This window comes from Bacteroidales bacterium (assembly GCA_013141385.1).
Taxonomy (GTDB): domain Bacteria; phylum Bacteroidota; class Bacteroidia; order Bacteroidales; family Tenuifilaceae; genus UBA8529.
The window spans coordinates 230686-288356 of sequence record JABFRB010000001.1 but is presented as its reverse complement, the minus strand read 5'-3'; the positions used below and the strand labels follow the sequence as shown (position 1 = coordinate 288356).

The following is a 57671-nucleotide window of genomic DNA, read 5'->3' as shown; positions in this document are numbered from 1 at the left end:
GAAAGATGGATTGGTCAAAACCTAAAACCCGATAATATTTACACTCATCAAAGTGAAATAATATCGCATTTTGCGATAAATAATGATTTGGGGTTGGAATGTGGATTACCTGTACTGAACGATAATGGCTCATCAAACTTCCAGCAAAGCAGAATAGTGGTTAAGGATCAATGGTCATCGCACCCTAGCACTGTTGAAAGGGAGCGCTATCTACAAACATTGGGTATTGAAAAAACTGAAACTGTGAAGGAATCGGCTTGGGCACTTTTTAGCAATCCTGAGAAGGCACAAAAGCTAATGACCGAGAAGCTTTTCTCCGTTGTAAAATTTAATGATGGTGAAGTAATTACATTGAACCTAGAGAAATTCAAGGAGATGTACTACGAAGAGTACAAGAAACACACATACAATAAGGAATTCAAGGGTTTTTATGATAATCGTAGGATAACCCAATTTAACGCCGAAGATTTAGGGGCAGATGGAAAATCGATATTTACCGATTTCAACCAAATTTATAGTACAGAGAATTGCTCAATTCCTAAAAAGATTGATGCAATTAGTTCGGATATTGAACTGCTCAAAACTATCTCCGCTAAGGAGTACAAGATTAAATCGTTTGATTTTGATGGGAAGAAATGCTCAAAGAGCGATGTTCCAAATCTGCTTAAAGATTTAGAAAGCGAAAAAGCAGCGTTGCAAGAATCCTTAGATAAAATTGATAGGGAGATATTTAAATTCGTTTGCTCAAAATCCAACGATGCCGATAAAGCCACTATAACTAATTTGTATAAAACCTATTTCAGAATTTACCCCGAATCCGAGATATGCCTTAAAAATTACACGGAGCTTAGCCAAACTATTGCGCCAATCTATCAAAAAAACTCATCGAGCAAAATTGTACGGATAATTGCCGATGTAAAGGTAATTGAGAGGAGAATTGTTCAGCAAATCCAAGAAGTGCTGCCCGAGGCTAAAGAGCAGAATTATTTGGATGATACGCAAATGGAGAAAATTGACCATTATTTATCCAAGGATAGAGAATATTATGATGGTAGTAGCTTTAACAACGTGGAGCTTGATGTTTTTAATGAGGCAATGGTTCTCTTTGTTAATATGATGTACAGCCGTGAATTTATTATAAAGAAGAGGTTGCTCCAGAAGCAATTGGATATAGTTGGAAATAATTGAAACCAGTAAGGAGATTATTAAATAACGTCAGTTCGATGTAAGGTGTCATCCTGAGCGAAGCGAAGGATCTAATTACCTAAAGACTAGATGCTTCACTCCGTTCAGCATGACAAAGCAATAATCTATTTTTGTACTGACAATCAATATGTTGTACTTAAATCGAACTCACGTTAAATTAAGGAGAGTCCACAATCAGGACAAGTTTTATCATTGTCAGATACCTTTTTTCCGCAAGCAGGACATTTATCAATAATAATAATTGGTTCCGCTTCTCCTCCACTTTTCTCAATTAACTCTTGAATAAATTGTTCATCCTTTTGCTCAGATGTCACTCCTTTTGGGTTCTGTCCATATTCATTATCCCCAGGATCACTATCAATAACCATAAGCGCTAATAACCAAATTGCGCCAATTATTGGAATTAAAGCAACTAAAATCATCCAACCGCTTTTCCCAACATCATGAAGCCGCCTAACTGTAACAGCTAATCCAGGAATCAATACCGCTAATGCATAAAGAAAATAAAAAACTCCATACGGCTCTTCTTCTACTGTTAAACCTAAAATGTTGTCCAAAATCATTGCAACAATAATGAAAATCATATTGAATAATGTAAACATCCAATACTCTTCTCTTCTTGCTCTTCCGCTAAAGTCAGCATATTGTCTTAAAACTTTTAGATACCAATTCATAATTTTCTTTGATTTAGTTTTCCTACTTGTAAGGTTTTTCGGTTTCACCTCGTTTTTTAAAGTGGCTTCTGGTCTCCACTTTATCAATCTATTATTTTTTCACTTATCGTAACGGGAATCATGTTGTTATTCAATCTCTTTAACGTTTGAGTGTAGCGGCAGTAAGGGATTGCAGGCTTCGTCACAGTCAAGCTACACCAAAGTTTATGCGGGGCAGAATGCTCGAATACCACGGAAACCTTTATTGCCCGCTACACTTTGTTACCGCCAGTATTTCATTCTTCTAGTTTCTTTTTCTGATTTTTATATATTTCTTTCATTTTCTCTATCCACGAATTAATGTCATAACCTATAGATTGTCCAATATTTGCATATGTCTGTGCAAAATATTTAAAATTGAATTCCTTAAAATCTTGATACAATTTTAAATCTTGATATACTTTTTCGTTTATCCATTCAATGATTGTTGCTTCATCTATTTTTTTGTTCTTAATCAAGGATATTGCATACGATTTTTGTGCAAATCTATCTTCTCTTGAAGAAGAATAATAGTATTCAATATATAGCTTGTAAACTTGTTTTAATATTTTGGGGGGATAAATCTCGCTATACAGTTTCAATATTTCAGTTAAAGCATTTTCAATTTCCCAATCAGACCTATTATACAACTCGACAATATTATCGAAGTATTTCTTCTTCGCATCCTTGTCAATTTTCGGAAATTCATCAAGAAATTCATCAAGAAATCGTAATAAATAAGTTTTAGCGTCTTCAAATATCAGCTCACCAAAAAATTTATTCGGTAATTCGGATAAATCTGGTTTTGCAAAATCTGGTTTGTATATTGAAAAAAAGTTACTCGTGTTTATATAAGTTGTAGGCTTTGGAAATCTAAACTGAAGAAGATTTTTAGCTTGTTTTAAAAGAATTGTGTAAACCTTCGCCTTTTCACTCTCTGACAATTTATCAAGTTCAATTTCTAAATCAATTGAATCATGAGTTGATTTAGATGTTATGTTGTTTTGAATAAAATCCTTAACCTTTTGGCTATCATATTGAATTTCAAGATTTTTATTATCTTGTAACTTCTCGAATTCGCAAAATTCTTTTACAGATATATGCGATAAATTATCAAACGATAACTTTTCAAGTGCATATTTGAAAAAGTTTTTAAGATTAACCTCTTTTTCTAGAATCATTTTTATGTCGTCCCCATGTAGAACAATAACATTTTGTTTTCTGCCTTTTCTTAACGCATTGATAAAATTATCACTTAATTCATGATAAGAAATGAATATTCCTAGTGTTCCATAAAACTTATTTTCAATTTTTCCAATAAATTCATACAATGAGGAAGCTGCTAATTTCTCATCCCATTTCACCTCTAAAAGAAATATTTTACCATTAAAATTAATCACGCCATCTATCTGCTCGGAACGATTATCAGAAGTATGGTAGCCAGTTTGTTTTATAACGGATAATATATTTTGCTTTAAAAATAAGTCACGAACTAGTCTTTCAAAATCTAGTCCACGCTTTTGGGCAACACCAGAGTCTTTGCCTGTTTTTAAATTTTCTAACTCAACTAGTCTATCAAATAAAGTTGTCATATTATCGCATTTTTCTGTCGTTTAATATTGGCGGTAACTTGTCGCTAACGTTACTGTGGTTGGAAATGTTGGAGAGTTAACGGCTGCTTCCGTATCCACCGTTAATGAACTTTGTGGTGAGCGAAAACCTTGCTGATGCGTCATCAGCTCCAATATTTTTAACCACATGTTGTGTGCAGGTTTTTATTATATTCGTATTATTTCTAGATTATTTATTCTGTACATATAATCGCTTATGTATTTCTCTATTATTTCATTTCTTAATTTAATATATTCATTTTCGTTATTCAGGAATTTAGTCCTTGTATTAATCTTACAATCAATATCTGAGCAATGAATTATATTAAAAACGTTTACATTGTAATTTGTAATAATATTCTCATAATTAAAAGACACAAAATATTGATTCTTTTTGTTTCTTATGGATGAAATTTCTTGAATAATTTCATTTCCTTCTTTTTCAAGTTCATTGATTTTAGATTCATTATCAATTTTTTTAAAACTCTCTTCTAGTCTCAGTTCAATAAGTTTTCTTTTTATAACTTTTAACTGGCTTTTCAATGTTTCAATCTTTTCCATATTATCAAGTATTAGTTAATTTTAGTAAAGTTAATTATCTTTTTAAAACTCTTTCTTAAAAACAAACTATAGCAATCTCGATAAATTTACGTTATTCTAATAAACTTGCACACAACTCGTTTATAGGTCTGGTTTTTGTCATCCTTATACAAATATAACATAATTCATTAAACGTAATTTATTTTTTGTATGCTTCGTGTTGGTACTTTGGTATAAATATCAACTATTTCGTTGCTCTTATGCTTAGGTATTTCCTAAATCTGTTGGGTATCGGTACTTGTCACGAGCAGATTGGGGACACAAATCGCTGAATACGCCCAGAATATCCCTACTTTAGTATGGATTATCCTTGTTTGGTAAAGATCATCCTTGTATTGGAACAAAACATCGTTGTATCGGTAAAGATCATCCATGTTTTGGTACAATACATCGTTGCATTGGTAAAGATCATCCTTGTATTGGAACAAAACATCGTTGTATCGGTAAAGATCATACATGTTTTGGTACAAAACATCGTTGTATCGGTAAAGATCATCCATGTTTTGGTACAATACATCGTTGCATTGGTAAAGATCATCCTTGCTTTGGTATAAAACATCGTTGTTTTGGTAAAGATCATCGTTGTTTTTGTTGGATTCTTCCTAGTATCGGTTGGATTCTCCTAAAAATGTGCAAGTTACATGCTATGGAAGTAAAGGGCGGGGTGTGAATCGGGGCGGTTCAGTTAAGGAGCTGGACGTTTAAAGGATTACTCGTGGAGGTTTTAGCTATACCTAAAACGTGAGTTTGATGTAAGGTGTCATTGGCTCCGCCGAACTCGCAAGCTCGGTTCTGAGCGAAGCGAAGGATCTAGCTATTTAAAATACAGATGCTTCACTCCGTTCAGCATGACAAAGCAACAATCTAATGGTGAACTGAGAATCAGTATATCATACTTACATCAAACTCATGTTACACCTAGAATGGAGGGAAAGCTACAGGGGTAGGTCAAGGGGGGAGTGCGTTGTTTTTAGGCAGCATCGAAGGCGGCTATCTGGTTTTAGATTATGAGTTCCTTCGCTTCGCTCAGGATGACACTTTACAATAAGTTTTCATAGGCTGCATGGTATTGAATTATGGGTGGCTTATGCAGCTATTTCTCCAACCACTCCTTAAACTCCCCTACCCGCTCGCGGCTAACAATAACCTCTTCATCGGTGGTAACGGCAAGTTTTAGCTTTAATCGGCTATTGGAGTAGGCTATAATATCTTGGATAGATTTAATATCAACAATAAACTTGCGGTTTACACGGAAAAACTTCTTTGGGTCAATCAAGCCCTCAATTTGCTCAAGGGTAAAATCGATACCATAATCCCTCCCATTGTAAGTTCTGAGGAATGTTGACTTCTCCATGCTAATAAATATGGCTATTTCATCAACAGCAATCATTCGTAGATGCTCTCCAACCTTAACCAAAAACCTGGATTTGTAGCTATTCGATAGCATCTGAAGAGTTTTGGCAATGGCCTGGTTCTCTATACCAATAGGTTTACTAATCCCTTGCTTGAATTTTAGAATGGATGCTTTTAATTCAGTTTCATCAATCGGTTTTAGAAGATAATCGATGCTATTAACCTTAAACGCCCGAATGGCGTACTCGTTGAATGCAGTTGTGAATATCACGGGGAATTGCGGTTGAATCTGTTCAAATATCTCGAAGCTTAGCCCATCGGCTAATTGAATATCAAAGAAACCTAAAGCGGGATGCTCATTATTAGCCAACCATTTAACGGCAGATTTAACAGAATCGAGGGTTTTCACCAATACAAAATCGGGGAATAATCTTTTTATCATTCCTTCTAGCCTTTCAGCGGATAAACGCTCGTCCTCAATAATTAGATAGTTCATAGATAATGTGCCTAGAGTATTTAAAAAGTGCCTAGAGTGCCTAAAGTACTTCGAGTGCCTAGAGTATTAAAAAAGTGCCTAGAGTGCCTAGAGTACTTCGAGTGCCTAGAGTATTAAAAAAGTGCCTAGAGTGCCTAAAGTACTTCGAGTGCCTAGAGTTAGTACAGCCAAGGAATCAGCTTTTTGGTTTTACTTCTGAATTCGATGTACTGATTACCAAATGCCTCAAGCAAAAGGGTTTCCTCAACTGAAATTCTAAACAATAAAACGATAATCATTGGAATAACAATAACCAAAATTGACATAATGCTATTCATGGAAATGGCAAATCCAATCATAATCATCAACATTCCTAAATAGCTGGGATGCCGAATGGTTTTATACATCCCATCGGTTTTAAGTTTTTGCTCCGTTCCAATTGCAACATCAACAGTAAAGGCTTTTTTTAGCTGGAGAATTGCTACCCAACGAATTATTAATCCAACAATAATGATTAGTAACCCAATAACAGCCATAATCAGATGAGATAAATTCCATCGGCTATAGTCTGCAAATATAAATCCGAATGTAAAGCAAATGGAAATTGTTACCCATAGAAGAACCAATGAACCTTTATCTTTTTGATGCTTCGAGGTGCTTTTTTTTGAGCGTTTTACGAGCATCAGCAGGAACTCGGAGATAAAGAAAATGTATGATAAAAAGATTAGATACTTCATATAGGGTTTTTGCTAAAAAGGAATTTATAATTTACCTAAGTTGTTAATTATTGAAAAAATTAGATTTCAGAACAAGGATCAACGATTTTTGATTTAAAGAAGTTATATGAAATTCAGTATCATATTTAGGTTGATTATTTATAACCATCTAAAACACTTAGATCTAGAACAGGTATTTTTACTGTAAAGAAACCATTATCAGCATTTATTATTAAGGGTCTTTTTGTAAAAAACTCATAACGCTTGGAGATGGTTTCTAAACCAATGCCCTCATTCTCATTAATTGTTTTCCGAGTTTGCAATTTATTCTGTACAACAATATAATCAGTTTCTCTCGAAATGGTAACATCAAGAGGCTCCTCCTCGGAGATAATATTGTGTTTAAAGGCATTTTCAAGCAATATTTGTAATGATAAAGGAATAACATAACCGTCATTGTTATCAACCCTTAAATCAACCTTTAAATTCTCACCATGCCTAACCCGATGTAGATTGATATAAGAAACAATAAAGGTTAGCTCAGTTTCCAATGGCACCAACTCTTTATCCTTCTGCTCTAAAACGTACCGGTAAATATCCGAGAGCTGCTTTATAAATTCCTGCGATTTTGCTGTATCCTTTTCAACCAATGAGCTTAATACGCTAAGGCTATTGAATAGGAAATGTGGGTTAACATAGCTTTTAAGAGTTTCGTACTGCATTGTAATAGCATCCTGCTTAAACTTTTCCTTCTGTAAAACGGATTCACGCCAATTAATAAAGAAATGTTTTAGATAGATAATTGTAGTTATTAGCATTGAAATTCCAAATGTAATAACTGCATATAAAAACATTCGTCTTAAATCGTCAAAAATATTTATTTTATACACAAACGTGTATACTAAATAGTTGACAATTAATATATCAATTGCGGTAAATATGATAGAGGCGGAAATTCGATAAAAAAAGGTTGTACTCGGATTTTTTTCCCAAGGGAATTTTTTATCAAGGATTAAACCTAAAAATTGATTTCCCTTCCAAATTGTCAAACCAAGTATAAAACCATAAAATATTGATTTTGAATAGCCCGAGAAACTTGAGAATATTTGATTACCAGCAACCAGATAAGTTATACTTGTACTAATAGCAACTAGTATTAAAGCATCTCTTATCTCATTAATTAAAAGTTTTTTTAATTTTTTGCTATCAAGTTTCATTACTAAATGTTTTAAGTAAGCACCCTATTTGCTAACAAATAAGGTGCTTAAAGTTAGAATAAATATCAATGCGAGTTCGGTGTAAGCGGTCATATTACCAAAACGATTAACAATTTGTGTGTTGATGGATTATTGGAATGTTGGAATAATAAGGAGTAAGCGGTTGGTTTCTAATACCTTCCGTTCTTTCATTATTTGCTGAGTTCACTATCTTCGGTTCACAAAGCCGGTTATAATCGAAGCAAAGAACCTCCCTTGTCATCCTGAGCGAAGCGAAGGAACTTAGATGCCTCACTCCGTTCAGCATGACAAAGCAACAATCTAATATTATACTTATAATCAACATGTCATTTCCGCACTGAGCTCACGTTAATTAGTTCTCCTTATTACATGCCTCAATCATTCTATTGTTTGATTTGGCACCCCATTTTGGCATAATTCCTTCCTTACCAGCCTCTTTTTCAAACTTTAATTTAGCATCAAGGAATTTAGGTAAAGCGTTTTTGGCTCCTCCACCAAACATTTTAGGTGTGTAATAAATATTTTGAGCCATTAAAAACAGTGCTCTTGGATTTTCGGGATTAGCCTCAATTGCTTTCTCAAGAATATTGGCTGCTTTCTGAGAATAGGTCATTCCACGCATTGGGCTAACCTGAATTCTACCTTGGTACAAAAATCCTTGAAGTGCATATAGCTCCGATTTATCACCATTAATTTCTAACGCTTTCTCGATATTTTTTTCAGCAACATCAAGAATTGCATCCTTTTTATCACCATCTTTTTCTCTAAAACTTAAATTAATCTGAGTAAAGGCTGCATAGTACAAAGGCTCCCATTGAGTTGTTTCGGTCATTGCAATACGTTCAAATTTGCCTACTACGACTTGCATTTCCTCGGTAGTTTTTGCACTATCGAGTAGGACTAAACTCTCTTTCATTGCTGTCTCGAAAGGTGTTTGAGCATTTACTACCATTGCTAAAGCAATTACGATTGTTGTTAAAAATGTTCTTTTCATTTTATTTTTGTTTTAGTTATCTATTATTTGATTGTGTTGCTGTGATACTGTTGTGCTGTGTTGCTGTATTGCTGTGTTATATTGACCTATCAGTCTGACTTCCGGCTTCCATCTTCCTTCTTCCGACTTCCAACTTTAAATCGTCACAAAAACCCCAAATAGTATAAATCTCTTCGATTCGGATCTAACAGGAATTGATTCATAAACACCCGTTGAATTTGGTATTGAGTAGTACCGATAGCCATAAATATTATCTCGCCCAAGCACATTATTAACCGAAGCATACAGAATTGTACCCTTTCCAAAGATTGATGTGAGATGGCTAACGTTTAAGCTTAAATCGCAGTAGTTTGCTGTTTTTTTATCCATAAATTGTGTACTGTTTGGATCGTTATAAGGTCTTCCGCTCGACAGGGAGAATGTTGCCCCAAACTGAGTGGTTATCTTCTGCACCCACTGTTTTGCAACTATTGTAAAGTTGTGATTTGCAGCATAAGGGGGTGTTACCTTTTCGGGATAATCCCTATATTTTCGCTTTGAATCGATATAGGAATAGGAAATCCAGTAATCGAGATTTCTAAAACTTTTCCTATCGCGGTAGAAAATATCAATACCCTTGGAAAAGCCATCGCCAGAGTTGCTGTAGGTAAGCGGATTGAAGTATTGCGCAGCATCATAGATAACAAGACCTTTGTATTGTTTAAGGTATCCCTCAATTCTAAAAATTCTATCGTTCTTTTCGTACTGAATATTGGCGATATAATGCTCGGCCTTTTCATACCCTATCTTAGGATCGAATTTCAAAATCGACTCCTCTGGGGTTTGGTAAAAGGTTCCATAAGCTACTGAAAGCTGAATATCTTTGCTAATAAGCCATGCAGCAGATGTTCTTACTGCCAACTTTTTATCGTTAATAACCGATGAATTCTCGCCCCTAAGCCCTACCCTAACGGCAAGTTTCGATAGGGGTTTAACCTCTGCCTCCGTGAATAGTGCTGAGTTAAAATCCTTTAGATTGCCTTTAAAAAGGAAATCGGTAGAGAATTCGTGATACTTCTCGTTAAAAAGGTTCGCAGTTTCTTCACCACCCAAATTTAAAGTGAATCTATCGCTAAACTTTCGTTTCATCGAGACCCGGGCTTGAACGTTTGTGTTATAATCATTCACATCAAATGCGCCCATTCCTAGTAGATTTTCATCATAGGTGAATGCAACCCCACTCTTCATCGACCATTTACTGATGCTCCGTGTATAGTTAACATTTGTATAGCTGTTCCGATTTGATAAGTTGATATTCTGTATCGATCCCGGACTTGTCATTTCGGGATATTTTAACCCGCTATTCGATGTGCTGAATGTTGAGAATATCTTAATCACCCCATCGCCTTTAGTTCTTACCCTTGAAGTTAGGGTTAATCCGAGTGATTCCGGATATCTATTCCAATCCACCTCCTGATTTATAATACTAAAATAAGGCTTCAGATTATAATATTCAGCACCTATTGATATCGATGCATTGTTCCCTTTATATGTTTGAGTTGCGCCTAAACCAACAGTTAGAAAAGAAAGTTCAGTTTGAGTTTTTTGAGGGAATGCGTTGGTACTAAGAATTAATGCGGAAGATAATGCTTGCCCATATTCAGCAGAATAACCCCCCGTGCTAAACATTGTACCGCTAAATAGGAATGGTGAGAAGCGTCCACGAGAGGGTAAATCGGGGGTATTGGATGAGTATGGTTTTTTTACCAGCAACCCATCAATAAAGGTTTTGGATTCGTAACCATCGCCACCCCGAACAAATAATCGACCATCCTCCCCTACCAACGATGCGCCTGGAAGTGCCGTTAATGCACCGTAGATATCGCCAGCGGCACTGGGCGTGGTAACAATATCCAATGGTTGTAAGGTGACACTTTTCTTTTTGTCCGCTGCCTCAAATGTACCGGCAGATATTACAACATCGGCTATTTGGTTTGATTTATCTTTAAGGGTAATGTCAACAACCAGTTCGCCACCATTTAGCTCAATCTCCTTTTCAACAATTGAATATCCAACAAAACTTGCAATTAATATCTGCTTTCCCTTTTCGTTGGTTTTGAAACTATAATTTCCATTTGCATCGGTACCAATACCATCGTAGGTTCCTTTCAGTATCAAATTTGCACCCGGTAAAGGTTGTCCCTCAGTGTCGGTTATCTTTCCCTTAATCACAGTTTGCGATATTGAATACAAACTGGAAAGCAAGATGAATACTATTACGCTAAACTTCTTCATATCCCTTTTCTATTTAAATTGATTTCCTTTTAACTGTTTGAATTATCAGATTTCACTTGAATACTCTGCAAAGATTATCTATTAAAAAGGTGTAAAAAAGAAAATCCCGATGAGGTGTAGTATCATCGGGATAAGTTGTCAAAAAGTTATTCTGAAAGGAAGGTTACTAGAGTTTTGTTGTGGTTCTGGTTCTTTGGGGTGTTTATAACTATCGCAAAATGCGATATATTTTCTTTGTAATAAGAATTAATCCTAAAGTTTCATAAAACCACCCAACCCTCCTTAGGAAGGAGGGCTAACTGAGTTTTGAAAATGGGGCTGTTCTTGAGGAATGGGATGAAAGGGAATTAATTTGCATACGAAATGCTGTTTTACCCCCTTTTTTCAGGTGGTAAATATTCAAACTAAACTCTGTCCAACTAGTTCCAAATTACTGAAATTTTTGCTGAAAGATTAGTTCCCTCAATACGATTCTCCAAATCAACCCTTAAAGGTGGTTTTTTGGTAATTTCGAGTGTTTTTTCAATCCATCCTGCAATTCTATTCATTTCCAGCTTATCATTTGGATGGAATTTACTAAGAAGAATCACAACCTTTTTCTCAGTACTTTCAACAACCTTAATATCAGATGGTCTGTAATATGCAGCAAAAATATTTGATGCACGATTTAACATAAATTGGGGCGAACCTATTCTTGCAAATACACTATAAATCCCTTTTAATGCCACATCGGCACTATGCCTCCCTATTTCATTAGCAGCTTTTATACTGTTTCCCGAAAAAAACAGATCGGCTACTTTTTGCGTTGGAATAAGCACAGCATCGGACAATGGATACCATGTTGTAGCAAGTATTGGTTGTTCAATTATTATCCTAGAACCCTCGGGGAGAGATTTCATCCACTCATTATATCGAGTGCCAAATTTCTCCTTTACAAAATCGGGGGTTGCCTTAACTGCAGATCCTTTAATTTCCATAATACAATATTTTATAAGGTTTTTATTATAATATTTGGTATTTATAACAACGTCAATTTAAAGATTAACTAAAACACAACATTATTATTAAGTAATTTTTTTACTGAATTCCTTTTTTCTATATTTGCAAACCAATTGTAAGTATTAGTTAACTATCAACATAATAATAAATAGTCATGGGAAAAGGAGATAAAAAAACCCGTCGAGGTAAATTATTTATGGGTTCGTACGGTAATACAAGGCCAAAAAATGCACCTGTCAAAACTGAAAAAACTGAGAAACCAAAGGCTAAAGCAAAGTAATGCTATAGTAACTTAATTTACAAAAACCGGGTTTAGCCCGGTTTTTTGTTTTTAATCAAAAAAATACAATATGTTATCTTAATAATGTTAAATTTGTTTATAAGAATTGATTTCTATGAATAGAATCTTGCATTATAAAACCATAAGTGTACTAGCTTTGATTGTTTTTCACTTGAGTTGTATTTCTCAAGAGGAAGATTATCCTAAAGACCAATCAACAAGATATAAAGAAGACTCAATTCAGGCTGAAAGGCTTATCTGTAAAATTGATAGCATCTATGATTACGAAAATTTCAACCAAGCCTCGCTACTTATTGATAAAACCATCCCTTTATGCGAAAAATTAGGCTTTCCAGAACAACTAGCACGTCTTTATAAAACGAAAGGTGATATTTATATATCTAATGACAATTATATTAAAGCTCTGGAAGCACTTTCTACCTCTCTGGAATATTATAAAAAATTAAATGATCGTAAAGGAATTGCAGGTATAAAAAATAGTATGGGAACTGTATATCGGCTTCAAGGAAAGTACCCAATCGCTCTTGAATACTATTTTGAATCTCTTAAACTCTACCAATCCATTAATAATAAACAAGGAATATCTGTAACTCTTAATAATATTGGAATTGTTTACCTACACCAGAAAGATTTTGACAAAGCGTTGGAATATTACTTTAATTCGTTGAAAATTGGTCAAGAACTTAATGATGAAGAAGAAATTGGAATCTCATATTTAAATATTGGAGGTGCTTATCAAAAAAAGAAAGAGTATGGCAAAGCTATTGATTTTTACTTGAAATCGTTAGTAATTTCGAAAAAACTAAACAACCTAGATGCAATCGGGGTAAACTATAGTGAAATTGGGTCAATTTATACCGAACAAAATAATCTTCAATTAGCAAAATCTTTTTTATTTGAAGCCCTTACAACATTTGTTAAACTTGGGAGCAAATCACAACAAACTGAATGTCACCTAAATTTAGGTAAGCACTTTTTAATTGATAAAAACCCTGAACAATCAATTTTTCATTTTACAAAAGCTTTAAATCTCGCAAAAGAGACCGGGTCAATTGATTCATACTCCAACGCACTTTATAAACTTAGCGAAGTTTACGAAAAGATAAATAATTCAAAACTCGCTTTAAAGTACTATAAAGAATTCATTTCTATTCGCGATAGCCTTTTCAATGAGGAGAATACAAAACAATCCGTTCAGGCTGAATTACTTTACCAATTTGAGAGGAAGCAAGAAATTTTTAAGGTGTTACAAGTCAAAAAGGATGATATCTTTTTAGAAAAATCAAAAAGACAAAAGGTATTTCGAAATTTCCTTATTTTAATCCTAGCGCTTTTAACTATCCTAATTGTATTTATTTACTCCGCGCTTCGGAATAAGAAAAAAGCGAATATTATTCTTGCTAAGCAGCAAAATGAAATACTAGAGAAGAACGAAGAGCTATTATTACAGCAGGATGAAATTCTTACACAACGAGATGAAATTGAGAAAAAGAATGTGATTCTTGAAAATTCTAAAAAAATTATTGCTGCAAAGAATGAAAGAATTATTAGTAGCATTGAATATGCTCAAACAATTCAACAAGCCATTCTTCCAAAGGAAGAACAACTAAATGAACTATTCAAGGATCAATTTGTAATATTCCTTCCTAAGGATATTGTTTCCGGAGATTTTTTCTGGATTAGTTCGGTTCAGAATTTAGTTTTTGCAGCGGTAATAGACTGCACAGGTCATGGTGTTCCTGGATCATTTATGTCGCTAATTGGCAATACAATTCTTAATCAGATCGTAAACGAATGGCACACACATGATCCTTCTCTAATTCTTGAATACCTGCATCAAAAGATCCGAAAGGTGTTGCAGCAAGAAGAATCTCATAGTAAGTCTCATGCAAGCATGGATGTATGTTTAATAAAGATTAATCGTAGTACAAGTAGAGTAACCTTTGCAGGAGCAAATAGAGCCCTGATTATTATTCAGGATGGGAAACTTGAAAGAATATCAGGGGACAGAAAATCGGTTGGTGGTTTTCAGCGAGAGTCGAAACGATATTATACTAATCATGAAATAAATCTAAGTAACAACTCTTGTCTATACCTTGCAACTGATGGATTTATTGATCAAATGAATTCCGAAAAAAGAAAATTTGGACAAAAACAATTCTCAAAATTATTAGTAGAAAATTGCAATAAACCCATGAGCGTACAAAAAGAAATTATTCTCAATACACTCAATGCATACAAAGGTGAGGGAGAGCAAATTGATGATATTTGTATATTGGGTTTAAAAGTATAATATTCATTCACTTGGGTAAATAATGTCAGTTCGATTTAAGAAACGTTAATGTATTTATTTGCAGAGATATATAAATCAGTATTGTGATGGAAGGCTGGAATAATGAAATTATGGAACTTCTTCTAACTTTTTTCTTCCAATATTCCATTTTTGACTTCGTCGAACTCGCAAGCTCGGTTTCATCATTCCAATTAAATTTCATATGTATAATATTGATTAATGTGTAATTAAATAACTCTTTATATCGAACTGACTTTAAATAATTTTTAAGTATCCAAATAATCAAATCGAATTCCCATTTTTTTCATTAGTATAGAAGCGTTAAGAGTGGTACATTTCCCTTCGTGTAATTTGTAATCAAAAAAGAGTTCGCTTCCATCCACCTGCACATCAAAAAAGTATGGTTTGATATATCCTTTTGATATTAACTCTTGATCTGCAAGTTCTAAATCGTGAGTTGCCATAATACCAACAGCTCCAGTACTAACCAGCTGCTTAAGCAATGCCAATGCACCTTTATGCCTATCATTTGAGTTAGTTCCTCTAAGCACCTCATCAAGGAGTAAAATAACGGGTTCGTTCCTATCAACCGCTTCAATAATCTCCGAGATACGTTTCAGCTCAGCATAAAATGTTGATATATTTTCCTCAAGAGAGTCCGCTATACGCATACTGGTAAACGGTGTTCTTATCATAATCTCACAGTTTGATGAGCAAACAGGTGAGCCAGCCCCAGCCAGAATCATATTAATTCCTACAGTCCTTAGGAATGTGCTTTTTCCCGACATGTTCGAACCTGTTACCAGTAACATATTTCCAAAACCAGAGAAATTTAAATCATTATATACCCTTTTACTTATTGGAATTAAGGGATGACCCAAATCCTTCGCTTTAAAAACAAAATCTTTTGGATTAATTACGGGAAAAGTCCAACCCTTATTATTAAAAGACAAATTAGCAAAACTCGAAATTGCTTCGAATTCACCTAAAGCATCAAACCAACTTTTAATATCATCTTTATGCTTATGTTTCCATTTCTCAAGGCTTAATAGCAGCCAGATATCCCAAGAAAACAGGAGATTTAACGGTACTCCAATCATTATATTAAACCTTAAATCGAATCGATCTAGTATTTTGGCTAGCTGTTTTATTGAGGATTTGGCAGAACTTTCACCTTTACTAAAGCATTGAATGTAATCAGATAAAAGTATGGACTTGAATTTCTGAATATTAACAAAGCCTATAATTTCAGAGTACATTTTTAGGTATGTTCCTGCTTTAGATAACTTTTCATGCGTATCATCAATATTTTTTTTATACCGAAAGCCAATTAAAATATTACCAATGATTGATAATACTAAAAGTCCAAAGCCTTTACCAAGAATCAGCATTACGATACCAGCAACCGATAAAAGAGAAAGAAAGGAAATAACAATGATCAACTTCAACGGATTATCTATTAAACCTGTTTCTCTAATCCACTGAAGTAAACTATTGGGATTAGTTCCTAACTCGGGAACTTTTACGCAAAACGATTGTAGTTTTTGTCTAAAATCAACTAAATCTCGCAATTCCTTAATGGCATTTTGTCGTTTAGTAATAGCCTCAACATCTGCTTGCCCCAACAACCATTCTGAAACTTTTTTTCGCCCAGGCCAAGTTGTTGCTCTATTAACCAATGAATATAGCGATGCTTCCCCAAAAACATCCAAATCGGATGCATAGAAATGATTTTTGGGTTTAAACTCAATACCATCATAAAATCCCTTCAAATCGCCTTCAACGGCTCTAATCTCATCCTGATTTAACTTAGATAAATACTCATAAACTTGCGCCTCCTTTTGGAAGAAATAATGTCGCTTTATTGTCCAACCAAAAACAAAAAGTAGAGCCACTAAAGCCAAAATCGATAGAAGAATCGATATATTGTATAGCCCAATAAACGAAAAAGGGATTATGATGAATATTATAAGCCGAGAAAAGGATAGTAAATTAGCATAACGATTACACTCTTTACTTTTATTCTTGAAAGAACCAACTCTTCGGCTATAAAAATCTTTTAAATCCATAATTAAAAATCTTTTCCAAAACTTAAAATTTGATCAATATGTTCGGTCTAAAAACCACATTAAGATGAAGCTCTTTTTTAAAGTAACTCTAAAGTAACAACAAATAACAATATTTACTAAAAATATTTGTTTTTATAGAAAAAACCAAGCATTTATCATAATCCTAATATATTTTTATATTTTTATATTCAAGTTCATCAAATTATAAATGATAAATTATACATAAAATTTTATGCTAAAACATTATATTATTACTACCCTTCGAAGTTTGCTTAAAAATAAAATCATTCTCATTATTAACTTATTAGGGTTAACTATTAGCCTAGCAAGCTCTTTTATAATAATAAGCTATGTTGTAAAAGAAACCAGCTATGATAAATTTCAACAAAAGAGAGAAAGAATTTACAGAGTGCTATGTGAAGATAAAACCTATAAGCAGTCTACCTCAAAATCATCAATGATTTTAAGTGATTTGCTTACAAATAATTATCCCGAAGTAGAATCCATAACTCAAATATGTGAATTACAAAATGTTAAAATAAAAATAGGAGAGAGTTTTAACCCTGAAAACGAACTCTACCTAAGCACTAGTAACTATTTTGACCTTTTTAGTACAAAACAAATCTATGGTAGTGTAAAAGGTTGCTTAGACTCTCCGACTTCAATTGTCCTTACTCGGAGTAAATCGGAAATACTATTCCCAAAGCAAAATCCTATTGGAAAAATGGTAGAAGTTCAAATTGAATCGAGAGTGTTTCAACTTGAAGTTATTACAGTTATTGATGATCTGCCTGAAAATTCATCTTACAGTTTTAGCTACCTAGCCAATGTTAACCTGCTATCAAAAGTATACTCTGATGCTCCATGGATAAATAGCATTAAAACCAGTTGGGATTTTAACTTTTGTACAACCTTTATTCTATTTAAAAGCCCTAATAATGTTATACCTTTTATAGCTAAATGGAATGAGTTTGAGCAAAAGAAGGATTTCCCTAAAGAACAATACCACTATTCTTTACAAAATATTTGTGATATACACTTTAATTCAGAACATCTAAATTTTGAACCATCAAGAGGGAATAAGAAATTCGTTCTTCTTTATTCAGCCTTAGCACTGATAATAATTTTAGTTGCAATGTTCAACTATATTATGCTTTCAGTATCCAAAACAGAGGTAAGATTAAAAGAGATTGGCATAAAAAAAGTACTAGGCGGCTCATCATCAATCATTCGGAGGCAGTTTATTTCAGAATCTCTCTTACTCTGTCTTTGTTGTCTCCCTTTAGCTTATCTGTTGGCAAAATTTGGAATAGAGAAAGTTAACCAACTATTTTTTGTCGAACTTAAAATTAATTTAAACAACACTGAGCAACTATTCTATTTTTTAATTATCACTCTGTTAATCGGCTTAATTTCGGGACTCAATATAAGTTACAAACTATCAAGGGGTAAAGCAGTAAATGCCTTAATTAGTAATAATATAAATCTCGGAAAAAAAAGTTTTATTCAAAACGGAATACTGACATTTCAAATATTGGTTTTTACAATTCTTATAGGCTGCTCTTTAAGCATAAGCAGACAAATTAATCTACTGAAAACCAAAGATCCTGGGTATAATCGCACAAATAAGGTAATCTTTAGCTGCCCAACAAGTAATTTCACACAATCATTACTCATAAATTTCAAATCAAAACTTCTTGAATCTCCCAATATTTATGAGATAACATCAGGTTGGGGTTTACCTCCTTTGTCCACTGCTATGGAGTATATGATTCCGCCTAAAAATCGTCCCAATGAAAAAATAAAAGTTAAATGCATTATTACAGATCCAAATTTTACTAGACTTCTGAAAATACAAGTTATAAAAGGTCGTTTCTTTGATGAAAAACTACCAACCGACTCATCAAATTGTGTAATAAACGAGAAAACTGCAAAAATGCTTGGCCTTAATAATCCCTTAGACGAAAAGATTGAAGGATGCAATGTTATTGGGGTTATCACGGATTTCCACCAAACATCAACGCTGGATAATATTGAACCAATGGTTTTAGTTCTTGGGAAAGCAAAATATACAACCGATATGATTTTGAATATCAAGGAGGGTAGCTTTAATGATGTAAAAAAACATGTTCAAAAAACTTGGGATGAAATCAGACCAAATCAAAACTTCTTCCTAAAGGATATCAAAGAAGGTCAAAATATAGTCTACTACAAAGAAGATCAATTAAAGAGGATTATTATCTTCTTTAGCATAATAGCAATATTCTTGGCTGTTATTGGGCTGTTTGCCCAATCACTGTACTCAGTCCAGCAAAAAAGGAAAGAAATTGGGGTTAGGAAAATTAACGGGGCAAAAACGACTCAGATTGCAATGATATTCATAAATCATTATGGAATCCTAACTCTTATTGCGAATACCATTAGCTGGCCAATAATAGTATATATTAACTCAAAATGGCAGGAAAACTTCATCTATAAAAGCCCTATAACTCTTGGCTTAATCGCTACTATAGCAAGCATATCACTACTAATTGTATTATTAACAATAATTGTAAATGTTATTAAAAGTGCTAACGAAAATCCAGTTGATGTATTGAAATACGAATAGACTATATAAAACGTTAAAAAATAAGGTTAAATCAGTACACCTTTTCAAGTTACTGATAATTTAAAACTCAATTATTATGAAAAAGAAAAATTCATTTAAGAATCTAAGTTTAAGCAAGGAGACTATTTCGAATTTAAGTAAGAATCAGGCTTCCAAAATTATAGGTGGTGAAACAGGGCTTGAAAATTGCACAACACAACAAGTATCCTGTTGCTATCCTCAACACACATGTCAAAGTGGAGCCGTTAAAACTGGAGCTCTTTCAGGCTGTGCAGTTTGTCACTAACATTTTGAAATTAACAAAAGACATAATACAATAGTAAATTGTACTATCCCTTGAAATTGTAATAGGTTTGGAGGAGAAGAATTCCTCCAAACCTTAAATTTGAATCAAATCTAATCTTTGAAAAATGAAGTTTCCTCTTTTTACTTTTTTAATTCTTCTCTCTAAAATTATTTTCAGCCAAAATTTAGTTTTTAACGGTGACTTTGAAACCGTTGAGAGATATCCTGACAATTACGCTCAAATTAGTCTGGCAACCGGATGGTACACACTTAACCGTGCCGATCTATATAATTCACGTTCAAACCCATTTTATTTCAATATGGCCATGCCAGGGCTGAGAACTCCAAGAACAGGAAATGGATTTGCTGGAATTGTTGTTGGCGAACATGAGACAATTCAGACCAAACTTACCCAAACACTAAGCAAGGATAGCCAATATAGGGTTGAGTTCTATTTGAAACTGGCTTGGTGTAGTCAATGCGCACTAACTCCTGTATTTGGGCTATTAACAAAATATTCCTGCATGGATTCGATATATAGATATGAAAACTTCAACAATCAGGTTGGCATATATGAGTATAAGGAGCTCATGGATACAACAAAATGGGTAAAGGTCGAGGGCATATATACCGCCAATGGTGGTGAAAAGTATTTTACATTAACCTACATTAATCTATTTAAAAAACCATTCTGCCTTTGCGACTACTTTATAGATGATATCTCTGTCTACCCCTTGGTTGATGAGCACACCATACTTCAAAATATAACCAGTATCGATACATTTAAATACAAACAGGGCGATGTATTTATCCTAAAAAATGTAAACTTCGAGTTCAACCAGAGTACGTTACTACCCGAAAGCTACAAAACATTAGAGGAACTAATCAAATACCTGCAAAAGAACAGTAGCATTGTAATATCAATTAATGGGCATACTGATAATGTAGGCTTAGAGAAATATAACTACGAACTTTCTAAAGAACGGGCTAAATCAGTTTACAACTTTTTGCTAAACAGAGGAATAAATAAGGAAAGATTATCGTACGCGGGGTTTGGTAGTACTCAACCATTAAACGAAAACACTTCCGAGAAGAATAAGCAAAACAACCGAAGGGTTGAAATTAAAATTGTAAAGAAAAACTAACACTTTTTTTAAATGAGATCACTTCGACAGGATAAAAAGAATTGGAAACCCATTACAGAAAGAAACGAAGAAACAAACATAATACTCAACAACATCAGGAAATGTATCGAAAGCATTGAACCTGCAAGTACAGATTTATCTTTGAGCACAGGTTCAGTAGGTAATACCCTTTTCCTATTATGGCATGATTTTATGCTTTCGAAGAAAAGTAACCTTGATTTTTATTTTAACGCCCTAAATAACAAACTATCAACGGCTCAAATCGATTCATCCTATATGAAAGGATTATCAGGTATTGCTTGGTTTTACTATTTTATGGCTAATTCCAGAGTTGTAAAATATGATAAGGAATTTGAAGATTCTCTCAGAAATATTGATAAACTAATTCTACCATCAATAAACTTAGAAGCCGCCAAAAGAAATATCGATCTATTCGATGGACTTAATGGGTATGGTGAGTATTTAATTGAAAAGGGGAAATACGATAACAACTATCAAGATTTATACAATTTGGTGAAAAATTTTAGAAAAATCTCAATCGATGATGAAAATGGAATCAGATGGGTAGATAATAGAAAACATTATAATGCTATTCAGAACCAAACGCTCTCAATGCCAGAAATTCTTTTTGGGGAAGAAGTAAACTTAGGCTTAGCACATGGTATGTTAGGTACAATAATTATTCTTAGCAAAATTTACGAGTTAGGTATTTTAAAAACAGAAATTAAGAAAGTATTAACAAAATCTGTGAAATGGATACTAAAGCAAAAAAATGAAAATGAAGATCAATTATTTCCATCTGTTACAAATAAACACGACCACCACTCAAACCCTAAAATTGGTTGGTGTTACGGCGATTTAGGGATAGCCTTTTCTTTAGTATTTGCTGGAAATAAGTTGCAAAACAGAGAGTTTATTAGTATTGGAATTGACATTGCGCTTAGATGTTCCAAAGACATTAAAATAGTTACTAAGATTAATTCACCCTATTTTTGCCATGGTGCAGCAGGGATAACACATATTTACAACAGACTATATCATTTAACAGGAGAAACCCAATTTCTTAACCAAGCATTATATTGGCATGATAAATTGATTGATATGTATAATCCAAATAATAAAATAGGAGGTTTTTTTAACGAGGATAACAATTTTTTATATGGCTTGCAATTTGGAATATCAGGAATTGGTTTGGTACTAATATCTAGCATATCAAAAGATGAACCAGTATGGGATAGTTCTATACTATTAAGTTAGAAAATTATGACTTGGAAGAAAATAATTGAAGACGACAAACAATACGTTTCTAAAATTCATGAAATAGCGTTTTTGTTTGAAAAAAGAATAAAAATTGAAAACGATTTTCTTTTCACCGGGAAACTTGGAATTTCACTATTTTGTTTTAATTATGGAAGGCTCTTCAACAATGACAAATTTATTGAGATTGGTTATAAATATCTCGAAAAATCCTTTAAAGCAATTAATTCTAGCATCTCAGGTTATTCACTTTCAAATGGAATATGCGGCTTTTATTGGCTTCTAAAAGAATTAGAAAAAGAAGAATTTATCACGAAGGAAATTTTCGAAAATTGGAATATTATAGAAGAATCTTTAGTTCAGAGAATTAACTACGAGATTAATACAAAAAACTGGGATTTCTTACATGGTATAATGGGTATAGTATGGTGTTTTTTCAAATTCAACCAAGTTCTTTTAAGAGAATTCTCCTTACCATTGTTAGAGCAATTTGAATCACAAGGAATTAATCTTGACGATGGAAGTATTGCATGGCATGCATATAAAGTAAATCATGATAAAAGCGTAAATAAGATATATAGCATGGGCTTGGCTCACGGCATTCCTGGTATTATCCTAATATTATCAAACCTGACGAAGTACAACATTGAATCAAATATTTCAAAAGAATTATTGAATAGATCATTCCTTTTTATAAAAAATCACCCGTTAGATTTTGAAAAGTTTAACTATTATTTTCCTCAATATATTGATTTACCAGATGGTACTTATTCATCAAGAAATAGATTGGCTTGGTGTTACGGAGATCTTGGCTTAGGTTTTGGCTTGTTCAAAGGAGGATTAAATTATTCTAATAACGAAATGTCCAAACTTGGATTAAAAGTTTTAATGAATTGTTCTACCAAAAAATCTTTTGAAGAAACCTTAACTGTTGATGCAGGTTTCTGCCATGGAACAGTTGGAAATGCTCATATATTCAATCGACTATACCAAGAAACCAACATTATTGAATTCAAAAAAGCGGCTCAATTCTGGTATGAAAAAACTTTACAATTTGCTACTTTTAATAATGGATGCGCAGGCTATAAATCCTATGACAGTGACAATAAATGGATAAAAAACTATGGTTTACTTGAAGGGGCTGCTGGTATTGGTTTGTCATTAATGTCTGCGATATCTGAAAATGAACCCTCTTGGGATAACTGTTTCCTATTAAGTTGAGTTGGCAATTATAAAACAATTGAAAATCGGGTTTTATGAATAAAATGCATCCATATCATATCTCTGACTCCTATATTTTAAGAACACCTTTGCTTCCAATAAACTTTATTAAGGGAATATTAGGTAATAATATCAGCGAAGCCAACTTAATCGAGTACTTTAAAAATCCTATTATAAAAGAGGCTATTTTCCTTGCCTCTCCAAGTTTCTACCAAAGGTTAGTTTTATGGGAAAATAAAAAGATTAAGGATATAAAAGAGATAGAAACTCTTGGCATTTCATTAGTAAAATACTTATCTCGAATGTCATCGCGCTGTACTCCATTTGGTTTATTTGCTGGATGTTCTGTGGGTACATTTAATAATGAAACAAAGATTAACTTAATCAAACCAGAAAAATTCAAAAGACATACTAGGCTTGACATGAACTATCTGTGCTCGTTGTCACTAACTCTTGAGAAAATACCCGAAATAAGAGAAAACATCCTGTTTTATCCAAATTCAAGCATTTACGTTTCTAACAATCAAATAAGATATATCGAATATAAGTACATTAATGGGAACAGAAATTATTTTACAATTGGAGTTGACAACTCGCCCTATTTACAAAAAATCCTTAAGAACTCAGAAAATGGAGAATATATCAATAACCTAGTCGAAATACTTATCGATGAAAAAATTAGCACTGATGAGGCAAAAGGTTTCATAAACGAACTAATTGATTCTCAAATACTGCTTAGTCAACTAAATCCTTCAATTTCGGGAAAAGAATTCACCGAACAGTTACTTGATGTACTAAAAAAAATAATACCAAAAATCGAATCATACCAATCATTTAAATCAATTGAAAACCTTTTAAGAGTTTTAGACGATGGTGAACTAGGCTCCAATATGTATATCTATGAAGAAATTGAAGATGCTGTTCGTAAACTAAATGCAAAATTCGATGAAAATTTCTTATTCCAAACAGATCTATTCTTGGAAACCGAAACCAATTTCTTAGACAAAAATATTAAAGACGGACTATATAAAGGAATAGAAATTCTAAATAAAATTACAGAGAAAAAGAGCAATAGTTACTTAGAAGAATTCAAGAACAATTTTTATCGTAAATACGAAGAAGAAGAGATTCCATTATATGAAGCCCTTGACCCCGAGATTGGCATTGGCTACGGAAATAAAACGAATTTGAATAGTGATATAAACCCTCTAATTGAAGATCTTAGCATTCCCGAACAAAACTCAAAGTCATTTATAAGCACAACCGCTTTTCAAGATTTGCTATTTAATAAATATGTTGAAGCCATCGCCAGCAAAGAAACTGAGATTAAAATTACAGATGAAGACTTGAAAGAGTTAAAAACAAATTGGAATGATTTACCAGTTACTTTCTCTTCTATGGTTGAAATTTACAAAAAAGATAAAACAAACGATTTCTATATCAAAATGGATAGAGCAGGAGATTCGAGTGCGGCAAACATAATTGGTAGATTCTGTCATGGAGATCAAGTAATTAGTAGTATTACTAAAGAAATTACCGAGTTCGAGAGAATCTTTTATAAAGAAGAAATTGTTGCTGAAATTGTGCACCTTCCAGAATCACGCACAGGCAATATATTATTACGACCAATTTTAAGAGAATATGAAATCCCATATTTAACTAAAAGCACATTAAATAAAGATTTCCAACTTGACATTAAAGACCTACATATCTCTATTCCCAATGGGAGATATATTCAACTTAGATCAAAAAAACTAAATAAAGTAATCATTCCTAGATTAACAACAGCTCATAATTTCAGATTTAATTCTTTACCAATTTATGAATTCCTTTGTGATTTACAATTTCAAAATTTAAGAAGCGTAATTCATTTTGATTGGGGATTTTTAGACAGTAATGTAGGTCTATTCCCAAGAGTGACATATAGGAATATAATTCTTTCACTCGCATACTGGAATATCGATAAAGATGAAATGAAAAAATATGTTACACTAAAAGATGATGAACTAATCAAGGTAATAACTGATTGGCGAAAACAAAAAGGAATACCATCCTATGTAAAGCTCATCCAAGGTGATAATGAATTACTATTAAATCTCAACAACTTAATCTGTATAAAAATTCTTTTTTCACTAATAAAAAAACAGAAAATATTCAGATTAGAAGAATTCCTTTTTAGTAGCGAAAATTCGATAATAAATGGCCCAAACGGATATCATAGTAATCAATTTATTTTCCATTTCTTTAAAAGTATGCATTAATGGCTAATATAAATCTTAAACGAAACTTCATTATCGGTGATGAATGGTTATACTATAAAATATATAGCGGACCTAAATCCACTGATTACATACTAACAAGTATTTTATTACCACTTATAAACAAACTTCTTAATGAGAAGACTATAGACAAATGGTTTTTTATACGATACAATGATCCTGATTTGCATTTACGTATTAGACTTCATGTCCAAAATATTCAAAGGCTAATAGTAGTAATATCAAATTTTAATAAAGAAGTAAGCCCATTAGTTGACAAAAGAATTATTTCTAAAATACAGATTGACACCTACAAAAGAGAAATTGAAAGGTACGGTGAAAAAACAATGGAAGATTCTGAAAATCTATTTTACCTAGACAGTAATTGCATTATTAAGTTTTTAGATTTATTAGATGGAGAAGAAGGTGAGGAATATAGATGGCTCTTTGGCTTACACTCTATAGATTGTTTATTAAATGATTTTGGCTATAACTTAAAAGATAAAATAGAGTTGCTTAATGCTTTGCAAACTAGCTATGCTAACGAATTTAATTTAAATAAGCCTTTAAAATATCAACTGGACACTAAATATAGGATGTATCGAGAAAAAATTATTTTTTTCTTAAGTTCTTCTATTAACAATGAACCCGAACTGAGTCCAATCGTAGAACTTATCAAAAAGAGATCAAGTGCATCAACTGAAGTAGTAAAATCTATAAAAACTAAATTAATACAAGAAGAAATTAATTCTATAATTTTTAGTTATATACACATGAACCTGAATCGCTTGTTCAGGACAAAACATAGGGAGCATGAATTGGCAATTTACTATTTGTTATATAAACATTATAAATCAGAAGTTGGCAAATTGAAATCTAGTATGGATAAAAAGTCTTTTTTAAATTAAAAATATTCATTATCAAAATCAATTCCTTTTTTGTAAACCAATGGCAATTAAAAAAATCTTATTCAACGACCCAATTCTCGATAAGATTTGTAGTAAAATAGAATTACCATCACTTACCAAAACAAATGATGTATACTTAGATTTGCTTGAGGTTATTATATCGCAACAACTTTCGGGAAAAGTTGCCAAAGTTATCTACAATCGATTTCTTCAACTATTTGAGAACAGCTATCCAAAATCAGAAATTCTAAGAGAAATTGATGATGAAATGCTTAGAAAAGTTGGACTTTCGAATGCAAAAACCAACTACGTTAAAAATCTTGCAAACTTTGCAATTGCTAACGATATAAGTATTAATCGCATGGATTCGTTGAACGATAATGAGATAATTGAACTACTTACAAAGATTAAAGGGGTTGGGAAATGGTCAGTTGAAATGATATTGATATTCTCATTACTTCGAACCGATGTTTTTCCTTACGATGATTTGGTTATAAAAAAGAGTATGATAGAAGTTTACGGTATAAAAAAAGAAGGAAAGCAACTGATTGAAAAAATGATTTCAATTTCCAATAAATGGAAACCCAATAGATCTCTGGCGTCAAGGTATTTATGGGCAAACTATGATTTAAAAATCCGAGAAAAGAATTAATGGGTTAGCAGATTCTAAAATTAGTGTAGTTTTTTATCTCATTTTGGGTGATTTCACAACTACTAACATTCGAATAAGGAGAACCCTTCTTACAATGTTCGATGAAAATATCCATTGTATGTTCTTCGCATTCAGCTTCAATAAACACAGAACCATCAGGCATATTCTTAACATATCCGTTTACTCCTAATTCGCATGCAAGTCTATAAACATAGTACCTAAAACCCACTTGCTGAACTTTACCATATAGGAGAATCGTTTTAGCCTTTAGCTTCATAAATTAAAAACTGGAATGTTTAAAAATCATAAAAAATAATCAATTTGTAGAATATCGCCGAATTCTAACTAAGCAGATAAAATTTACGGTAGAATATATTTGGTATATATGCCAAAAATAGTTGTTAAAAACTCATACACCTCTTGTTCTTATTGAGTTTACTGATACTCTATTAGAGGGTGTTTCAATAGATGATGAAAAAAATTTCTTTATAAACCTCTCCACCCATTTGTGAGAGAGGATTTCTAAAGAAATTTTTATGAGATAAAAACAAAATCACCAACTAATTTTGGCATTATTACCATATATTTTTATTTAAATAAACAACCACGTAAACAATAAATACCACAACCTTAAAGCTATGGCTTTTTATTATTAATTTCTCCTAATAACATTACAAATTTAGAAGCAGACATTAAATTATAAGCTACTCCTGAGGTGTTGTTGTGGCTTTACGATGTGCATTGTTGACCTTAATATTTCGGCCTTTAACCTGTGAGTCATTTAACGCACGAATAGCATTTTCAGCTTCATCATCGCGCTCCATTTCCACAAAACCGTAACCCTTTGACTTACCCGTTTGTTTATCCGAAATAATTTTAACGCCTGTTACATTACCATAAACAATAAAGAGATCCTTTAACTCTTCAATAGTCATAGTATAAGCAATGTTACCAACATATATTGTCATAGTACGAAAGATTAAAATTACATTAAATGAAAATTACGGCGTTTTTTGTTAATCACAAAAAAAAAGGCAGCTTTTTGCTGCCTTTTTTTAAAAGTTTGTTTATTTTTTATTATCCAAGAGTTGCTACCATAACAGCTTTAATTGTGTGCATACGATTTTCAGCCTCATCAAATACTATTGATGCATTTGATTCAAATACCTCTTCGGTTACCTCCATAGCATCCAAACCAAACTTTTTAAACATCTCCTCACCAACAACAGTCTCACGATTATGGAAAGCTGGTAGGCAATGCATAAATTTACAATTTGGATTTCCAGTAAACTCCATGGCTTTCTTATTTACCTGATAAGGTTTTAGAAGTTTAATTCTTTCTTCCCAAACTGAATCTGGCTCACCCATTGATACCCATACATCTGTATAAAGGAAATCACAACCTTTAACACCTTCTGCAACATTTTCAGTTAATGTAATTTTCGCACCTGTTTCCTTTGCAATTTCACGACATTTAGCAACTAATTCCTCTGAAGGCCAGCAAGCTTTAGGAGCTGCCGCTCTAAAATCCATACCCATTTTTGTGGCACCAACCATTAGGGAATTACCCATGTTGTTGCGAGCATCGCCTAAGTAACAGAAAGCAACTTTGTTCAAAGGTTTTTCTGCATGTTCTCGCATAGTTAAGAAGTCGGCAAGGATCTGAGTTGGATGGAATTCTGTTGTTAGACCATTCCAAACAGGAACACCTGCATACTTTGCAAGAGTCTCAACAATCTCCTGAGAATATCCACGATATTCAATTCCATCGTACATTCTACCAAGTACACGAGCGGTATCCTTCATCGATTCTTTTTTACCCATCTGTGAACCTGAGGGGCCAAGGTATGTTACGTGTGCTCCCTGATCTAGGGCAGCTACTTCAAAAGCACAACGGGTTCTGGTAGAATCCTTTTCAAAAAGCAGAACGATATTCTTACCTTTAAGCTGTTGCTGCTCTGTTCCAGCATATTTTGCAGCTTTAAGATCTGCGGATAGATCAAGTAAAAAATGAATCTCCTTTGGAGAGAAATCCAAGAGTTTCAAGAAACTACGATTCCTTAAATTGAAAGCCATAGTGTTTAATTTATTATTTGATTTTACTAATTTTCGTATTCAACTGTAATTTTTGTTCCATAGGATTTATCCTCAAGTTTTGTTGCTTCGGTGATAACACTCATCTTTCCGCCATTATCAACAAATTGTAGGCAAGCTTTTATTTTTGGAGCCATATTCCCTTCACCAAACATTCCCTCTTTTAGGTATTTTTCAGTATCGGCTTTATTAAGAAACTCTAATTTTTTCTCACCCGGTTTCTTATAGTTAATGTATACAAAAGGAACATCGGTTAAAATATAAAACTCATCAGCCTTAATTCGATTAGCAAGTAATGATGAAGCTGAGTCCTTATCAATAACTGCCTCGGATGGGCGAATATCACCTACTTCATCAATATAAACAGGAACTCCACCGCCCCCAGAAGCAATAACGATTATACCCTGACGAACAAGTTGGTTAATCACTTTTTCATTCAGAATACCAGTAGGCTTAGGTGATGGAACAACTCTACGCCAACCGCTACCTGTATCCTTTATCTCCTCTTTAAAAACCCAACCTTTAGATGCAGCAAGTGAATCTGCTTGTTCCTTATTATATATCTTCCCAACTCTTTTAGTTGGATTTTTGAATGCAGGATCATCCTTATCGACAATTACAGGGGTAACTAAACAGCATACCTCTTTATCGATTCCATGCTTACGTAACACATTTCTTAACATTCGCTCAATCATATACCCTATACCGCCCTGTGAATCTGCAACACAAATATCCAAAGGCATCTGAGGAATACCATACATTTCTTCACCAGCATCGTTACGCATTAGAATATTTCCGACTTGTGGACCATTTCCATGGCTGATTACTAAATCGTAACCTTCTTTTATAAGATAAATCAAGTTTTCAATAGTATCGGTGGTGTTTTTTTCTTGCTCTTCGATAGTTCCAACTTGATTTCCACGTAGCAATGCGTTACCACCCAATGCTACAACTGCTAATTTATTCATTGTCAAATTATTATTTATATCAAATATTGAAAATGCAAAACTATAAAATTTTTTCAATTGCTACATAGTAACTTCAAACAGTAAGTATTTTCAATTACCCTTATAATTGATGTTTAATAACATATTTAATGACTACGAATTTGTTTCACGGTAACTACTCACTACGGAGACACGAAGTTCACAGAAGCTTGTTCCATTATCGACAAAATAATAACCTTTATAAGTTCTTTTGTAACGTATATAAAGAAATATACTTTTTTTGATCAACTGTCTTGCCCGAAAATGATCGATATAAACTTAAATTTTCATTGTTCTTTGCGCTCTGTGTCTCTGCACTGCAATAAAACGGGGTACACCATTTCAACAAGAATATCAATTAGCCTAACAAATAATTTTTCAAAGAACATTTGTTTATATCATAGAAATCTCCGTGGTTTTTGTTCTTTTCGATTGCTGAATAGTTACGTTTCACGAATTAATAATTGAAATATTCAAGTTAATCAATATTATAAGTCCGTTAAAAACAGATGGATACTAGATTGTTAACTGAATACCTTTAACAATTATAGTGTGTTTAACTCACTTTATTAAAAACAAATACGTAATTTTAGCAAAAGAAAAAAGCCAAAAAATGAGGCAACAAACCTGTTATTACCTACTACTATTTTTTCTATTAACCTTTTCAGGTTGTTTAGATTTCAAATCAAAAGATTTTAACGAAGGAACAATAGAATATTCTATTCAAACAGAAGATGAGTCACAACCTGGTTTCAATTCAAGCCTACTACCCAATAAAATCATTGTAAAATTTCGTGATAATAATACATCTAACAAGGTTGAAGGGCTTTCTGGAGCAGTCACCTTAACATACATCAACAATATCGATGATAAAAATAGTATAATCCTGGTAAAATTTTTAAACAAAAAATTGTTTTTCGAGGAACCATTAACTAGTGGAAATATTTCTAGCACATACTCTGGAATGCCAAATATTACTGTAAAGGAAACAAATGATACCATTACTTACCAAGGGTATAAATGTAAAAAAGCCATTGCTAGTTTTAATGATTCATCGAATTATTCCTTTGAAATAATTTATACAAATGATATAAAAATAGTTAATCCTAATGCTAATACTCCCTTTGAATCAATAAACGGGGTAATGCTTAAGTTCAAAGTAAAACTCTATAAACATACAATGAGTATTACGGCAACAACCATTAAAAGAGAACATATTTCTATGGATAATTTCTCAAAACCATCGGATTATGTTAGAGTATCAAAAAAAACAATTGAGGACTTTCTTTCATTGCTTCAATAAAAAACTCTTTGATTGATACCTGTTACAAAATCAGAATAATTCTCTTACTTTGCATTCGGTTTAATAGCCCTACTACTTATTTGCATAATGTTTAACAATGGCCAAACAAGAAGAGAATCCAAAGGATAAGAAAACTGAACCAGAAATACCAACAAAATCATTTTTTAAAGACGAACGGGTAAGGTTCACTGTTGGGGTATTCATGTTGTTTTTGGCAATATATCTAACCATCGCATTTATTTCTTACCTATTTACTTGGCAAACAGATCAAAGTTTTGAGTGGCAAAATATTTTCTCTGGTTCAGAAACTAGGGTTGAAAATTGGACAGGAAAAATTGGTGCTTCGTTCTCAGTTCAATTCATGAACCATTGGTTCGGCATTTCTTCGTTTAGCGTACCTTTCATAGTTGGCCTTCTTGGGCTTAGATTACTTAAAGTAAGACCCTTACCATTTCGGAAAACCACTTTTAAACTATTAATTGGAACAGTACTTTTATCTCTAGTTCTTGGTTTCATTGCAAGAACTACAGGAGGGTTTCTGGGAAGTGGATTGGGAGGTGCTCATGGACTTTTTGTTTCCGATTGGATTTCTGCACTTATTGGGAAAGTGGGTACTGCTTTTCTGCTCCTTTTATTTTGCATTACTTACACAATATACGTACAACCAGATTCAATCCATTGGTTTAACAGGCTTATCGGGGAGATTATTTTGCTCCTGAAACCTAAAAAAGTTGAAGTGGTTGAAGTTGAAGCAAATACTACTACAATAAAGAAAACCATAGTAGTAAACGAAAATGGTCAGATTATTGAAAAACTAGATAATGATGATAACATAGAAGATATTATCCCCTCTCCTACTGAAAACTTAGATTTGCAAGCTACTGAAAGCTTAATGATTGATGAAATTGATGATTTTGATGGTGATGAAACTGAGGAATTGGAACTTGTAAATGAGGTTGAAGAAGGTGTAAAACCTGTACATCAAATTCAAGCAGTAATTGCCCCAGAGGGCGATGGAGATGTTGAATTAACAATTGAATCTATTCAGGAAGCTGTTGCAAATAGTTCTGCTATTGATAATCAAGAACTTTACGATCCAACATTAGAACTATCAACCTATCAACGCCCTCCTATCGAACTACTTGAGGAGTATAAAAACCAAACCTCGCCAGTATCGAATGAAGAGTTAATTGAAAATAAAAATAAAATAGTTGAGACCCTTGCAAACTATAAAATTCAGATTGATAAGATTAAGGCAACAATTGGTCCAACCGTTACTCTATACGAAATAGTTCCTGCTCCTGGTATTCGAATCAGTAAAATAAAAAACCTTGAAGATGACATCGCTCTTAGCCTTGCTGCCTTGGGTATTAGAATAATTGCACCTATTCCCGGCAGGGGAACAATTGGCATTGAGGTTCCAAACCAGAAACCTGAAATTGTATCAATGTATTCAATTCTTAAATCAGCAAAATTTCAGGAAAGCAAATTTGAACTTCTTATTGCACTGGGTAAGAATATATCGAACGAAACTTTTATACTCGATTTAACCAAATTACCCCATCTTCTGATTGCTGGAGCAACAGGCCAAGGAAAATCGGTTGGTCTTAATGCAATTATCACATCATTGCTCTATAAAAAGCATCCATCGCAACTTAAATTTGTCCTTATCGATCCAAAAAAGGTTGAATTAACATTATACAGCCGGCTTGAGCGTCATTTTCTAGCAAAACTACCCGATTCAGAGGAGGCAATTATTACTGATACACAGAAGGTAATATATACCCTTAACTCTTTATGTATTGAAATGGATCAGCGATACGACTTACTTAAACAAGCACAGGTCCGAAACATCAAAGAATACAACGATAAGTTCACTGCTCGGAGGTTAAACCCAAACAAAGGACATAAGTTTTTACCCTATATTGTGGTTGTAATCGATGAGTTTGCAGATTTAATAATGACTGCTGGAAGAGAAGTAGAAACGCCTCTAGCCCGTTTGGCTCAGCTAGCTCGTGCTATTGGTATTCACTTAATCATAGCAACTCAGCGTCCATCAATAAATATTATCACTGGTGTTATTAAAGCAAACTTTCCTGCTAGGATTGCATTCCGTGTTTCATCTATGATTGACTCACGAACAATACTTGATCATCCGGGTGCTAACCAGCTAATTGGTCGTGGCGATATGCTAGTTTCAACTGGTAGTGATATGATTAGGGTACAGTGTGCTTTCATTGATGTTCCCGAAATTGAACGTCTAACTGACTTTATAAGTAATCAGCGGGGCTATGCTACCGCATTTTTACTTCCAGAATATTCACCAGAATCAAGCGAGGAACAATTTGTAGTTGATCTAAAAAAACGTGACGATCTCTTCGATGAAGCGGCTAAACTTGTTGTGCAATACCAACAGGGGTCAACATCATTAATACAAAGAAAATTTTCGATTGGTTACAATCGTGCTGGCAGGATAATTGATCAGCTTGAAGCAGCAGGAGTTGTAGGCCCATTTGAAGGAAGTAAAGCACGTCAGGTTCTTATTACTGATGAGACCTCATTAGAGCAAATCATAACTAACTTACATAATCAACAATAATATTTATTAAAATGAAGAAGACAGTTTTTTTTCTGCTAGTAGTTTGCCTCTCATTTAGTGTTAGTGGCCAAAATGCACCGCTCGGTAAAGATATAGTAAATGCTTTTAGCGTTAAAATGCAAAATCTCACATCTTTAACCGCTAAATTCTCGTTTACCCTTGAAAATCTTCAAGAAAAAATAACCGACACTCATGAAGGAGAAATTGTAGTTAAAGGTAAGAAGTATAACTTGGAGTTAATGGGCATGCAATCATACTACGATGGTGTAACTAAGTGGCAGTATAATAAGGAAGCCAACGAAGTAACAATCTCAAAACCCACAGTAATCGAGGGTGGTTTTTTCGATGATCCTACCAAGCTCTTCAAGGATTATGAGAAAAATTTCAAATCAAAATTTATAGGAGAACAGGTTGTAAGGGGTAGAAATATCTATGAAATAGAACTATACCCTATAGACCTAAAAACTCCATATTCAAAGTTAAATCTTACGTTTGATAAAAAAACCCTTGAACCCGTTCAAATTAAATATCAGGGTAAAGATGGAAACAACTATATAATTTTGGTTAAAGTGTTCAGATCTAATGTAATAGTTAGAGATGAAAGATTTACTTTCGAACCTAAAAAGCATAAGGGTATTGAGATAATTGATATGAGATAATAAACTTTACAACTACTCCCCGCATAAAAAAACCCCAGTAACTTGAGGTTTTTTTATGCGGTTTATTTCTCTTCAGGATATTCTACCCTTGCATGGTAGATATTCAGAAGTTTCTTCTTAAAAACTGATTTTATGGTTGTAATATCCTTAAAAGTAATATTTGCATCATTAAACTGCTCTTCCGCCTGAAGATTATCAATTATTCCCTCAACCAAATCGTCAATAGCCTGAAAGGTAATCTTTTTAAAACTCCTAGAAGCGGCTTCTACAGAATCAGCCATCATAAGCACTACTGTCTCCTTACTATTTGGGCGTGGTCCAGGGTAAATAAACTTAAGATCATCCTCTATGGTTTCAGTATATTTATCTTTATACAATCTGTAAAAGTATTTTACCTTATTTGTTCCATGGTGCATACGGATAAAATCTATTAACTGTTGGGGAAGTTTATTCTTCCTTGCAATCTGCAAACCTTCCGTTACATGCTTAATAATAATTGTTGCACTCTCTTCGTAATCAATGTTTTGATGCGGGTTAAAATCAGTAGGTTGATTTTCAATAAAATAGAAAGGGTTATTCATCTTACCAATATCGTGATACAATGCCCCAGCTCGAACCAACAAAGGGTTTGCACCAATTTTATAAGCTGCTGCTTCGGCGAGATTGGCAACTTGTAATGAATGCTGAAATGTTCCAGGTGCTAACTCAGCAAGTTTTCTCAATAAATCCTGATTTGTATCCGAGAGTTCAATAAGAGTTGCATCCGATAGGAAGTCAAATATCTTTTCAATTAAATATACTAACTGATAAAGAGCTAAAAGCAAAAGTGCATTAACAACAAACCAAGCAAGGGTAAACCAGTTTATTGCTCGCAGGGTTCCCTCTTGCACAATCACCAAACTCAAGTAAATTGCTAAATATGATAATAATACAAGGAAAACCGTATAGAATAAGTTACCACTCCTGTATAAATTCGTGAGACTTGCAATAGCCACAACACCAGCTATAAAGTTTATCAAAACAAATTCATAGCCATTTGGGGCAAAAAAACCTACTAAAAAAATTGTAACTAAATGAATAAACAGAGCCAGTCTTGCATCATAAAAAGCTCGAATAAAAATTGGAACAATAGTAAAAGGAACAACATATAGGCTAATAGTACTACTTTTTAGAACAAAAGATGAAAGGATAATCATGAATGAAATTAAAATAAGAATGAAAAGGATTTTCGAATCATCTGATAAAATCTCTGTTCTAAAGTTCAATAAAAACAGGTATAACATAAATACAAGAATAGTAACAATTAAAAACTGTCCAAGGATTATCATAAACCCATTGTCTTGACCCAGCCTTCTTTCGTATTCTTTCCTTAATGATTCCAAAACCTGATAACGATCGCCTTTTATAACCTCCTCGTGTGAAATAACCCTCTCTCCTGCCTGCACCATACCCTTTGTAAGCGAGATGTTACTTAATATTTCTCGTTTCACCTTTCCAGTAGTACGTTCATCGTAGAGTAGATTTGGAGATAGTATTTTTGTTAAATTAACCTTACTTAAAAACTGATTCATTTCAGGAGTGTCCTTTTCTTCACATTTTAAAACCTTTTGCTGCAAGTAATCTATTGCCTTGGGTAAAGTGAAAACTTCGCCAATTTCAGTTTCCACCGCTTTACTATTAATTAACAAGGTAATACTAAGCGATGGTTGAGATGAGACAGTAAGCAAATCGGAAGGATCTATAATTCCTTTATCGTAAATAAACTTTATATATTCAATTATTTTATATTCTAATTTTGTTTTATTCTCTGATAGTTTCAATTCATAAGCTAGATCCCTCTTATGTACTGAAATGCTTCGCTTTGATTGAAAAACATTCCACTCTCTATTAAAATCATTTTTAAATTGAATAATAGCAGTGTTTTTTGCAGTTGAATCGTTAGTGAAGAAAGGTTTAAAATCCTTAAGTATCGAATTTCTTTCTTCAAAAAGTTCTGCCTCCGTTTTATAAATCGGAAAATCAAATGGAGAAACTAAATCTTCATGTATCCAAGGCTTTCCCTTCTGAAACTCATATTTAAATTTTCCTTCTCGGGGTAAGAAAAAAACGATTAGAATAATTGCAACTAGAAAATAAAAGGATCTGAAAATCCCTCGGTAATAAATCTGGAAGAAACGAATTATCTTTCTCATTAACTTATGGTGTAATCGATGATACCATTAACACTCATAGCAAAAATAACAACTTTTATTACAATATGTTTGATAACCAATTTAAAACTATTATTGTTTCCCATAATTTTCCCTTTTTATGAAAGATGAAGCTGATTATATTAACAAATTCGGAAAAGACTCACGTAGTTTGTAACTTTACACTAATTTAGTTTTAAATAATTATCGCAAAATGAGTAAAGGGATAGCTAATCAAAGTTTAGTTGCAGTTAGGCGTGAACCCTCTGAGAGTAGTGAAATGGTAAACCAACTCCTATTTGGTGAAACCTTTACAATTATCGAATTATACAATAGTTGGTCAAGGATTATCAGCAACCATGATGCTTATGAAGGATGGATCGATTCAAAGCTCTCAACTCATATCCCCGATGACTTAATTACAAAGCATGATAGTCCAATAATTGCAAACACCCTCTTTTCAGCCAAAAAAGTTGGGGGTCAGTACCCAATTAGACTTTGCCAAGGTTCATCGTTGAATAATTTCGAAAATGGCCTTTTTATGTGTGGAACCAACTCATATCAATGCATAGAAAATCCATTTAGCGATAAAAAAGAAAACATCAACGAAGAAGCCGTAAGATTGGCAAAACAGTTTATTAATTCACCATACCTATGGGGAGGTCGTTCCCCGTTCGGGATAGATTGTTCGGGGCTGATCCAAGTAATTTATAAAATTCTAGGATACAATATTCCCCGCGATGCTGGGCAGCAAGTGAAAATTGGCGAAACAGTTGATTTTATAACTTTGGTACAACCCGGCGATCTAGCGTTTTTTGATAATGAAGAGGAGATTATTACGCACGTTGGAATTATTATTGGCAATGGAAAAATCATTCATTGTTCAGGCTTTGTTAAGATTGATAGCCTTGATCATCAAGGTATTTATAACATGGACAACCAGAAATACTCTCATAAATTAAGGGTTATTAAAAGAATTCTTTAGCATTTGATTTCTACATAGGTATTGTTACATTTATAAGATAATTATAAACAAAGCCATTATGATTAAACATCAGGTTCTAGTAGTTTTCATTTGCATACTTATTGTTTTTTGGGTGGCATACACTTTAAGAGAACGCCGGAAAACCAGAGAAAAACAAGATCAAGAAAATGGCAATGATCTTGAAAATGAAAACTTGTAGGTTATGGACTATACATACAAGTATCCGAGAGTGCTGGTTACTGTTGATGCATTAGTTTTTTTAATAGATTCATCACAACAATTCCCGCAGATTCTTCTTATACAACGCAAAAACCAGCCCTATAAAGATTTTTTTGCCTTACCTGGAGGCTTTATCGAAATGGATGAACTTTTGTGCGATGCTGCAAAAAGAGAGCTCTTTGAAGAAACTGGTTTACAAGGAATTGAATTAACCCAACTTGCCGCCTTCGATAGTATTAAGAGAGATCCAAGAGATCGTAATATTTGTATTGCTTATTATGGATTCACAACACCCAAAAATTCTTGCGTAAATGGCGGCGATGATGCAGAGAAAGCTGAGTGGTTTAGCCTCGAAAAACTTCCGCCACTCGCTTTTGATCATTCAGAAATCATTGAATTTGCAAGAAAAAGGCTAAATATTTAATATCAATTACTACTCTTTCAAAATTTAGAGTTGAAATCTTAAACCCCTTCTACTTTCAAATAATCATCCCTGCTCCAACGGTAACATTTGTACTCTCATCTATTATTACTAAACTACCAGTAAATCTGTTCTGTCTGTATGAATCAAAAAAGAGAGGTTTTGTAGTACGTATAGAAATACACCCAATATCGTTTAGTTCAATGTTTCTATTCTCGAAATCCTTTTCAAGAGTATTGATATCTACTTTGTACTTAACCTCCTTTATCATACACCTTAAATCGCTCGTAGTGTGTTTTACGATGTATTTTCCACCCGGAACCATAGGTTTTTCGCCCAACCAGCAAACCATCAAATCAACATCCTGACTCTGACGAATACCATTTTCTGCTGAAACCATCATACATCCCCTGCTAATATCTAAATCATCTTCAAGACATATAATTGCAGATTGTGGTGCGGTTACCATTTCAAATGTCTCCTTTCCGAAATCAATTCTTTTAATGGTAGATGTAAAGCCTGACGGAAGGACTTTGACCTTATCTCCAACCTTAAGCGTTCCACTGGCTACTCTGCCAGCATAACCCCTATAATCATGATATTCTGTTGATTGAGGTCGGATAACATATTGAACAGGGAATCGGGCATCAAGTAAATTGTAATCATTTGATATATAAACATTTTCGAGCTGATACATCAATGTTGGACCTTCATACCAGTTCATTTTTTCAGATCGATCAACTACGTTATCTCCATTTAAAGCGCTAATAGGAATAAATCGTACATCTTGAATGTCTAGATTGGTAGAAAAGTCCATAAATCGTTTTTGAATACCATCAAACACATCTTCCTTATAATCAACTAAATCCATTTTATTTACGCAAACTATAACGTGTGGAATCCTTAGAAGTGACGCTATATATGCATGGCGTATTGTTTGCTCAATTACACCATGACGAGCATCAACAAGAATTACAGCCACATTAGCCGTTGATGCTCCCGTTACCATATTGCGAGTATACTGAATATGTCCAGGCGTATCTGCAATAATGAATTTTCGCTTAGGGGTATTAAAATATCTATAAGCAACATCAATTGTAATTCCTTGCTCACGTTCAGCCCTCAACCCATCGGTAAGTAATGCAAGATTGATATACTCTTCCCCTTTTTTAACACTTGCTAATTCAATAGCATCTAATTGATCCTGAAAAATTGCTTTTGAGTCATATAATAACCTTCCAATTAGTGTGCTCTTACCATCATCTACACTTCCTGCGGTAGTAAACCTAAGGAGTTCCATATCGAGATAAGCTGCTGAAGTTGATGCGTCTTTATCCATTTTAAATAATCAGTAATTAAGTAATTTAAATGTAAGTAACTAAATAGTTAAAATAAAAAACTTGTAGGGTAGTAGTTAAGTCTCAAAAATACCCTTCAATTTTCCTATCTTCCATTGCAGCTTCTGAGCGTTTATCATCAGCTCTTCCTCCGCGCTCTGTAACTCGTGTAGCGGCAACCTCACGAATAATATCTTCTAATGAATTGGCAATAGACTCCAAAGCACCTGTGCAGGTAGCATCGCCAATCGTTCTAAAGCGAATGATTCGTTTTTCCACCTTCTCTGTATCTCTTATTTTCATAAAAGGGGTTTTTGCATAAAGGATACCATCACGATTAAAAACCTCACGTTCATGAGAGAAATATAGATTTGGAATAGCAATATTTTCTAAAAATATATATTGCCAAACATCCATCTCAGTCCAGTTACTAATTGGAAACACTCTAAAATGTTCTCCAATATTTTTCCGTCCATTAAAAATATTCCAAAGTTCAGGGCGTTGATTTTTGGGATCCCATTGACCGAACTCATCTCGATGAGAGAAAAAACGCTCTTTTGCACGAGCCTTCTCTTCATCCCTCCTACCTCCACCCATTGCACAATCAAATTTCAATTCCGCTATGGCATCAAGTAGTGTCACAGTTTGCAATTTATTTCGGCTAGCTGCAAAACCAGTCTCTTCTGCAGCTCTACCACTATCAATTGAATCCTGCACATATCTAACTATCATCTTTGCACTTGATTCATCAGCCAGCCAATCCCTAAACTCAATTGTTTCTTGGAAATTATGACCAGTATCAATATGCATCAAGGGGAAAGGAACTTTAGCAGGAAAAAAAGCTTTTCTAGCTAAGTGAAACATAATAATTGAATCCTTCCCGCCGCTAAAAAGCATTACTGGGTTCTCGAATTGTGCTGCTACCTCTCTAATAACATAGATTGATTCAGACTCTAACTCTCTCAGATGATTTATTGAAAATCTTTTCATTTGTAATAACAATATATCAAGTTGATTATAAAATATATAGGCTAAGGATTCTTTCTAAATACCTATCTATAATAATCTATTATTTGTTTGTATTTGAATTCTTCATGTTTTAATTAAAAATAACCGCCTATTGTCATTATCTTATAATGATTGATAATTAAAATAATTGCGCAAGATAATAAATCATTCGGTATTATAAATTCTTCCATTATTCCTTAATCAAATGAAATCAATATTTTATTTGATTACTAACCAGTTAATTATTAATTATTTCCTATTAATATATTCTGAATTACCGCATATTTAAATAAAGTATCCTCCTCATGCACTATATTAAAAAATCAATATGAATGACCAATAGGTACAAAAAAGGAAGATGCCTTTTTAGACATCTTCCCTAGATAATTCAATTAGTGTATAATTTAAAACTACACTTTTTTATACATCAGCACCAGTTAAAGTATTATAATGAACTGTATCCCAGAAAAGTGGGGTCATAGCATTATCACCACCAACAGTCATTAATGCAACAGCTGCAGCCCAACTATCGTGGTTCAATGTTTGCTCAGATATTGGATAGCTGTAACGTTGAGGAATACCATTTACATCTTGAACGTGATCAACAGCTGCAATTAAACGAGGATAATCTAATCTTCTCCAAGATGTCCAAGCGGAAAAACCTCTCATATAATAAGCAATCCAAGCTTGAGTACCAATAACCTGTTTCCAAGGTTGAGTTGCAATAAGTGTTGCATAATCAACAGTTGGTTGAGCAAGGTAAGTAGCTGCTTCAGCAGATGTTCCTCCCCAATTGGTTATAGATTCGGTAACAGCATTTGCGTAATGGGTTGCAGCAACTCCAGCACCAGTATAACCACCGCGTGCAGCGGCTTCAGCTAGTAGGAATTCAACTTCAACATAATCCATTAAAACAACTTCACGCTCAGAAGTTAATTGACTATTATCAACATGGGAGTAAGTAGTATATCCACTAGATTTACCTACAACACCACCTTTGTAAATACCACCAACTTGAGTCCACATAAAACCTACGCGTCTTGGGTCATTAGTTGCATTACATGCATCCGCTAAGGTATTTGCTACAACAAAGTCAGATCTACCGCTAACTACTAGTTCAGTGTAAACTGGATTTTGGTTAGGAGAAGCCCCTAAATATTCTAATGAGAATTTTTCACCAGATGTGAAAACACCAGCAGTAATAGCTGAATTTACAGTAGTTTGAGAAAGTGTAGCGTCTTTATCTGCTAGCATTAGACCCATTCTAAGTTTAAGTGAATTACCAAACTTAATCCACATTGCAACATCATCATTATAAATATTATCAAAAGTTGCACCCATACCACCTTCAGCAGCATCCATGGAAGCCAAAGCAGCATCTAATCTTACAATAAGATCTTTATAAACAGTAAAGGCATCATCATATTTTGGTGATACATTAAGGATGTCCAATGCTTCTGAATATGGCATATCACCAAAAGTTTCAATTACATTTGACCACGCAAAAATCGACATGATCTCAACAATTGCTAGCTGATTATCTCTTTGACCCTGAGATATACCATCTTGAATTGCAGTCCTTACAGTGAAAAGTCTTTTTGCTTCCTTTAGGTTCATAAGAACATTTCTATACATAATGTTATTATGGTTTTGAGGAACAGGACGAGTTACCATATCGTAACGACTTTCATCAAGATAGGTTGTTTCAGTGAAATGCTGTACAAAAAGTTCAGTGTTATTCTGGTTTACGTTAAATGTAGCCATTTGATTAAAAAAGGCTCTAACGGTTCCATTAAACACAGATGGTCCAGTTGCAGAGGTAAACGCCTTCGTGTTTACATTCAAATCCTCCAATTTGCTACAAGCCGCAAGCACAAAGAGGACCGAAATGAATATTAATATTTTTTTCATAGTTTAAAATTTAGAAGTTGATTTTAACATTGAAACCGAAATCGCGAGTGCTTGGAAGTGATCCAATGGAATAACCTTGAATGTTTCCAGCAGATAAACCTGATTCTGGATCAGCATAAGGTAGGTTTTTATGTATGATCCAAAGGTTTGAACCAACAATGCTTAAAGTTACCCCTTTTACATTGATTTTATTTACCAAAGATGTAGGAAGGTTATATGATAAAGCAACCTCACGAAGTTTCACATAACTTGCATCATAAATAAATGCTCTAGCAGGCTCTGGTGAGTAACCGAATCCAGCATATGTTGTAGCACTTACTCTAGTAACGTTAGGAGTACTGCTAATTACATTTCCACTAGCATCTCTAACAACATTTACACCTTGGTTAATGTAACCACCACTGGTTGAAGCATAATTACCGGGTGTACCAACGCGTGGATCTCTAATAGGGTTTCCAAGATCATTTAAAACAGCTGTTTCTGCATATAAACCACTTGATAAACCATAGTACATATCAAGAGAATAAATATCACCACCTTGTTGAACGTCAATTAGGAAACTTAAAGAAAAACTCTTATAGGTTATGGTATTGCTTATACCACCTGTCCAATCAGGGTTAACATTTCCAATAACCTCTGTTGCGGTTGCAGATTTAACTGGTTTTCCAGTAGTAGCACTAAGAATTTTTTGTCCATTATAATATGTATAATCAGTACCCTTAAGAACACCGTAGGGTTCTCCAACGCTGGCGTTAAGAGTAATACCACCTTGGAATGAACCTAATTGTAAGTTAGTAATACCAGGGTATAGTGACACAACCTCATTCTGGTTCTTAGCAAAGTTGACATTTACATCCCAACTAAACGAAGAGGTCTTAATAGGTGTGGCTCTAAGTGTTAGCTCAATCCCCCTATTCCTGATTTCACCTGCATTAAAATATTTAAATGCATAACCTGTTATCTGGCTTAAAGCTACAGGCATAATTTGGTCTTTTGAATTTTGTTGATACAACGAAAGATCAAACCCATAACGATTCTTCATAAAATTCATTTCAAGACCAGCTTCATAACTGACAGTCTCTTCTGATTTTAGTTCAGGATTATTCATTGTATTTGAAAGAGTGTACATAGCACCATTAAATGGAGTATTGGCAACATAATTATTATTTAGAGCATCGAATGGAGCTAAGTTACCAACTTTTGCCCAATTTAAACGAACTTTACCCATTGACAACCAACTTTGTTTAACAATGTCAGTGAATAGAAATGAACCAGTTACTGAAGGGTAATAATATTTGCTTTTTGATGTAGGAAGAGTAGAAGCATAGTCAGCTCTAAAAGTACCGTCCAAGAAAAGGAAATTCTTATAACCCAATGAAAAACTAGCATACATACTTCTTACTCCTATTATTGAAACAGTTTCAACTGGGTATGGCAATGGATCCTTACTATTTCCAATAGCATATATACCAGGAACGTTTAATCCACCATTGGTTGAATTAGTAAAACGTGAAGTGTTGTTTCTACGTTCGTTGTAACCTATAACACCTGTTAAATTAAGATCCTCGGTTAAATTCTTATTAAAATTTAACATAAAGTCGTAGTTAACCTCGCTAAAAGTATTGTCACGTCTTAAATAACCAGATTCTTGGTTAGTTCTGCTAACTCCAAATGTTGTAGCAATACTTCCAACAGCTCTTCTTTCTTCCTGAGTTTCATTATATGAATCGGACGAAATACGAGCGGTAACATCTAACCATTTTGCAAGTTTATAGTTAACCCCGACATTCCCAACAAAACGTTTTCTACCGTCGTTCTGATAATTTTGATAACGTGTGAAATATACGTTATCCCAGTAAATTGGTTTTAAGTTAGAGAAATCTGAATCATAATTCCAAGTAACGTTCCTGTGAGTTAAGTCGTAAACTCTTTTTTGATCTTTAAGATCTACGTTAACCTGCCACCACTGACGGAAACCTGACATAATATTGTCATTATAACCAGTTGAGTTACGACCAATAGCTTTTTGATTAATAAAGTTAGCAGAAATAGTTGCCGTTAACTTATCATTAACCTTGTAAGTTGAATTAACAAGGAAGTTATTTTTATACATTGAACTATTAGGAAGAATACCCTTGGAAGTATTGTTTGAATAAGAAATTCTATAACTTCCTTTATCAGTTGTATTATCAATAGAAATTGAATTGGTATAGTTAACTGGGGTTTCGAAGAAGGTTATTGGACCATTTTGGGCAGCAACATAAGGTCTCTGTTGACCATACCATGGTGACTCTGGGTCAAGTGAATACCAGCCATAAACTGGGTGTCCATCTAATTTACCACCAAAAGAAGCATCCTCGGTAGTTGGAACCCAATCATATAATGTGCCAGTTGTACCACCACTAGCATTTAATTGGAAGAAATAACCATCTGCTGAATCATAATATGCACCATAACCAGCACCATATTTATCTTGATAAGTTGGAAAGGTTGATTTATCAATACTGCTTATAGTAACGTTTGAACTAACAGTTACACCAATACCTTTTTTTCCTTCAGCACCCTTCTTAGTAACAATTAGAACAACACCAGAGTTACCCCTTGAACCATAAAGAGCAGTAGCTGCAGATCCTTTTAGGACGTTGATAGACTCAATGTCATCAGGGTTAATATCTGAAGCAGTGTTACCATAATCATAACCTACTCCACCTGTTGCTTGAGCACTAATATTACTAATATCATTAGTAATAGGAACACCATCAACAACATAAAGAACTTGGTTATTACCAGTCAATGATTTATTACCGCGAACAACAACGTTTGTTGATCCCCCCATGTTGGTGTTCTTTTTAATTTGAACACCTGATACTTTACCAGAAAGGGAGTTCATAAAGTTTGCTGTTTTTACAGTTGATACAGCATCACCTTTAACTTCTTGAGTTGAATAGCCCAAAGATTTTTTTGTACGGGAAATACCCAATGCAGTTACAACTACTTCATCAACCGTAAGTGATTCTGATTGAAGAACAACGTCAATAACAGCACGACCGCCAATGGCTTCTTCTTGAGTTTTCATACCAACAAAACTAAACACAAGAGTTTGTGCAGAAGCAGCAACGTTAAGTTCATACTTACCATCAACGTTTGTAATACCGCCGGTGGTTGTACCCTTAACTACTACCGATACACCTGGAATTGGCATTCCATCCTCAGAACTGGTAACAGTTCCGGTAATCCGCACGGTTTGTGCTTGCAATAAATTAACGCCAACAAGCACAAGACATGCAAGAAAAACACATAGTCTTTTCATAGAACAAGTTTTAGGTTTACAAATAGAGGTTAATAATTAATTTTCTACTTCGCAATGTATATAAATATTTTTCTAATTGCAAGCATTTTGACAATCATAGTGTAGTAAATAAAGGAAAATACTATTTAAATTTTTAAAAATATAAAGTATTAATTCCTCATTTTGAATAATATTCAATGTTAAAAAGTTAAAAAAACAGTTAAAAAATACAAATTAACTTTTTTTCAACAAAATAAGAAATATTGTTGAATTATCAAATTATTTCTTCCCTGAAATCTTATTCTCAACAATTGTCAATATGTCACTTTCAAGTTCAATCGCTTTTTTTACGATGGATTCTCCTTCTTTTAGAAATCTCTCAACAACTACTTTATCCTCCAAGCCAGAAGCATTGATCTTCACATTTAGGAATGCTCCCAATACCCCTGAACGAGCAGCTAAAGCTCCAACTCCAGCATCAGTTACCGAGTTTGGATTACCGAATTCAGCCATTGCCTTTATAACCTCCATTGATTCAAAGCAAAGTTGCATTACTTTAAATGGAACTTCAGTAGCATAAAGAGTTGCTTGTTGAATTGCATTTTTTCTGGTAGCCTTTTCCTCATCATTACTCTTAGGTAGTCCAAATGCATCCATTATTTTGTTGAAAGCATTTGTATCCTCGTCAATTAGCTTTATGAGCTGTTCCATATAAAACTTTCCCTTATCAGCCCAATCGGAAAATTCTTTCCAACGATCATCCCAACCAGGCTTGTGTGCAGAAAGGTTGGCAACCATAGTTCCTAATGCAACGCCAAAAGCTCCCATGCTAGCAGAAATAGAGCCTCCACCAGGAGCTGGTGACTCAGAAGCGGTCTCAATGGCAAATGCTTCGAGGGATAAATCAATAAGTTTCTTTTTGCTACTACCCCTTAATATATATTCTATAATCTTCTTATCGGGATCGAATGGAGTCAGCTCATCCAGTCCCATTGATTTTATTGCAATCTTTATAATCTCTCTCTCTGAGATTCCTGTAGAACGTTGCTGCTTGTTAAGGAAATATTTACCAGCATCGAGCATTGCCTGCAAAGGAACAACTCCAACTAATTCAGAACCAGTTACTCTTAACCCACGCTCCATTGCTTTGGCGGACGATTCTTCAAAAGCAATGTGCATAGAGGTTACAGTAATATCGGTTAGGTTGATAGATACCTGAGCAATCCCGTACTCCTCTATAAACCATCCAATTGCTTTACATGCTTTTAGGGAACCAGGAATCCATAACTCGTTTCCCTTTTCATCAAGGGCTATTTTACCAGTAACCTGATTTCCTACCCTAACTGGTCTTCCCTTCTCACGTATGTCAAAGGCTACAGCATTCGCCCTTCTTGTGGATGTTGTATTTAAGTTTACATTATATGCAATTAAAAAATTCCGAGCACCTACAGCAATTGCGCCTGTTCTAGGGTTGAATTTGGAGGGACCAAAATCGGGTTTCCAATTTGGATCTTGTAGTTTTTTGGGTAGTCCCTCGTATTCCCCCGAACGACAGTTTGCTAAATTACGCCTCTTTTCTTCCGAAGCAGCAAACTCGTAACAGTAAACGGGTATTTGTAACTCCTCACCAATTCTTTTTGCTAATTTTCGAGCATATTCAACTACCTCTTCCATAGTTATATTTGAAACTGGCACTAGTGGGCAAACATCTGTTGCACCAAAACGTGGATGAGCACCAGAATGCTTGCTCATATCAATAATTTCAGATGCTTTTTTTGCAGCCCTAAATGCAGCTTCACAAACTTCATCGGGTGTTCCAACTATTGTTACAACAGTCCGATTTGTTGCTTTACCCGGATCAACATCTATCAATCTTACTCCATCAACAGTTTCTATGGCATCTGTTATCTGTTTGATAATAGACATATCGCATCCCTCGCTGAAATTGGGCACGCATTCAATTAACTTTTTATTCTCCATAATTGTGGTTAAAGAAAATTATTCACTTCTATACATTATTTAAGGTGTATTGCATTATGTTTTGTTCTTTTGGCAAATGATACGCATTTAAATTCATTAATCCAAGTTTAGGATTCAGACTATTTCAGTTAAAACTCCACTCTAAGTTTTGAACCCTAATTTATGTTTTCCAAAATTCACTTCCGAATGGTTTTCCTTATTATTAAAGGTATGTTAAAGGTTCTATCTAATTAAAGATTTTTTTGAGTAAATCCGTAACTCTAGCAGTTGGATTATTTCGTATCTGCTGCTCCTCTTTTGCTATCATTTTAAACAATCCTTCGATTGCCTTATCGGTAATATAGGATTCAAGGTCTGGGTTTACCTTCTTTCCACCCGATAATACATTCAGTTTATTATATGCTTTAGCCACATTCTCCCAATATTTTGTAACCTGAACCTTTGATATTGCCTCTTTCACAATAGGTTTAAAAGCAACTTTGAGTTTTTCTCCCGTTTTATCCTTTAAATACAAGGTAGCTGCATTGTTTGAACCTTTTAAAATGCTCATTGCATCGGAAAAGCTAATTCCCTTGATTGCATCTATTAGAATTGGAAGTGCCTTTTTAGATGCTTCTTCGGCAGCACGGTTAAGCGAGAGTTCAAACTCGGCTATCTGTTTTTTCATTCCTGCCTTCTCAAGAGTAGTCTTTACCTTTATGGCATCTTGTGGAAAAGGGATAAAAATTTCAGCATTCTTATAGAAACCATCAACTTTTGAGGCCTTTTCTGCTGAGTTCTTTGCGCCAACCTGAAGGGCTTCAATTAATCCCTTGGCAACCTCATCTGATTTAACTATTTGATATTTAATAGTATTATTCGAGGTCGCTTGACTTGCAAATGTAAAACTTGAAGTAATTATCACAACTACTCCAAGTAGAAATCCATTATACTTTTTCATTTTTAATAATTTTTCCGTTTAAAATCACAGTATCTATAATTCTAGAGGTATATGAATAGGGTATAAACTCGTATGATGGAATTGGTTTTGTTATAAAAACGTTTGCAACTTTGCCTTTGGCAATGCTACCATGCGTATCGCTAATGCCCATGGCGTAGGCGCTGTTTATGGTTACTGCATTTATTACCTCTTCTGGAAGCATTTTCATCTTAATACAACCAAGCGACATCACAAATTTCATATCTCCTGATGGGGAAGAGCCCGGATTGTAATCCGATGCCATAGCCACAGGCAACCCCGCTTGAATCATCTTACGAACGGGAGGATCTACCATTCCTAAAAAAAATGCGGCTCCTGGTAAAAGCGTAGGCATGGTCTCAGATTTCAGTAAACATTCTATTTCATCATCTCCAGTATATTCCAAGTGATCAACCGATTGCGCTCCATACTTAACTCCCACCTGAATGCCTCCCGAATAATCAAGTTCATTAGCATGAATTTTTGCCTTTAACCCATATTTCATTCCAGCCATTAACATCCGCTCTGTTTCCTCAACAGTAAAGAAACCTTTATCGCAAAATACATCAATAAAATCGGCAAGATCCGCTGAGGCGACTAAAGGAATCATCTCGTTAATAATCATATCAACATATTCACCTTGTCTACCCTTATATTCTAAAGGCACTGCATGTGCTCCTAAAAAAGTAGCCCGAATAGTAATTGGAGTTGATTCTTTCAATCGTTTTATTACTCTGAGCATTTTTAGCTCATTATCAGTAGTTAAGCCATAACCACTCTTAATCTCTACTGCACCAGTACCTAAAGAAATAATCTCATTTATTCTTGTAAGCGATTGATTGTATAATTCATCCTCGGATGTATTGTGCAGAAGTTTTGCCGAGTTTAGGATTCCTCCACCCCTCTTGGCAATCTCCTCATAGGATAAACCTTTTATCTTGTCGATATACTCAATTTCACGACTTCCTGCATAAACCAAATGGGTATGGGAATCGCAAAATGAGGGGAACACCATTTTACCAGTTGCATCAATTATTGTTAAATCTTTCTCCTTACTAAATTTATTGGATGCTTCTCCCATTTTTCCAAATTCCTCGATTATACCTTCTTTTATATAGAGGAAGGCATCGTCTATAGCTCCTATTTTTGACATTTCAGAACCAGCAACCCACGCACGAGGTGTATTTTCTACCTGAATTAACTTCTTTATATTGATAATGAGTATTGACATAGTTTCTTTTGGATTTTAAGTTGGCTAATTAGTATAAAATCATAAAATTGCTAGTCTAAAACGCAAAAAAAAGAAACAATTAATAATAAATCTAGATCTATTAAATACCTTACTTAAACAAACTTAGACTTTTGAGGCTATTGTTATGTGATTTCTATTTAAATGATTTCCGTTTGAGAATAACAACTTTTTTTCTAAAACGCCTGTGCTATTCATCTTAATAACTATTCTAAATACTTCCGCAATTCAACAGTCTAGTTAAAGTAAAATATTTGCAACAATATATTCAATTAATTCAAAATAGAATTCTACTTAATAAGATTTAAATGAATAACTTAAGATACAATTTACACTTTGAACTGAAATGAAAGCATTTTTATTTCCATAATAAACATTGGACTTCTCTAGAATATTTTGATTTTTTGAATATCGAATCTCAAAATCTAATCTTTTAAAAGCAATTCCAACACCTGCAAATACTCCTTTTGAAAAAGCACTAAGTGGTACACCCAATAAATTGTTACGTGTAGAAATAATATTATTGTTATTTATAATTAACTTAGAATTATCCTGAAAATTCAACACCAGAAATAAGCCTAGATTTACATATGGTGTAAATTTACTATGAAAGAAGTTGAACCTCAAAGATGGATTGTATTCAATATTTTTAAGTTTTAATTCAGCAGTCTCAACGTAATTATTCAATTTATAATAACTTTTAGTGTCATATGAAATATATTGTAACTCATTATTAAAAAATAACCTTTGAAATCTTGGTAATTGAAATTTCAAATAAAGACCCAAAATAGGTGTATTTGAATTTGAAAAAGTATATACTGAAGCATTATAAATTGAACTCGATAATCCAATTTGAATACCAGATATTAATTTGATTTCTTCTTTTCTTATTGAATATACTTTATCGTTTGTTGTTGAAGTGACATTATAATCAGAAATCAATTCTTCTATACTTGATAATTTAAATTTTGTTTTGTTAATTGTAGTTTGAATGTCTTTAACATCACTCATCAAAAAAGAAAGAATCCCTAAATATTTATTATCACCTGCTAAACCAGTACCTCCCGAACTTGATTCTTTAATTCTCATTCTATTTGTTAATTCATATATTGTAGTATCTCCTTCTTTTTGAGCAAAATAATGATTTCTTTCATCAATTCCATAATGAACTAACAAAGATACCCTTCCTTGAACTTGTTTTTTTAAGAAAATTGTTTTCGTACTAGTTTTTTGTTCAGGGTTACTTTTAATTTCATCGTAATCACTTGGACTTACATCAATTGTTAACTTCTTACTAACAAAAATATTGTTTGCAAACTTAAACTCTAAAATGTCTTCCGGTTTAAATCTAATTTCATCATTACTGCTTTCGCTGTTTTTAAATCTTACAAATTCGGGGGTTACCTCAATGTAGCCAAAAAAAATAAATCCTTTAAGTGTGTCATCATTATTAGTAATAACCCAACCTTTTTCAAAAAAGGTTCTTCTAAAAGAATTGTCCTCTGTTAAGATATTTTTTTGTCCAAAACCTAATTCAGAAAACATTAAAACACATGTAATTAGAAAGATATATCTTATTTTCATGATCAATATGTTATTTAGCATTTACTACACAAAAATAATACTTAAAGTTACATTTACAAGGACTAGATGCTAGTTGCTAATTTCGTGTTATTTAATTGCTTGTATGATTGGTTCAAAATCTTAGTTCTTGTAATTAAAGTCAAATAAAAAAATGATATGATGCAGTAAATCAGAAATCGAAAAACTTTAAACTGTTACTAGCAACTTAATTAAAGTCCGTTCAATGTAAGATGTCCTCCTTTGCGAAGTGAAGGATATAATTATCTATAAGACAGATATTTAATTTCGTTCTGTATGATAAAGTAACAATCTAACACTATTCTGATAATCAATATGTTATATTTACATCGAATTCAAGTTAAGCAGTGATTGAAATAAATAAAATATGACAAAAAAAAAGCCTAATTGCATTTTTGGAATCATTAATTGGAAGATAAATTACTAAATTGGCAAACTAAATTTAAAAAAGTTGCTACCAATGGATAATCAAAAAAAGAAAAAAGAGTTTCCACATACATATGTAATAATTTTTGCGATCATTATTATTGCTGCCGTTTTAACTTGGATTGTACCCGGTGGAGAATTTGCAAGGGTTAGCAAAGATGTTAATGGAATTAGCCGGGAAGTTATAGTTCCAGGGTCTTTTGTAAAGGTCGATAATCAGCCTCAATCCTGGCAAGTTTTCACATCCATCTTCCAAGGAATGAAAAGAACTTATGATATTGTTTTTTATATTCTCATGATTGGCGGTTCTTTTTGGCTCATGAATGAAAGCAAGGCTCTTGATGTGGCTATATATTCATTCCTGAATTTTACAAAAAGGATTGAACGATTTAAATTTTTAAAAATAGTTGGGGTAAATAATCTTGTAATTGCCTTAATTATGATATGCTTTAGCTTCTTTGGGGCAGTTATTGGAATGAGCGAGGAGACAATTGCCTTTGTAGTCATATTTGTTCCACTTTCAATAAGTATGGGTTATGACTCTATAGTTGGTGTTTGTATGTGTTTTTTAGGAGCAGGCTTGGGTTTTGCTAGTGCACTATTAAACCCATTCACTATTGGTATTGCACAGGGATTATCGGGAATTCAACTTTTTTCAGGTATTGAATATCGATTTATTATTTGGATTGTTATAAATTCTATTGGAATTGGTTATGTTATATGGTATGCAAATAGGATTAAAAAGAATCCTAAACTTTCACCTGTTTATGAAATTGATGAATACTGGCGTCATAAAAACACAACTGAAGGTAATGGGTCTAAAACAAAACCAACAAATGCTGCTTGGATAATTTTTTCTATTGTATCTTTTGTATTCGCAATTTCTTCATACTTCTATCCTATTACTCATCTGACAATTGGCAATAGTACAGTTTCAGCACCAATTATACCCATTGCAACTATTATTTGGGTTGTTGCTGGCATATTAGCATTGCGCCATTCTGTGCAACTGTTTATAGTAAACATTCTGTTCTTTACCATACTATTCCTAATTGTGGGAGTTATGGGCTATGGGTGGTATATTAAGGAAATCTCTTCGCTATTCCTTGTGATGGGACTTTGCTCAGGCATAGCATTTGGTAAGAATGCAAATCAGATAGCCCGATTGTTCATTGAGGGGGCAAAGGATATCATGTCTGCTGCGTTGGTCGTTGGACTGGCAAGTGGCATTGTTGTTATTCTTGAGCAGGGTAAAATAATTGATTCTTTGCTTTTCTTTTCGGCAAGTGCTATGGAAGGTTATGGGAAACTAGTATCTATCGCCATAATGTTTATATTCTACAATCTATTAAACTTCATTATAGCCTCTGGTTCAGCAAAGGCTGCACTTACAATTCCTTTGATGTCACAATTTTCTGATCTGATTGGAATTAGCCGTCAAACAACCGTAACTATTTATCAATTGGGTGGAGGATTTACTAATCTTATATCACCCACTTCAGGTGTAACTGTAGGGGTTTTAAGTATTGCAAAAATACCTTTCAACAAATGGTTTAGGTGGTTTTTGCCATTAATGCTAATTTTAATAGTAGTAGCATTTTTACTCCTTATTCCAACTATTTATATTAAACTAAACGGATTTTAAAATATAAGAATTCAATAATTGAAAGTAAAAAAGGGAGCATTTATTAGCACTCCCTTTTTTGTTCTCACAATAAAAATTATATTTGTTCAACTAACCTTCCTTAAAATATGAATAAACATCTTTTACTTTCATTCGCCTTTTTTGGGGCAATTTTAGTTTGTTCAGCACAAACTGACACTTTAAAAAAACAATTAAAACAGGAAAAGATTAAAACTGGGTGGAATGTTGGTGGGCTTCCTGTCATTGCTTTCGACACTGATCTTGGGCTTGAGTACGGGGCACTTGTTCAACTATTTAACTACGGGGATGGTACAACCTATCCACAGTACAAGCATATGGTATATGCAGAAATATCGAGATATACAAAAGGGAGCGGGATAAATAGACTTTATTACGACTCTAAATATCTTATTCCCGGTTTGAGGGTTACTTCAGATTTGGCTTATCTTACCGATAAAACGTATGATTTTTATGGGTTTAACGGTTATGAATCTATCTATAACCAAAAATGGACTGACGACTCAGAGCCACCCTCAATATACAGGAGCAGAGCCTTCTATAAATATGATAGAAAATTAACCCGATTCACAACCGATTTACAAGGAAAACTAACCGATAAACGATTTGGTTGGGTTGCTGGAATTGGTTTGTACAATTATGCAATTGACACTGTTGACGTGAATGCATTGAACAAAGGTAAAAGCGATAGTAAAAAACTTCCATACGTTGATGGTGGGTTATTCCAAAAATACGTTGACTGGGGATTAATTGATGAAAAAGAAAGGGATGGTGGTTTTACAACATACCTAAAAACAGGTTTTGTTATTGATACCCGTGATAATGAGCCTAATCCGATGAAGGGTATTTGGACTGAAGCCATTTTAACTTATGCCCCTTCTTTTATGGGAATAGGGAAAAAATATGAACATGTAAAACTTTCATTAACTCATAGACAGTACTTTACTTTAATAAAAGATAAGTTATCGTTTGTTTATAGGCTAGGCTATCAAACAACTATTCTTGGTAAATGTCCTTATTATTTAGAGCCAAACATGACTACTCTATTCTTAAGAGGGGCAACAAGTGAGGGTCTTGGTGGTGGTAAAACGTTAAGGGGAATTTTGAGAAATAGAGTTATTGGAGATGGAATAGCATATGGAAACCTTGAATTTAGGTGGAAATTTGCTAAATTCTATTTTATAAAGCAGAATTTTTATTTAGCTCTTAATACTTTTGTCGATGGAGGAAAAGTTATTAAATCCATTCCTATCGACCCAATTATTAGGAGAGATAATAGTGAATATTTCACACCCAATGGTGAAGAGATACATCTTAGTTATGGTGCTGGCTTAAGGATAGTAATGAACCAGAATTTCATAATAGCCATAGATCATGGTCAAGTATTTGATAAAAAGGATGGTGATGCAGGTACTTATATTGGGCTTAACTTTTTATTTTAACGATTTTTCATTTTGAATATTGAACAAGGATTAACGGTTTCTAATCTGTTAATCCCTGTTCTTATTTACTATCACTATTCAGTAAAATTTCTATACGCTTTTTCCTCTCCCGTCTTTCACTTTCTGTAATGCTAGCATTTCATCTCTAAATCGTGCTGCTTCAATAAAATCGAGTTCTTTTGCTGCTTTTTCCATTGATTTTTTAGCATTTTCTATTGCTTTTAACAAAGCACCTTCACTCATATATTGAACCACGGGATCAGCAGCATAATCAATATTCAAGGGCTCTGTGTAAGGATTTATTGTCTTTGCTTTACCAGCTGCTCCCTTACCTAGAACAGATACTCTAGCTTTTATAATCTGTTTAGGTGTTATCCCATATTTTTCGTTATATAAAAGCTGTTTCTCCCTCCTCCTATTTGTCTCATCAATGGTTATCTTCATTGAATTGGTTATCTTATCGGCATACATAATTACCTTACCGTTGATATTTCTTGCTGCACGACCAGCGGTTTGTGTTAGCGAACGTGCTGAACGTAAAAACCCTTCCTTATCAGCATCAAGAATAGCAACCAAAGAAACCTCAGGCAAATCCAATCCCTCACGAAGAAGGTTTACTCCAACCAAAACATCAAATAGCCCGCTCCTTAGGTTATCCATTATTTCAACTCTCTCTAGAGTATCTACATCAGAATGAATGTACCTACATCGAATATCAAACTTAACTAAATATTTAACCAGCTCCTCTGCCATTCGTTTTGTAAGGGTTGTAACAAGCACACGCTCCTCTAATTCAACACATTGATTAATCTCTCCTATCAAATCATCAACCTGATTTAAACTAGGTTTTACAATAATGACAGGATCTAAAAGGCCTGTTGGCCTTATCAACTGCTCAACAATAACACCCTGACATTGCTGAAGTTCATAATCGGCAGGAGTAGCACTTGCAAAAATAACTTGACTAATAAGGCTTTCAAACTCATCGAATTTTAGGGGTCGATTATCAACAGCTGCTGGTAAACGGAAACCATACTCAACCAAGGTATGCTTCCGAGAGTTATCGCCTCCTTGCATTGCCCTAATTTGAGGGATTGTAGCATGACTTTCGTCAATTATTGAGATGAAATCTTTAGGAAAATAATCAATCAAACAGAAAGGTCGCATCCCAGCAGGACGTCCATCAAAATACCGAGAGTAGTTCTCAATTCCTGGGCAGTAACCTAATTCGCGGATCATCTCCAGATCGTACTCAACCCTTTGCTGAATCCTTTTTGCCTCAGCCGCCTTACCATTCTCTCTGAAAAAGTTTATTTGCTTGACTAAATCATCCTGAATCTCATAAATAGCAGAGTTCATGCGTTCCTTTGCTGCTATAAAAATATTTGCTGGATATATCACCGTTTCAGGTAAAGTCTCTAAACGGGATCCACTTATGGGATCAAAAACCACTATTTCCTCTATATCATCTCCGAAATAAACAACTCGAATCCCTTTATCACCATACGCTAAAAAGATATCGACACTATCACCTTTTACTCTAAATGTACCACGCTTAAAATCAACCTCATTACGTGAATATAGACTATCCACTAGCTGACGTAAAAACTGATTTCGACTCAACTTCTGCCCAACTTTAATTCTTATTGTACTATTGTAAAAATCTTGTGGATTTCCAATACCATAAAGACATGAAACTGATGATACTACAATAACATCTCTACGACCAGAAAGCAAAGAGGATGTTGCGCTAAGCCTCAACTTTTCAATCTCATCATTTATTGAAAGATCTTTTTCTATATAGGTGTCCGTAACTGGTAAATATGCCTCTGGTTGATAGTAATCGTAGTAAGAAACAAAGTATTCCACAGCATTTTCAGGAAAAAACTGCTTAAACTCACCATACAACTGAGCCGCTAATGTTTTATTATGGCTAAGAATTAGGGTTGGTCTATTAAGGTTTGCAATAACATTGGCAATTGTAAAAGTCTTTCCTGATCCTGTAACCCCGAGTAGTGTTTGAAATTTATCTCCACGAATAAAACCTTCAACTAGCTGCTTAATCGCATCGGGCTGATCGCCAGTTGGCTGAAATTCAGCTGTAAGTTTAAAATCCATTCGCTTATATCTGATTACGTATCTTTATAACTCAGTAAAATACTATTTGCTTTATACTAACAGAGTACACATTAATTTA

General features: G+C 33.8%; 44 protein-coding genes (1 of these 44 running past the window's edge). 19 read left to right on the top strand and 25 right to left on the bottom strand.

Annotation, left to right across the window (positions count from 1 at the left end):
• Positions 1–1188: the 3' portion of a M48 family metalloprotease gene (locus tag HOO91_01105; GenBank protein ID NOU16144.1), read on the top strand. The gene continues 912 nt to the left of window position 1, outside the view; the window shows 1188 of its 2100 coding nt (coding positions 913–2100); its start codon lies beyond the left edge, outside the window; the stop codon is at positions 1186–1188.
• A gap of 170 nt (positions 1189–1358) precedes the next feature.
• On the opposite strand, the gene HOO91_01100 is transcribed toward HOO91_01105, so the two are convergent.
• The 10 genes from HOO91_01100 to HOO91_01055 all read right to left on the bottom strand — a co-directional run bounded on the left by HOO91_01100 (position 1359) and on the right by HOO91_01055 (position 12135).
• Positions 1359–1880 carry a DUF805 domain-containing protein gene (locus HOO91_01100; protein ID NOU16143.1) on the bottom strand — a complete coding sequence of 174 codons (522 nt, stop codon included), beginning with the start codon at positions 1878–1880 and terminating at the stop codon, positions 1359–1361.
• Positions 1881–2155: 275 nt separating this feature from the next.
• Positions 2156–3490: a hypothetical protein gene (locus HOO91_01095; GenBank protein ID NOU16142.1), complete on the bottom strand. Its 1335-nt coding sequence runs from the start codon at positions 3488–3490 to the stop codon at positions 2156–2158.
• A gap of 186 nt (positions 3491–3676) precedes the next feature.
• Complete coding sequence (locus tag HOO91_01090) at positions 3677–4069, bottom strand: hypothetical protein (GenBank protein NOU16141.1); 393 nt, start codon at positions 4067–4069, stop codon at positions 3677–3679.
• Between the two features lie 254 nt (positions 4070–4323).
• A complete protein-coding gene (locus HOO91_01085) occupies positions 4324–4608 on the bottom strand; it encodes a hypothetical protein (GenBank protein NOU16140.1) in 285 nt (94 codons plus the stop codon).
• 593 nt (positions 4609–5201) lie between these two features.
• Complete coding sequence (locus tag HOO91_01080; GenBank protein NOU16139.1) at positions 5202–5957, bottom strand: response regulator transcription factor; 756 nt, start codon at positions 5955–5957, stop codon at positions 5202–5204.
• A gap of 158 nt (positions 5958–6115) precedes the next feature.
• Entirely contained in the window at positions 6116–6673 is a 558-nt protein-coding gene (locus HOO91_01075; protein NOU16138.1) for an isoprenylcysteine carboxylmethyltransferase family protein, read from the bottom strand.
• A 134-nt stretch (positions 6674–6807) separates the two neighbouring features.
• Complete coding sequence (locus HOO91_01070) at positions 6808–7869, bottom strand: histidine kinase (GenBank protein ID NOU16137.1); 1062 nt, start codon at positions 7867–7869, stop codon at positions 6808–6810.
• Positions 7870–8242: 373 nt separating this feature from the next.
• Entirely contained in the window at positions 8243–8884 is a 642-nt protein-coding gene (locus tag HOO91_01065) for a hypothetical protein (protein NOU16136.1), read from the bottom strand.
• A 135-nt stretch (positions 8885–9019) separates the two neighbouring features.
• Positions 9020–11158: a TonB-dependent receptor gene (locus HOO91_01060; protein ID NOU16135.1), complete on the bottom strand. Its 2139-nt coding sequence runs from the start codon at positions 11156–11158 to the stop codon at positions 9020–9022.
• 419 nt (positions 11159–11577) lie between these two features.
• Complete coding sequence (locus HOO91_01055; protein NOU16134.1) at positions 11578–12135, bottom strand: hypothetical protein; 558 nt, start codon at positions 12133–12135, stop codon at positions 11578–11580.
• Between the two features lie 176 nt (positions 12136–12311).
• Here HOO91_01055 and HOO91_01050 point away from each other — a divergent pair, with 176 nt between their 5' ends.
• On the top strand, positions 12312–12437 hold the full coding sequence (locus tag HOO91_01050; protein NOU16133.1) for a 30S ribosomal protein THX: 126 nt from the start codon (positions 12312–12314) through the stop codon (positions 12435–12437).
• 115 nt (positions 12438–12552) lie between these two features.
• On the top strand, positions 12553–14751 hold the full coding sequence (locus HOO91_01045; GenBank protein NOU16132.1) for a tetratricopeptide repeat protein: 2199 nt from the start codon (positions 12553–12555) through the stop codon (positions 14749–14751).
• 266 nt (positions 14752–15017) lie between these two features.
• On the opposite strand, the gene HOO91_01040 is transcribed toward HOO91_01045, so the two are convergent.
• Entirely contained in the window at positions 15018–16820 is a 1803-nt protein-coding gene (locus tag HOO91_01040) for a hypothetical protein (protein NOU16131.1), read from the bottom strand.
• Between the two features lie 232 nt (positions 16821–17052).
• On the opposite strand from HOO91_01040, the gene HOO91_01035 reads away from it, so the two are divergent.
• The 8 genes from HOO91_01035 (at position 17053) to HOO91_01000 (ending at position 27154) form a co-directional block, all read left to right on the top strand.
• Positions 17053–19428 carry an ABC transporter permease gene (locus HOO91_01035; GenBank protein ID NOU16130.1) on the top strand — a complete coding sequence of 792 codons (2376 nt, stop codon included), beginning with the start codon at positions 17053–17055 and terminating at the stop codon, positions 19426–19428.
• A gap of 76 nt (positions 19429–19504) precedes the next feature.
• A complete protein-coding gene (locus HOO91_01030; protein ID NOU16129.1) occupies positions 19505–19714 on the top strand; it encodes a hypothetical protein in 210 nt (69 codons plus the stop codon).
• 124 nt (positions 19715–19838) lie between these two features.
• Positions 19839–20858, top strand: coding sequence for an OmpA family protein (locus HOO91_01025; protein ID NOU16128.1), 1020 nt, complete (start codon positions 19839–19841; stop codon positions 20856–20858).
• A gap of 12 nt (positions 20859–20870) precedes the next feature.
• Positions 20871–22115, top strand: a complete 1245-nt coding sequence (locus HOO91_01020) for a lanthionine synthetase C family protein (GenBank protein ID NOU16127.1) — start codon at positions 20871–20873, stop codon at positions 22113–22115.
• A gap of 6 nt (positions 22116–22121) precedes the next feature.
• Entirely contained in the window at positions 22122–23336 is a 1215-nt protein-coding gene (locus HOO91_01015; GenBank protein NOU16126.1) for a lanthionine synthetase C family protein, read from the top strand.
• 35 nt (positions 23337–23371) lie between these two features.
• Positions 23372–25597, top strand: a complete 2226-nt coding sequence (locus HOO91_01010; GenBank protein NOU16125.1) for a lantibiotic dehydratase family protein — start codon at positions 23372–23374, stop codon at positions 25595–25597.
• On the top strand, positions 25597–26502 hold the full coding sequence (locus tag HOO91_01005; protein ID NOU16124.1) for a hypothetical protein: 906 nt from the start codon (positions 25597–25599) through the stop codon (positions 26500–26502). The genes HOO91_01010 and HOO91_01005 overlap by 1 nt, the downstream gene beginning before the upstream one ends.
• A gap of 40 nt (positions 26503–26542) precedes the next feature.
• Complete coding sequence (locus HOO91_01000) at positions 26543–27154, top strand: DNA-3-methyladenine glycosylase 2 family protein (protein NOU16123.1); 612 nt, start codon at positions 26543–26545, stop codon at positions 27152–27154.
• A 4-nt stretch (positions 27155–27158) separates the two neighbouring features.
• Here the strand turns inward: HOO91_01000 and HOO91_00995 are convergent, their stop codons facing one another.
• From HOO91_00995 to arcC, 4 genes are all read right to left on the bottom strand, one after another.
• Complete coding sequence (locus HOO91_00995) at positions 27159–27431, bottom strand: acylphosphatase (GenBank protein NOU16122.1); 273 nt, start codon at positions 27429–27431, stop codon at positions 27159–27161.
• 427 nt (positions 27432–27858) lie between these two features.
• Positions 27859–28122 carry an RNA-binding protein gene (locus HOO91_00990; GenBank protein NOU16121.1) on the bottom strand — a complete coding sequence of 88 codons (264 nt, stop codon included), beginning with the start codon at positions 28120–28122 and terminating at the stop codon, positions 27859–27861.
• A gap of 109 nt (positions 28123–28231) precedes the next feature.
• Complete coding sequence (gene argF, locus HOO91_00985; protein NOU16120.1) at positions 28232–29230, bottom strand: ornithine carbamoyltransferase; 999 nt, start codon at positions 29228–29230, stop codon at positions 28232–28234.
• A gap of 26 nt (positions 29231–29256) precedes the next feature.
• Positions 29257–30216 carry a carbamate kinase gene (arcC, locus tag HOO91_00980; protein NOU16119.1) on the bottom strand — a complete coding sequence of 320 codons (960 nt, stop codon included), beginning with the start codon at positions 30214–30216 and terminating at the stop codon, positions 29257–29259.
• Between the two features lie 631 nt (positions 30217–30847).
• Here arcC and HOO91_00975 point away from each other — a divergent pair.
• The 3 genes from HOO91_00975 to HOO91_00965 all read left to right on the top strand — a co-directional run bounded on the left by HOO91_00975 (position 30848) and on the right by HOO91_00965 (position 34795).
• Positions 30848–31537: a hypothetical protein gene (locus HOO91_00975; GenBank protein ID NOU16118.1), complete on the top strand. Its 690-nt coding sequence runs from the start codon at positions 30848–30850 to the stop codon at positions 31535–31537.
• Between the two features lie 97 nt (positions 31538–31634).
• Complete coding sequence (locus HOO91_00970; protein ID NOU16117.1) at positions 31635–34136, top strand: DNA translocase FtsK; 2502 nt, start codon at positions 31635–31637, stop codon at positions 34134–34136.
• An 11-nt stretch (positions 34137–34147) separates the two neighbouring features.
• On the top strand, positions 34148–34795 hold the full coding sequence (locus HOO91_00965) for an outer membrane lipoprotein carrier protein LolA (GenBank protein ID NOU16116.1): 648 nt from the start codon (positions 34148–34150) through the stop codon (positions 34793–34795).
• A 62-nt stretch (positions 34796–34857) separates the two neighbouring features.
• Here the strand turns inward: HOO91_00965 and HOO91_00960 are convergent, their stop codons facing one another.
• The gene (locus HOO91_00960; GenBank protein NOU16115.1) at positions 34858–36987 is read right to left on the bottom strand and encodes an HDIG domain-containing protein; all 2130 of its coding nucleotides are present in this window, start codon (positions 36985–36987) and stop codon (positions 34858–34860) included.
• A gap of 211 nt (positions 36988–37198) precedes the next feature.
• Here HOO91_00960 and HOO91_00955 point away from each other — a divergent pair, with 211 nt between their 5' ends.
• The 3 genes from HOO91_00955 to HOO91_00945 are packed head-to-tail and all read left to right on the top strand — an operon-like array spanning position 37199 to position 38612.
• A complete protein-coding gene (locus tag HOO91_00955; protein ID NOU16114.1) occupies positions 37199–37969 on the top strand; it encodes a C40 family peptidase in 771 nt (256 codons plus the stop codon).
• Positions 37970–38027: 58 nt separating this feature from the next.
• Entirely contained in the window at positions 38028–38168 is a 141-nt protein-coding gene (locus HOO91_00950; GenBank protein NOU16113.1) for a hypothetical protein, read from the top strand.
• A 3-nt stretch (positions 38169–38171) separates the two neighbouring features.
• Positions 38172–38612, top strand: a complete 441-nt coding sequence (locus HOO91_00945) for an NUDIX hydrolase (GenBank protein NOU16112.1) — start codon at positions 38172–38174, stop codon at positions 38610–38612.
• A 55-nt stretch (positions 38613–38667) separates the two neighbouring features.
• Here the strand turns inward: HOO91_00945 and HOO91_00940 are convergent, their stop codons facing one another.
• The 8 genes from HOO91_00940 to HOO91_00905 form a co-directional block, all read right to left on the bottom strand.
• Positions 38668–39909 carry a sulfate adenylyltransferase gene (locus tag HOO91_00940; protein ID NOU16111.1) on the bottom strand — a complete coding sequence of 414 codons (1242 nt, stop codon included), beginning with the start codon at positions 39907–39909 and terminating at the stop codon, positions 38668–38670.
• Positions 39910–40030: 121 nt separating this feature from the next.
• A complete protein-coding gene (gene cysD / locus HOO91_00935) occupies positions 40031–40936 on the bottom strand; it encodes a sulfate adenylyltransferase subunit CysD (protein ID NOU16110.1) in 906 nt (301 codons plus the stop codon).
• Positions 40937–41374: 438 nt separating this feature from the next.
• Positions 41375–42865: a SusD/RagB family nutrient-binding outer membrane lipoprotein gene (locus HOO91_00930; GenBank protein ID NOU16109.1), complete on the bottom strand. Its 1491-nt coding sequence runs from the start codon at positions 42863–42865 to the stop codon at positions 41375–41377.
• Between the two features lie 10 nt (positions 42866–42875).
• Entirely contained in the window at positions 42876–46175 is a 3300-nt protein-coding gene (locus HOO91_00925) for a SusC/RagA family TonB-linked outer membrane protein (protein NOU16108.1), read from the bottom strand.
• Positions 46176–46433: 258 nt separating this feature from the next.
• Positions 46434–48134 (bottom strand): glutamate formimidoyltransferase, encoded by a 1701-nt coding sequence (gene ftcD / locus HOO91_00920; GenBank protein ID NOU16107.1) that lies wholly within the window; start codon positions 48132–48134, stop codon positions 46434–46436.
• A 226-nt stretch (positions 48135–48360) separates the two neighbouring features.
• The gene (locus tag HOO91_00915) at positions 48361–49074 is read right to left on the bottom strand and encodes a DUF4197 domain-containing protein (GenBank protein ID NOU16106.1); all 714 of its coding nucleotides are present in this window, start codon (positions 49072–49074) and stop codon (positions 48361–48363) included.
• Positions 49061–50323, bottom strand: coding sequence for an imidazolonepropionase (locus HOO91_00910; protein ID NOU16105.1), 1263 nt, complete (start codon positions 50321–50323; stop codon positions 49061–49063). Before HOO91_00910 ends, HOO91_00915 begins: the two co-directional genes overlap by 14 nt.
• Positions 50324–50635: 312 nt before the next feature.
• Entirely contained in the window at positions 50636–51925 is a 1290-nt protein-coding gene (locus HOO91_00905) for a hypothetical protein (GenBank protein NOU16104.1), read from the bottom strand.
• Between the two features lie 478 nt (positions 51926–52403).
• Here HOO91_00905 and HOO91_00900 point away from each other — a divergent pair, with 478 nt between their 5' ends.
• Both HOO91_00900 and HOO91_00895 read left to right on the top strand, forming a co-directional pair.
• Positions 52404–54014 carry a YfcC family protein gene (locus HOO91_00900; protein NOU16103.1) on the top strand — a complete coding sequence of 537 codons (1611 nt, stop codon included), beginning with the start codon at positions 52404–52406 and terminating at the stop codon, positions 54012–54014.
• A gap of 107 nt (positions 54015–54121) precedes the next feature.
• On the top strand, positions 54122–55474 hold the full coding sequence (locus tag HOO91_00895) for a hypothetical protein (protein NOU16102.1): 1353 nt from the start codon (positions 54122–54124) through the stop codon (positions 55472–55474).
• Between the two features lie 90 nt (positions 55475–55564).
• Here the strand turns inward: HOO91_00895 and uvrB are convergent, their stop codons facing one another.
• Positions 55565–57592, bottom strand: a complete 2028-nt coding sequence (gene uvrB / locus HOO91_00890) for an excinuclease ABC subunit UvrB (GenBank protein ID NOU16101.1) — start codon at positions 57590–57592, stop codon at positions 55565–55567.
• Positions 57593–57671 lie beyond the last annotated feature (79 nt).

Excerpts from the sequence above, each read along its gene's own strand:
- HOO91_00960 (NOU16115.1), bottom strand. The coding sequence starts at position 36,987 with ATGAGAAAGATAATTCGTTTCTTCCAGATTTATTACCGAGGGATTTTC.
- HOO91_01100 (NOU16143.1), bottom strand. The coding sequence starts at position 1,880 with ATGAATTGGTATCTAAAAGTTTTAAGACAATATGCTGACTTTAGCGGA.
- HOO91_00925 (NOU16108.1), bottom strand. The coding sequence starts at position 46,175 with ATGAAAAGACTATGTGTTTTTCTTGCATGTCTTGTGCTTGTTGGCGTT.
- arcC (NOU16119.1), bottom strand. The coding sequence starts at position 30,216 with ATGAATAAATTAGCAGTTGTAGCATTGGGTGGTAACGCATTGCTACGT.
- HOO91_00910 (NOU16105.1), bottom strand. The coding sequence starts at position 50,323 with ATGTCAATACTCATTATCAATATAAAGAAGTTAATTCAGGTAGAAAAT.
- HOO91_00950 (NOU16113.1), top strand. The coding sequence starts at position 38,028 with ATGATTAAACATCAGGTTCTAGTAGTTTTCATTTGCATACTTATTGTT.
- HOO91_00955 (NOU16114.1), top strand. The coding sequence starts at position 37,199 with ATGAGTAAAGGGATAGCTAATCAAAGTTTAGTTGCAGTTAGGCGTGAA.
- cysD (NOU16110.1), bottom strand. The coding sequence starts at position 40,936 with ATGAAAAGATTTTCAATAAATCATCTGAGAGAGTTAGAGTCTGAATCA.
- HOO91_01035 (NOU16130.1), top strand. The coding sequence starts at position 17,053 with ATGCTAAAACATTATATTATTACTACCCTTCGAAGTTTGCTTAAAAAT.
- HOO91_00965 (NOU16116.1), top strand. The coding sequence starts at position 34,148 with ATGAAGAAGACAGTTTTTTTTCTGCTAGTAGTTTGCCTCTCATTTAGT.
- HOO91_01000 (NOU16123.1), top strand. The coding sequence starts at position 26,543 with ATGGCAATTAAAAAAATCTTATTCAACGACCCAATTCTCGATAAGATT.
- HOO91_00975 (NOU16118.1), top strand. The coding sequence starts at position 30,848 with ATGAGGCAACAAACCTGTTATTACCTACTACTATTTTTTCTATTAACC.
- HOO91_01080 (NOU16139.1), bottom strand. The coding sequence starts at position 5,957 with ATGAACTATCTAATTATTGAGGACGAGCGTTTATCCGCTGAAAGGCTA.
- HOO91_00970 (NOU16117.1), top strand. The coding sequence starts at position 31,635 with ATGGCCAAACAAGAAGAGAATCCAAAGGATAAGAAAACTGAACCAGAA.
- HOO91_00905 (NOU16104.1), bottom strand. The coding sequence starts at position 51,925 with ATGAAAATAAGATATATCTTTCTAATTACATGTGTTTTAATGTTTTCT.
- HOO91_01065 (NOU16136.1), bottom strand. The coding sequence starts at position 8,884 with ATGAAAAGAACATTTTTAACAACAATCGTAATTGCTTTAGCAATGGTA.
- HOO91_01060 (NOU16135.1), bottom strand. The coding sequence starts at position 11,158 with ATGAAGAAGTTTAGCGTAATAGTATTCATCTTGCTTTCCAGTTTGTAT.
- HOO91_01005 (NOU16124.1), top strand. The coding sequence starts at position 25,597 with ATGGCTAATATAAATCTTAAACGAAACTTCATTATCGGTGATGAATGG.
- HOO91_00940 (NOU16111.1), bottom strand. The coding sequence starts at position 39,909 with ATGGAACTCCTTAGGTTTACTACCGCAGGAAGTGTAGATGATGGTAAG.
- ftcD (NOU16107.1), bottom strand. The coding sequence starts at position 48,134 with ATGGAGAATAAAAAGTTAATTGAATGCGTGCCCAATTTCAGCGAGGGA.
- uvrB (NOU16101.1), bottom strand. The coding sequence starts at position 57,592 with ATGGATTTTAAACTTACAGCTGAATTTCAGCCAACTGGCGATCAGCCC.
- HOO91_00895 (NOU16102.1), top strand. The coding sequence starts at position 54,122 with ATGAATAAACATCTTTTACTTTCATTCGCCTTTTTTGGGGCAATTTTA.
- HOO91_01070 (NOU16137.1), bottom strand. The coding sequence starts at position 7,869 with ATGAAACTTGATAGCAAAAAATTAAAAAAACTTTTAATTAATGAGATA.
- HOO91_01030 (NOU16129.1), top strand. The coding sequence starts at position 19,505 with ATGAAAAAGAAAAATTCATTTAAGAATCTAAGTTTAAGCAAGGAGACT.
- HOO91_01020 (NOU16127.1), top strand. The coding sequence starts at position 20,871 with ATGAGATCACTTCGACAGGATAAAAAGAATTGGAAACCCATTACAGAA.
- HOO91_01075 (NOU16138.1), bottom strand. The coding sequence starts at position 6,673 with ATGAAGTATCTAATCTTTTTATCATACATTTTCTTTATCTCCGAGTTC.
- HOO91_00990 (NOU16121.1), bottom strand. The coding sequence starts at position 28,122 with ATGACAATATATGTTGGTAACATTGCTTATACTATGACTATTGAAGAG.
- HOO91_01085 (NOU16140.1), bottom strand. The coding sequence starts at position 4,608 with ATGGATGATCTTTACCGATACAACGATGTTTTGTACCAAAACATGTAT.
- HOO91_00995 (NOU16122.1), bottom strand. The coding sequence starts at position 27,431 with ATGAAGCTAAAGGCTAAAACGATTCTCCTATATGGTAAAGTTCAGCAA.
- HOO91_01025 (NOU16128.1), top strand. The coding sequence starts at position 19,839 with ATGAAGTTTCCTCTTTTTACTTTTTTAATTCTTCTCTCTAAAATTATT.
- HOO91_01045 (NOU16132.1), top strand. The coding sequence starts at position 12,553 with ATGAATAGAATCTTGCATTATAAAACCATAAGTGTACTAGCTTTGATT.
- HOO91_00915 (NOU16106.1), bottom strand. The coding sequence starts at position 49,074 with ATGAAAAAGTATAATGGATTTCTACTTGGAGTAGTTGTGATAATTACT.
- HOO91_01010 (NOU16125.1), top strand. The coding sequence starts at position 23,372 with ATGAATAAAATGCATCCATATCATATCTCTGACTCCTATATTTTAAGA.
- HOO91_00930 (NOU16109.1), bottom strand. The coding sequence starts at position 42,865 with ATGAAAAAAATATTAATATTCATTTCGGTCCTCTTTGTGCTTGCGGCT.
- HOO91_01040 (NOU16131.1), bottom strand. The coding sequence starts at position 16,820 with ATGGATTTAAAAGATTTTTATAGCCGAAGAGTTGGTTCTTTCAAGAAT.
- HOO91_01015 (NOU16126.1), top strand. The coding sequence starts at position 22,122 with ATGACTTGGAAGAAAATAATTGAAGACGACAAACAATACGTTTCTAAA.
- HOO91_01095 (NOU16142.1), bottom strand. The coding sequence starts at position 3,490 with ATGACAACTTTATTTGATAGACTAGTTGAGTTAGAAAATTTAAAAACA.
- argF (NOU16120.1), bottom strand. The coding sequence starts at position 29,230 with ATGGCTTTCAATTTAAGGAATCGTAGTTTCTTGAAACTCTTGGATTTC.
- HOO91_00900 (NOU16103.1), top strand. The coding sequence starts at position 52,404 with ATGGATAATCAAAAAAAGAAAAAAGAGTTTCCACATACATATGTAATA.
- HOO91_01055 (NOU16134.1), bottom strand. The coding sequence starts at position 12,135 with ATGGAAATTAAAGGATCTGCAGTTAAGGCAACCCCCGATTTTGTAAAG.
- HOO91_01050 (NOU16133.1), top strand. The coding sequence starts at position 12,312 with ATGGGAAAAGGAGATAAAAAAACCCGTCGAGGTAAATTATTTATGGGT.
- HOO91_01090 (NOU16141.1), bottom strand. The coding sequence starts at position 4,069 with ATGGAAAAGATTGAAACATTGAAAAGCCAGTTAAAAGTTATAAAAAGA.
- HOO91_00945 (NOU16112.1), top strand. The coding sequence starts at position 38,172 with ATGGACTATACATACAAGTATCCGAGAGTGCTGGTTACTGTTGATGCA.